We start from the raw sequence: 57,344 nt of genomic DNA, 5'->3' as shown, positions 1-57,344 counted from the left end.
TGATTTCAATGTACAGGGTACAGGGGATTCTGAAGACGACATTTTTGGAGACTCGTCCCAGGCCAACGAACAGACCGATAAAAAAGCTCACTGAAATGGAAATGACCGCCATGGCAATGGAAGCGGAAAGACCGCCAATGCCCCAGAGCACGTCGTTGGGGTCGTTGCTGGGAAATTTCCATATGAGCAGGGCGTGCAGGTTGTCCCGGATAACCGACCATTTGAAATGACTCAGCCCCAGAACAAGTTCGTAGAGCAAAAATGCCAAAAAGGCGATAAAACTCCATTTTCCCGCAAGGATGATGCCTTTGACCAGCAGGGTGCGCGCTTTTTTCCAGACGAGCATGGTCCCGGTATACGTCAGACCGGTTCTGCGTTTGCCCATGACGCCGGCGGAAAAGGCCAGCACACTCCAGAGCTTTTCAAAAGGCCAGAACAGGATGTTGCCGAAAAAAATGGCCAAACCCTTTTTGCGGGTATGCCCATCATTGATGCGAAGACGCAGGTTGACCGTGTTCAAAATGGCGGAAATGCCCAGGGAAAGACCAAGATAAAGGGCACTTGCGGCTGTTGTTGCTTCAAACCCCCTGAATGTCAGGGATTCCACCTGCTGGGACTGCCAGCAGAGTTCGGCCACACCAACGACCATGGCCAGGGAGGAGTTTTTCATGTTGTTCAGGAATTCGCTGCCAAGGGGGGGGATGATCGCCCGAAAGGCCAGGGGAAGGATGATCGTCCGAAGGGCCTGGAAATACGTGAGTCCCGAGGAATAAGCGGCTTCCAGAAGTCCTTTGGGGATGGACTGCATGCCGGCCCGAATAACCTCGGCCATGAACGCGCCCGTATACACGGACAGTCCGATGGTCGCGGACCAGAATTCGAAATTGTGTTCAAAGACCCATTCCCGCCAGGCCTCGGGAAGACCCATGGGCAGGGCAAAATACCAGAAAAAAAGTTGAACCAGCAGCGGGGTGTTGCGGAAGAACTCTACATACGAGGAAGAAAAGATGTAAAAGGGCTTGAAGGCGGAAAGGCGTCCCAGGCCAAACAGGGTCCCGAGAAACAGGGCAATGCCCGAACTGATCAGGGTGATCTTGAGTGTTGTCCACAGCCCCTTGAAGAGCTCGATGCCAAAAATCATGCCGTAGGTTTCATTGGGCGTGTACAAGACGTCCCAATGGAAATCATAGCCGAAATTGAACACAAAGCCCCAATAATAGACCATGGCCCCAAGAAGGGTGAACAAAAGGAGGTATTGGACCCAGGTTTTTTCAAGCCAGTAACGAAACATAATTTTTTAGGATTTTAAAATTTTAGAGATTTGAAAAAGCTAAGAAATTCAAGGAATGTGAAAAGGTCGGCGGATTCTCTTGTTCGACAAAGAAAAAAGATGACAGCGAATTCTTTGCTGCGAGCTGGCCCTTCATGAATCTGCATGTCTTGGCAAAGCCGTTTTCAAGCCCCTGGCGATATGGACTATGACAAAATCGGAAAGCCGGGAAGTTCGGTGGGCCGAGGTTTCATCTTTGCCCCAAATCGGCGTGTTGATCCGATTGCTAGCACGCTGGAATGCTCATTTTTGGTCGGCCAGACAACGCGTCAAACGTGTTGTACCTCATCATGGCTGATTTCCCCTGTTGTCAATCCGGCACTCTTCCCTCAGTCACTCAGAACACAACGATCATATTCGCAATGTTTTGACTCGCTGCATTTTGAGTCATTGCCTCCAACAATAACTCCGGCAGCCCGAACTCATTTCAAGCTGCCGGAGTTTGTCATGGGACTATTTCATGATCTTACGGCCACATTTCGATTTCTTCGGTCATGGGGAAGGCGTACGGTGTGTCGGGACCGTACCACTTGTTGTAAATCTTCATGTAGGTGCCGTCCTTCCACATGTCCTGGATGGTGAAGTTGATGGTGTCGCGCCATTTGGAATCGTTTTCAGGCAGACCAATACCGTAGGGCTCGTTGCTGAAGAAATCGCCAACCAGTTCGTACTTGCCGGGTTCCTTGGCTGCGTAGCCAAGAAGGATGGTGGAATCGGTGGTGAAACCGGCAACGCTGCCCATCTGCAGAGCGGCAAAGGCAGAGGCGTAGTCGGGAAAGGATTTGACATGGGCGTTGGGATTGGGATCGCCCAGTTCCTTGAGCAGGTTTCTGATGTTGATCTCGGATGTGGTGCCCTGGGTGGTGGCGATTTTCTGGCCGACCATGTCTTTCAGGCTCTTGAATTTGCCTTTCTTGGCCAGAACTTTCTGACCGTCAAAGAAATAGGTGATGGAAAAGTCAATGGATTTGTCACGTTCACGTTTGTGGGTCATGTTGGCCACGGACATGTCGATCCGGCCCTGCTGCAAAAAGGAGATTCTGGTCTTGTCGGTCACCTTGACCCGGTCGAGCTTGCAACCCAGGCGGTTGGCGATTTCCTGGGCGATATCCACGTCAAAACCGACCCAGTTGTTGTCGGCGTCGTAGTACGCGCCGGGAATGGAATTGGTCATGATTCCGGCACGGATGACCTTGGCTTTCATGACCTTGTCGTAGGTCGTTCCGGCAAAGGACATCTGGGCGCACAAGAACATGGCCGCAACAAGGGTGAGGATCTTCAGACTACGCATCGTGCATCTCCTTGGTTGAGAGTGAAACAGTTTGCTATGTTTCCCGAAAACCGGGTTTTCCACGAAAGCGGGCCGATATGAACATAATTGTACACAAGCCAAGAGATTTCTTGCAAATGTGTTAACTGGTTCTCCCTTGTCCTTTCCCGGAAACGCTGGCGAGACTTGCATCCGGTGTACAGTCTGGGCCCGGCACGGGCCAGTCTATGCAAGTTTTGACCCATCTGTCAGACATGCGTCAATGGGAGATGATCTTATTGAGGAAATCCTGGGCGCGATCGCTTTGGGGGTTGGAAAAAAACCGTTCCGGCGTATCCTGCTCAATGAGCGTTCCCTCATCCATGAACACGACCTGGTCGGCCACTTCCCGGGCAAATCCCATTTCATGGGTTACGCAGAGCATGGTCATGCCCTCTTTGGCCAGGGTTTTCATGACATCAAGAACCTCGTTAATCATTTCCGGGTCCAAGGCCGATGTGGGCTCGTCAAAAAGCATGATCTTGGGTTGCATGGCCAGGCCGCGGGCAATGGCCACGCGCTGCTGTTGCCCGCCCGAGAGCTGACCGGGATAGGCGTCAGCCTTGTCCGGGATGTTGACTTTGCCCAGCAGGTCCATGGCGATCTCCCTGGCTTCCTTCTTGTCCATTTTGCGAACCATGGTCGGAGCCAGGGTGATGTTCTCGAGTACGGTCATGTGGGGATAGAGGTTGAACTGCTGGAAAACAAACCCGATTTCCGCCCGAAGCAGGGTCAGATTCAGGTCTTCGGCATACAGATCAGCGCCGTCTACCATGATGGTGCCCTTTTGGATGGGTTCAAGACGGTTGATGCACCTGATGAGCGTGCTCTTGCCTGATCCGCTGGGACCGCAGATGACAAAGACCTCGCCCTTGTCCACCCTCAGGGAGACATCCTTGAGGGCATGGTGGTCGCCGTACCATTTGTGGATGTGTCGTATGTCTATCAAGTTGAAATCGCTTTGGGTTGATGCTTCGGTTTCCCCGTGATGGCGGAAGGCCGATTCGGAAGTGGAAGGAGAAGTGACTATGCTTGCAGTTGAAAAAAAGATACGAGTTCATAGCAGAATCCGTCTGTATGGGCAAGAGCAAGGGTGATACCCTGATATTGCCAAGCATGCCCTTTGTGGATAATGGCTCTTGTTATGTCTGCCAAGCATGTTCTGTTTGTCTCGCGTCCGGAGTACGTCACTCCGGTTTTTTCCGTGCTCAAGGAGCAGGGGATTTCCGTGCTCATGGCCGAAGATCAGGACGCGGCCCTCAAGGCTTTGCGCAACGCAAGGCCTTGCGTGATGTTCATCGAGCAGGGCCTTGGCACGTGCGATACCTTCAGGCTCCTTGCATCTATGCCCCGGGACAGGGGTAATCTCAAGATTATAGTGTTTGCCCGCAAAGGCTCGGTGGAAGATGCTCACAAAGCCCTGGAGGCCGGCGCCACCGACTATTGGTCCACGCCGCCAGACAGGGAAAAGGTGCTGGCCATGTTTCCTGCTGGTCCCCAGCCTTCTTCCCCGGCCGGGGGTTCACGCACTCCCGCCCTTCCAGCCCGAAAGATCATCGGCTCTCATCCGGCCATTCGTCGTGTTCTTGCCCTGGCCCGTCAGGTGGCGCCTTCCAGAGCCGCGGTCCTCATTTCCGGCGAATCCGGAACCGGCAAGGAAATGTTTGCCCGGTACCTGCACGAGGCTTCGGACAGGCGCGACCGGCCGTTTGTTGCCGTGAACTGCGCGGCCCTGCCCGAACATCTGCTCGAGTCCGAATTGTTTGGTCATGAAAAGGGGGCCTTTACCGGGGCCATTCAGAAAAAGCCGGGCAAATTTGAGCTGGCTCACGGAGGAACCCTGCTGCTGGACGAGATTTCCGAAATGGATATCGGCCTGCAGGCCAAACTCTTGCGGGTTCTCCAGGAAGGGGAAATCGATCGGGTCGGGGGAACCGAAACCATCAGGGTTGATGTGCGGGTTTTGGCCACGACCAATAGGGATATCGAGGAAAGTGTCCGCAACAAGGAATTTCGTCAGGACCTTTATTACAGATTGAATGTCATCCCCTTGAAGCTTCCCCCCTTGCGGGAACGGGGCCAGGATATCATGGCCCTTGGGGAGTTTTTTCTCAAAAAATATTGCCGGGAATACGGTTTTACCCCGTCCGGGTTCGCCCCGGAGGCCGCATCCTGGCTCATGGAATATCCCTGGCCGGGCAATGTTCGTGAGTTGCAAAATCTTATGGAACGGGCCGTGTTGCTGGCTGCAGGCGGGCCTGTGAGACCGTGCCATTTTCTTCTGGAAGGCGAGGAGTGGCCTTTGGACGAAACCATGGATGTTCCTGCCGCAAACCAGCAGCGTGCTGAAACAGACGGGTCGGACGCGATCATGGCCGGAAGCGATGGCGTGGTCACCTTGCAGGAAATGGAGCGACGACTCATCCTGCGCAGTCTTGATCAGACCGCTGGCAACAGGACCCAGGCCTCCAGGCTTTTGGGCATCTCGGTACGCACCCTTCGGAACAAGCTCAACGAGTACCGCAAGCAGGGGCTGGAGATCGAATAGCGGGGGAAGGTACGGAAGTGCGCAGTACGCAGTGCGCAGGGCGCAGGACTCGGTCCCCTTATTATTTTGCAGTTTTCCATCTGAATCATATATATTCCATATCATTTGCAAAGGAGTTTGCATGCGCACGTTGTCAAAGCAGGTAGCCAATTATATCGAGCATTCTTCCTGGATACGGAAGATGTTCGAGGCAGGGATTGTTCTGAAGCAGCAATACGGCCAGGATAATGTTTATGATTTCAGCCTGGGCAATCCGGACCTGGCGCCTCCCAAGGCCGTTGCCGACGGATTGCGCCATATTGCCGATCAGGCTGCTTCTCCCTTTGCCTTTGGCTATATGCCCAATGCCGGCTACCTGGACGTTCGCCAAACCCTTGCTGCTCATCTTGCCAGGGAACAGGAGTGTCCCGAGCTTGGTCCCGACCACATTGTGCTGACCTGCGGGGCAGCCGGAGGACTGAACGCATTGTTCAAGGCCGTGCTCGAGCCGGGCGATGAGGTGATCTGCCCGGCACCCTATTTTGTTGAGTATGGGTTTTATGTGGCAAATCATGGGGGCACGCTCAAACCGGTTGCCTGTGACAGCTCCACCTTTGGGCTCGACCTTGAAGGCATTGGTGCGGCCTTGTGCGAAAAGACTCGGGCCGTACTGATCAATTCGCCCAACAATCCCACCGGTCAGGTGTATTCCCGGGAAGAACTCGACCGTCTGGCAACTCTTCTCAAGGCCCATACCCGCAAGGTGGGGCGTCCGGTCTATCTTGTCTCGGATGAACCCTACCGGTTCCTTGTCTACGACAATGAAGTGGTTCCTCCGGTGCTTCCCAGGTATACTCACAGTGTTGTTGTCGGTTCCTTTTCCAAAAGTCTCTCCCTTGCCGGAGAGCGTGTGGGATATGTTGCTGTCAACCCGGCCATGGAAGATGTATCAACTCTGGTGGGCGGGCTCATTCTGACCAATCGGATTCTGGGATTTGTCAACGCTCCGGCCATCGGCCAGAAGCTGCTGGGTCGGGCCCTGGGACAGGGCGTGGACCTTGGGGTGTACGACAAACGGCGAAGCGCCATGGCCAAGGTTCTGGATGACGCCCGAATTTCTTATGTCATGCCCAAAGGCGCTTTTTATTTCTTTCCCCGGGTTCCTGGCGGCAGTCTGGACGACACCGGATTTGTCAACGCCCTCATGAAAGAAAACATTCTGGCCGTGCCCGGCTCGGGATTCGGATTTCCTGGCGGGTTCAGGCTCGCCTTTTGCGTACCGGAAGATGTCATTGTCCGTTCGGGCGAGGCTTTCAAGCGGGCTGTGGACGCTTATCTGGGATGATCCCGTGGTTCCGGCAAAAGGGATTCCGCTTGACTTGCGCCAGCATCTCCTTTATTCGGATCAACTTCTTTTTTTGCAGGCAAGGATTAAACGCGAATGTTTGATAGCTTAAGCGATAGACTCAATGCCGCGTTCAAGCGGTTCAAGGGCCACGGCCGTCTGGATGCCAAGAACATCAAGGACGGGCTCCGTGAGGTCAGGTTGGCTCTGCTCGAGGCGGATGTTCATTTTTCCGTTGTCAAGGATTTCATCGAGCGGATCAAGGACCGGGCCCAGGGTCAGGAGGTTCTTGAAAGCCTGACTCCGGGGCAGCAGGTGGTCAAGATTGTCCACGAGGAGATGATCGAGCTTTTGGGCGGAACGACCTCGGGACTCGATCTTGGGACCAAGCCTCCTCTGGTCATCATGATGGCCGGTCTTCAGGGTTCGGGTAAGACCACCACTTCGGCCAAGCTGGCCTTGTACCTGCGCCGCCAAAAGCGCAAGCCTTTTCTGGTGCCGGCCGACGTCTACCGCCCTGCAGCCATTGATCAGCTGCACAAGCTGGCAAATGAGCTTGGGGTTCCCGCATTTGCGTCTACCGCAGACATGAATCCCGTGGACATCTGTTCCCAGGCCATTGAAGAGGCCAAGAAACAGGCCTGTGACGTGGTTCTGCTGGATACGGCCGGTCGGTTGCACATCGACGAGCTGCTCATGCAGGAGCTTCAAGCCATCAAGGAAACCTGCAAGCCCCAGGAAATCCTTTTTGTGGCCGACTCCATGACCGGTCAGGACGCCGTGAATGTGGCCGCGCGGTTCAACGAGCTGCTCGACGTCACCGGTGTTGTGCTGACTAAGATGGAGGGTGATGCCCGGGGTGGTGCGGCCCTGTCCATCAAGTCGGTCACGGGCAAGCCCATCAAGTTCGTGGGTATGGGAGAGAAGCTTTCGGATCTTGAAGTCTTCCATCCCGACCGGGTGGCTTCGCGTATCCTGGGCATGGGCGATGTGCTCACCCTGATTGAAAAGGCCCAGGAAGCCATTGACGCCAAGGAAGCTGCCGAGCTCGAAAAGAAGTTCAAGCGGTCCGAGTTCAATCTGGAGGACTTCCGTTCCCAGATGAAAAAAATCCGGAAGCTCGGATCCCTGGAAGGGATCATGAAGATGATCCCGGGCATGGGGCAGATGCGCAAGCAGCTTCAGAACGTGAAAATGCCCGAAAAGGAGCTGACTCGCATTGACGCCATTATCAGCTCCATGACCCTGGCCGAGCGCGAAGATCACAAGCTGATCACCCTGAGTCGGAAAAAGCGCATTGCCGCGGGAAGCGGGACAAGCGTTGCCGACGTTACGGCTCTGCTCAAGAATTTCGAGCAGATGCAGAAAATGATGAAAAAGATGATGGGCAAGCAGAAACAGGGCAAGGCGATTCCAGGCATGCCCAAAAACACCAGCGCCCAGATCAAGCAAAAACGTCTCAAGCGCAAGAAGCTCAAGCAGATGAAGCGCAAGAGCAAGAAATAATGCACCGCATGCGTTTGAAGGATTGACGCATTTCAGAGAGTGCATCATGGGACATCATGTTGTCCCTGTATGAAGTGACAACACCTTGCAGTCTCAACGTGCGTACATTCCACAACAGCTCCATTTGGGAATATGGACAACAGCGTGTGGCTTTTTAAACCCCATTCATGAAGAGGATACACCATCATGGCAGTTAAAATCCGTTTGACCCGCATGGGCTCCAAGAAGAAACCCTTTTACAGGATCGTCGCCCTTGACAGCAGAACCCGCAGGGACGGTCGCCCCCTGGAATTTCTGGGATACTACAATCCCATGACCGAACCCCCCGAGGTCAAGCTGGACAACGAGCGGATTACCTACTGGCTGGAACAGGGTGCCAAGCCGTCTAACACGGTCAAGTCCCTGCTGCAGAAAAACGGCTAGTAACCTCCAGGCTATCGCTGGTTTTCAAGGGGATTTTCAGGTCTGACCATGGAGATCCCTTGCAGCCTCTTGCTCTTTGTTCTTTTTTCGCGCTATATATACAGGATGACCGTTTCCCGGAATGCGGTCTTTTTTAGCCAGGATGATCATTGCGTGCAATGCAGAGCATGGGCTGGATGTGAACCGGACCGGTACAACGTGAGCTTGCGGCGGAGGTGGTTATGTTGAAGGGACTTATCGAGTACATTGCAAAGTCGCTGGTTGATTATCCCGACCAGGTCGTGGTCTCCGAGGTGGAAGGCGAGCAGACGTCAGTGCTCGAACTCAAGGTGGCCAAGGAAGATCTGGGCAAGGTGATCGGCAAGCAGGGACGTACGGCTAGGGCCATGCGCACCATATTGGGGGCGGCATCCACAAAGTCCAACAAGAGGGCTGTCCTCGAAATTCTGGAATAATGTTTCCGGATGGACGGGAACAGGGATGCACCCGCCTTTATCGGCAGCAGGGCAACCTGTCCCATGGCAACCATGGATAAGATCACCCTGGTCCATATCGGCAAAGTGCTCAGACCTCACGGTCTCAAGGGGGAGCTGTGCATAGACATCTATGCAGACTCCCCTTTTCTCTTGGACCGTGTTGCCCGCATCTATCTGCAGCAACCCGGGCACAAGCCCAAGCCCTTTGCCGTTACGGCATGGCAGCCTCACGGCAGACGGATCATTCTCAGACTGGACCGGTTCAACGGAATGAGGGACGAGGCCGCAAGGTGGACCGGCGCTGATATTCTGATGCGTGCCCGGGATCTGCCGCCATTGGAAGAAGGCGAGTATTTCTGTCATCAGCTGGTGGGATGCGAGGTCTTTCTCGGTTCCGGGGATTTGCTCGGTCGTCTGGATGGGGTGCAAAGCTGTTCGGGTCGTGAAGTCTGGTCCATTGTCACGGATGGCGGACGGGAAGTGCTCTTTCCGGCCGAAAACGAGTTTGTGCGCTCCGTTGACGTGCAGGCCAACCGCATTGTCATCGATCCTCCCCCGGGCCTTTTGGACATCTATTTATGAAGTTCAACATCATTTCCATCTTTCCCCAGTACTTTTCCTCGCCTCTGTCCTGTGGCCTTGTTTCACGAAATATTGCCAAGGGTCTTGTATCGGTGAACGTGATCTCGCCCAGGGACTTTTCCCAGGACAAGCATCACAATACGGATGACCGGGTTTATGGGGGCGGGCCGGGCATGGTCATGATGGTTGATCCCCTCCTTCGGACCCTCAGAAGTATTCCCGGCCAGCCGCGGACCCTCATGCTTTCACCCAAGGGCAGACCCCTGACCCAGGATTTTGCCCGTGAGCTGGCCAGGGAACCCGAGCTGACATTGGTGTGCGGGCGGTATGAAGGGATTGACGCACGGATTGAGCAATTGCATCCCTTGGAACCGGTTTCCCTGGGTGATTTCGTACTCAATGGCGGGGAATCCGCGGCCATGTGTCTGCTGGAGGCCGTTGCCCGACTGCTTCCCGGATTCATGCAGCATGACGAGTCCGTGGACGAGGAAAGTTTTACTTCAGGGCTGCTTGAATATCCCCATTATACCCGGCCAGAGGAGTATGCCGGGCTGAAGGTTCCGGAGATTCTCCGGTCCGGGGATCACGGCAAAATTGCGGCCTGGCGAAGAAGGCGCTCCCTTGAGGCGACCCTTGCCTTCAGGCCGGAAATGCTGAGCACGGCTCCCCTGAGCAGGGACGATGTCGCTTTTTTGCGGAATCAGCCACGGGTGTTGCGAGGGAGAAATCTGTATGTGGCCCTTGTGCATTATCCGGCTTTGAACAAGGAGGGCAAGGAGGTCACAACCTCTTTGACAAACCTGGATGTTCACGATATAGCGCGCGTTTCCGCGACCTATGGTCTGGGAGGATATATCGTGTGTACCCCCCTTCAAGATCAGCGGGTCCTGGCGGGCAGGATCATTAATCACTGGTCCCGGGGCGGGGGCGCAGGCTTCAATCCCGACAGGAAAGAGGCCTTGAACAAGGTCACGGTGCGCGACGATCTGGACGGTGCCATTGATCATGTTCGGGAATTGACCGGAGAGATCCCGTTTGTGGCGGCCACCAGCGCCCGCGAGGGGAGCATGCCCCTTGCGGATTTGCAACCGGTTCTGGACAAGCGGCCGGTTCTTCTGGTCCTGGGAACAGGTTCGGGACTGGCTGATTCGGTTATTGACAAGGCTGACGGGCTGACTCGGCCGGTTCGATTTTTATCGAAGTACAATCATCTCTCGGTACGCTCGGCCGCGTCGATCATGATTGATCGGCTTTTGGGCGATGTGTACTGAATGACTGCTGTTTGTCGGCATTGACGTGCCCTTTTGGGTACGGGTAACACATACTTTCTGCGGATTCCGCTCGTTGCCGGAGACCTCTTTGCACAGGATACACGGGTCCCTTTGGCAATGAAGGCATCAAGGAGAACATCATTATGGATAGAATCAGAGCGATTGAAAGAGAACACATGCGCTATGACGTGCCCGCCTTCAAGGCCGGCGACACGGTTCGGGTTCACGTGCGCATCATTGAGGGGGAAAAGGAACGGACCCAGGTTTTCCAGGGAACAGTTCTGCGGCTCAACCGTGGCAAGACCAATGCCAGCTTTGTGGTTCGCAAAATTTCCGACGGCGTGGGTGTTGAAAGGGTTTTCCCCCTGCACTCGCCGGCCATCGACCGCATTGAGGTGGTGAGCGAGGGCAAGGTTCGTCAGGGACGGATCTACTACCTGCGCAAGCTCAAGGGAAAAGCCGCCCGGATCAAGAGCAAGAACAGCTGGAACTAGCATTACCGGATCGGGTCTGGGGGTTGCCTCCAGGCCCTTTTTTTTGCTCCTGCACAACAGAAGGCTGGAGTGCGCAGTCCGCTTTCCAAAAGCCGACATGCACCATGGACGGGGGCAACAGGCGTACTTTTCGGCCGGGTCCGGGATCGTTGCCCGATATGATATCGCCAATGGGGTCGAGGAACAATCAAGCCCATGCAGATCACGGATCAGTATCTGACCCGTTCCTGTTCATAACTCCAATTCTTTCCCATGAATCTTTTTGTCAGCCCGACAATCCCGCCTCCTGAGCAGGTGGCCGGGGTGGACGAGGCCGGTCGGGGATGCCTTGCCGGTCCGGTTGTGGCTGCGGCCGTGATTCTTCCTGCTGACTACGATCTCCCCGGATTGACGGACTCCAAGCAGCTCACCCTTGCCGGGCGACAGCGTCTTGAACCTCTCATCAGGGATCAGGCTGTTGCCTGGTCCCTGGGATTGTCCTGGCCCAGGGAAATCGAATCCATCAACATCCTGCGTGCCTCCCTTGTTGCCATGCGTCGGGCCGTGTGTACCCTGCGGACCGTGCCTGCCTATGTTCTGGTTGACGGGAACCAGAAAATCCCCTTTTCTCTCCCCCAGGAATCTGTTATCGGCGGCGATGCCAAGGTGCCCTGCATTTCTGCTGCCTCGGTCCTGGCCAAGACCTTCAGGGACCGGCTCATGGTCCATCTGGATCGCCGGTATCCCGGATATGGGTTTGCCGAGCACAAGGGGTACGGCACCAGGGCTCACCAGGCCCTTCTGGCGGGAAAGGGGCCTTGTCCCATGCACAGGACGACCTTTCGGGGGGTCGCACCGCGATCTTGTTCCAAGGAGAAAGCATTATGTCTTCCGGGGCTGGAGAAGTAGGACGGTATGGAGAGGATGTCGCCTGCAGCTATCTGGTTGAACATGGGTATTGCATTCTTGAGCGCAATTGGCGAACCAGGCAGGGAGAAATCGATATTATCTGCTCTCGCGGCGGAGAACTGGTTTTTGTTGAGGTCAAATCCCGCGGATCCGGCTCGTTGGGTGAGCCGGGCGAAGCCGTGGATGTTCGCAAGAAGACCCGGCTGGTCAGGGCTGCCTGTGCCTATTTGAGCGCAAAGGCCATGTGGGAGACGCCGTCCCGGTTCGATCTGGTCGGACTCCGCATGCATCCGGACCATGTGGAGGTGGAACACGAGAAAAATGTCATTGACGCAAGCGAAATTATGGGTGGTGGCCACACCCCTTGGCAACCCTGGTGACATGTCCCCGAGGGCGGTCAAAACATTGGAATCGGCAGGACTCATCCTTGCCGAGGATACAAGGCGTGCCGGGTTGCTGTGCCAGCGCCTGGGCATTGACCATGGACGCATGGTCAGTTCGTTTGATCACAATGAAAACTCGCGTATCCCCCTGGTTCTGGAAACCCTGGCCCAGGGTAGGGATGTGGCCCTGATATCCGATGCGGGCACCCCCCTTATTGCCGACCCGGGATACGTCATCGTCAGGGCCTGCAGACAGGCCGGATTTCCTGTTTCTCCGGTGCCTGGACCCTGTGCACCCATTGCCGCGCTCATGACCTGCGGTTTGCCCTCGACGCCGTTTACCTTTCTGGGGTTCCTACCCCGCAAGCCAAACGATATCCGTGCAACCCTGACTCCGTTTGCCGACGTTCAAACAACCCTTGTTTTTTTTGAGCGCAAGAATCGGCTTGCTGTGTCTCTGGGAGTGGCCCGTGAGGTCCTGGGCGGGCGGTTGTACTGCGTGGCCAGGGAGTTGACCAAAACCCACGAGGAGTGCATCACGGGATCCTTGGACAATGATCAGGATCTTGAGCGTTTGGCGACCATGGATATCAGGGGCGAGTGTACCGTGGTCATCGGCCCTGCCGATGTATCCCGGACGCGATCCGACGAATCCCGTGTTCGTGATATCCTGCGCGAGGAACTTGCCCAGGGCGGGAAACCGCGCGCCGTGGCCAAACGGGTAGCAGCCCGGGTCAGTGGCTGGTCGGCCAAGGATGTGTATGCCATGCAGCAGGTGGTGCATGGCCGGACAACATCGGATGCCGGGTCTCATGGCCCGGACCGGAGTGATCATGGCCTGTAGGGAAGCCAGCGTATTCGTGCGCATGTTTCTGCGCACCTATCTGGTCGGCGGGTGTATCAACACCCGGGGGATGCAGAATATCGGCCTTTCCTATGCCATGGACCCGGGTCTGCGCTTTCTGTATGCCTCGGCCGATGACCTGCAAAAAGCCAGAAAAAGATATCTCAAGGTCTACAACACCCATCCCTGCTGGACCCCCCTGCTGGTTGGCCTGTTTTTCTACATCGAGCAAAAGATCCATAAAGGCCTGCTTCCTCCCAAGGCCCTTTCCCAGATGAAGGGCACCATCGCCTTTACCCTGTCGGCCGTGGGCGATTCCCTGTTTGGAGGAAGCATCTATGTGCTCTGGTCCTTGTCGACCATGATCCTGCTTGCGGCCGGCTTGCCCTGGTTGGCCCTTGGCTGGGCCCTTTTGTGGATGGGGATCCTTGAGGCATTCAAGCTCTATACCTTCTGGAAGGGGGTCAGTGAGGGGATAGCCTTTCTGACCCGGCTCAGGTCATGGAATCTGATTGACTGGTCTGGTCGGATCAAGGCCCTGAATGTCCTGCTCCTTTTTGTTTTCTGGATCGTTGTCTGGCCAGGAAGAATGACCCCGGTTTCCTGGATGACCGGAACAGGCATGGTGTTGCTGGTGGCCTGTCTGGCCACTCTGTTTTATCGGGCCCGTGACGCCATCATGATCGCCCTGGCGGCTCTGCTTTGGGCCGTGCCCGTTCTCGTCCCGTACCTGGAGGACATGCCATTGCCGTGGTAAGCCTGTTTATGGCAACGCCATAGGGGGGAGCTTGCTTTGGACGCGGTCCGGGAACCCGGAAGGCCCATCAACGTCATGCCGGGTACAAACCAGTGGCCGTACTGACAGGTCGTTGAACCCGATTGTAAAAAAACACCGTATGGCATGCAATCATGCGCTGCACTTGGTGCTGGCGGTGGAAGAAGATATTCGGAGTGGTTACGTGTGTGATGCTGTTGTTCAGGAACAAATCATAAGTGTGCGCAATGAACTCGGGATTCATGCCCGACCTGCAGCCCAGATAGCCCAGGCCGCCCAGAAATACGCTGCCGCCGTGAAGATTGCCCTGGACGATCGGGAAATCGATGCCAAATCCATTCTGGATATTTTGAGCCTGGCCGCTCCCAGGGGCACGGATTTGTGCATCAAGGCCCGGGGGCATGATGCCCGCGAGGCCGTGACCCACATTGTTCGTCTTTTCGAGGACCGTTTCGGAGAGGATCGCTGATGGCAAAACGCGTACTGACCGGCATACCCGTATCTTCGGGAATTGCCATAGGCAGGGCTTTTTTCCTGAACAAGAACAGGATGTCCCAGGCCCCCCGCCAGACTATCAGGGAAGAACTTGTTGCCCAGGAACAGGCACGGCTGCAAACCGCCATTGGTCTTGCGTTTGAAGAGCTCGAGAGGATCCGCATCAATGTTCCCCGTGAGCTTCAGGAACATGGCGCCCTCATTGATTCATATTTGATGATTCTAAAGGACCGCAAGCTCAGCCAAAGCGCCATGAACTACATTGCCGACCTGCGGATCAATGCGGAATGGGCCCTTGAAAAGGCCGTGGCCGATGTTGAAAAGATGTTCAGCGCCATTGACGACGAGTACATTCGGGCGCGCATGCAGGATGTCAGGCTGGTTTCCCAGCGGGTCATGAATCAGTTGGCCGGGCAGGACCAGGAGATGACCGGGGTGAGCCACAGGGTCATTCTCATGGCCCATGACCTGACGGCAGCCGATACCATTGAGCTGGAAGTGAACAAGATCATGGCCTTTGCCACGGCCATGGGGGGCAAGACGTCCCATGCCGGGATTCTGGCCAGGTCCCTGCAGATTCCGGCGGTCGTGGGTGTGGAGGAACTGGAAGGCATCATTGAGGACGATCAGATCGTCATCCTTGACGGATTCAACGGGCGCATCCTTATCCAGCCCACCGAAGACGAACTGGGCAAGTACACGGATCTCCAATACCGGTTCGAGGAGTATCAGCGCAGTCTTTCCCGTGTCTGCCATCTTCCCGGGGAAACACGGGACGGATACCGGGTCAACGTTCATGCCAATATCGAGCTTTTTGAAGAAGTCACCTCGGTCCTGGACAATGGGGGGGAAGGAATCGGGCTGTACAGGACCGAGTACAATTACATGAATCGGCCCTCCTTTCCCGATGAAAAAGAGCTGACCGAAATTTACAGCGATCTGGCCGCATTGGTGGCCCCGTCCAAGGTGGTTATTCGCACGCTGGATCTGGGTGCGGACAAGATCTCCTTTTTTGGTTCCCTGGAGGAGGCCAATCCGGCCATGGGGCTTCGGGCGGTGCGCTTTTGCATGTCCCACAAGGAAATTTTCAGAACCCAGCTTCGGGCCATTCTTCGTGCCGGAATTGCGGGCAATGTGTCCATCATGTTTCCCATGATCACCGGGCTTCAGGAGCTCAAGGAAGTCAAGTCCTTTTACTTCCAGGTCAAGGAGGAGCTGCGCAAGGAAGGGGTTGCCTACAACCCCGACATTCCCCTGGGGATCATGGTCGAGGTGCCTGCAGCCGTGACAGTGGCCGATTCCCTGGCCGAGGAAGTGGATTTCTTTTCCATCGGAACCAACGATCTCATCCAGTATTGTCTGGGCATTGACCGCACCAACAAACATGTGGACTATCTGTACCAGCCCCTGCACCCGGCCGTGGTCAAAAGTATCAAGTCGGTCATTGATGCCGCCCATCAGGCCGGGATCGAGGTCAGCGTGTGCGGTGAGATGGCGGCCGACCCCTTTTGCGTGCCCATTCTCATGGGCATGCAGGTGGACAGCATCAGCCTGACGCCACAGGCCATTCCCGGGATCAAGCGGATCATTCGCCAGGTGACCATGGAAGACTGCAAGTATCTCTTAAAGGAAGTGCTGGAAAGCGATTCCGTGGCCGGAAGCAATGTCCTGGTCAGGGAGATGATTTTTCGACGGTTCCCCGACGAGCTCATGTTTTACACCTCGTTGCTGGATGGGAACAGATAGCAAAGCAAGTGCGTAGTATTCGGGAGGCAGTGCCCAGGGCACGCATGCAAATTCATGACAAAACAATCAGGCAAGATAAAAATCATCGGACAGAACAGGAAGGCCCGTCATCTCTACGAGCTGGTGGAATTTGTTGAAGCCGGCATGGTCTTGACCGGTTCCGAGGTCAAATCCCTGCGCGAGGGACGGATCAGCTTCATGGACGGGTACGTGCAATTCGAACACGGGGAGGCCTTTCTTGTGGGCGTGCACATTGCCGAGTATGAAAATGCGGGATACGCCCAGCATCGCCCGGATCGGCCGCGCAAGCTTCTTTTGCACAAGCGGGAAATAGAGGGGTTGATGAAAAAGGTGGAGCAAAAAGGGCTGACCGTAGTGCCGACGAAAATCTATTTCAAGAACGGACGGATCAAACTGGAACTCGCCCTGGGCCGGGGCAAGAAGCTCCACGATCGCAGACAGGATCTCAAGGAACGCGCGGTCAAGCGGGACACGGCCCGTGAACTGGCCAGCAGAGGGTGAGGCATCCTGGCACAAGGGAGAGTACGCGTCTCCAGGGCACAACCACGGCCGGTCATAAGGTTTGAGGGCTCTTTTGCTGTCCACTGCTTTGTGCGCACGGTCTTCTGAACCATTTTATTGTTCCAACCACCACACTTCATGACACCATCCATTATCATTATCGGCGGCGGGGCCGCCGGGCTCATGGCCGGGATTGCCGCGGCCCGTCAGGGACATCCGGTCACCATTCTCGAGAAAAAGGATCGGGTCGGGCGCAAGCTGGCCATTACGGGCAAGGGGCGGTGCAATGTGTGCAATACGGCTCCCATGAAAGAGGCCATTGACCATTTTTTCCCCAGCGGCAAATTTCTCTATCAATGCTTTTCCCGTTTTTACACCCCGGACCTGATCGCCCTGCTGGAGGAGAATCAGGTTCGGCTGAAGACCGAACGGGGAGGGCGCATGTTCCCCCAAAGCGACAAGGCTGCAGACATCATCGCCGCCCTGGCTCGCTCTTTTACCCGCCTTGGCGGGGTCATCAGAACCTCAGTGCCGGTCAAGGCCCTGCTCATTGAGGACTCCTTCTGTCGCGGGGTGATCACCCAGTCCGGGCAGGAGATCAGGGCCGCTGCAACCATCCTGACAACCGGAGGGGCCTCCTATCCGGCAACCGGTTCCACCGGAGACGGATACCGCCTTGCGGCCATGGCCGGGCACACCATTGTGCCCATCCGGCCGGCCCTGGTTCCTGTGGTCACGGCCGGGGATCTGGCCAAGCGATTGCAGGGATTGGCCCTTAAAAACGTCCAGGTGACCGTGTGGATGGACGGCAAAAAAACCGATTCCCTGTTTGGTGAGATGCTCTTCACCCATTTCGGGGTGTCAGGACCGATCATCCTGAGCCTGAGTCACGCCATGGTGCAGGGACTGGGAGCAGGTAAAGACGTGCAACTCACCATTGATCTCAAACCCGCCCTGGATCACAAGCAGCTCGATGCCCGGCTGCTGCGCGACATGGATACCTTTGGGAAGAAAAAGACCAGGACCCTGCTCAAGGGGCTTTTGCCCGCATCGCTCATTCCCGTGTGCCTGGATGAACTCGGTTTTGATCCGGATGTGCCTGCCCATCAGATTACGTCCGGGATGCGCAAAAAACTGCGCAACTGGCTCAAGGAATTTCGTCTGGATGTCACGGGTCATCGCCCTCTGCGAGAGGCCATTGTCACGGCCGGGGGTATCGCAACCAAAGAGATCGATCCCAAGACCATGCGATCCAAGATCTGTTCTGGCCTCTTGTGTGCCGGAGAGGTTCTGGACATTCAGGCCGATACCGGAGGCTTCAATCTCATGGCCGCCTTTTCCACTGGATGGATGGCGGGCGCGAGTGCCGTGAATGGGTGATTGTAAACAACCGGGATTTGGTTTAGACGCCTTGTTCCCGGCAAGACGCCAGGCCACATGAACTCATCAATCCGGGCGTCCTGTTCGCAAGACCGGATAAAACACCCCGTGCCAGCACCGGCTTGAGGGGACGTCTGGCGGTTTGACTGGCAGCATCCCCTGCCACAAGTTCATGTTGATCCTTGGGCCCCCGGTGCCCGAACATGTCACATGCATCCGGTTTTTTGGTGAAGGGTGCACCTGCGGCATGGACCGAGCCGGTCTCATCATTTAACCCACAATACATCTATCATGTTTGGAATTGTCAAAAAAGTCTTTGGATCGAAAAACGAGCGGTTTTTAAGGAAGCTTCGTCCCCTGGTGGAACGGATCAATCAGCTTGAGTCCACGGTTACCGGTCTTGAAGATCAGGAATTTCCGGCCAGGATCGCTGCCTGGAAAGAGGAGGTTGCCCAGGGCAGATCCCTGGATGACCTCCTCCCCGAGGTGTATGCTCTGGTGCGCGAAGCAGGCAAGCGGGTGCTGAACATGCGCCATTTTGACTGCCAGCTGGTGGGGGGAATCATCCTGCACCAGGGAAAGATTGCGGAAATGAAGACCGGTGAGGGGAAAACCCTGGTGGCCACCCTGCCCGTTGTCCTGAATGCTCTTGTGGGCAAGGGCGTGCATCTGGTCACGGTGAACGACTATCTGGCCAAGCGTGATGCCCAGTGGATGGGCCAGCTGTACAATTTCCTCGGCCTGTCCGTTGGGGTCATTGTTCATGGCCTTGACGATGCCCAGCGTAAGGAAGCGTACAATGCAGACATCACCTACGGGACGAACAACGAGTTCGGGTTTGATTATCTTCGCGACAACATGAAGTTCTACAAGGAACAGCTGGTGCAGCGCGATCTGCACTACGCCATTGTGGACGAAGTGGACTCCATTCTCATTGACGAGGCCAGAACACCGCTGATCATTTCCGGGCCCGGCGAGGAATCCACCTCTCTGTACGGACGCATCAACGCGATCATCCCTCTGCTCAAGAAAGAGACCCATTACACCGTGGACGAAAAGGCCAAGACCGCCATGCTCACGGACGAGGGTGTGGCTAGGTGCGAAGAGATCCTCAAGGTGGACAACCTGTTTGATCCGGCCAACATCACCCTGCAGCACCACATTCTCCAGGCGCTCAAGGCCCATGCCATGTTTGCCCGTGACGTGGATTACATTGTCAAGGACGGTCAGGTGGTCATTGTGGACGAATTCACCGGCCGTCTCATGCCGGGCCGGCGGTACAGCGACGGGTTGCACCAGGCATTGGAGGCCAAGGAACACGTCAAGGTGGAGGCCGAGAACCAGACCCTGGCCTCCATCACCTTTCAGAATTATTTTCGCATGTATGACAAACTTGCCGGTATGACAGGTACGGCTGATACCGAAGCGGTTGAATTCCGGCAGATTTATGATCTGGACGTCATGGTCGTCCCCACCAACAAACCCATGCAGCGCAAGGACTTTCCTGATGCGGTCTACCGCAACCAGGACGAGAAGTACGCGGCCATTGTCCAGGAAATCAGCAAGTTGCATCGCAAGGGACAGCCTGTGCTGGTGGGAACAACATCCATTGAAAAATCAGAGCTCATTTCCAGTCAGCTCAAGAAGCTGCATATTCCCCATTCCGTGCTCAACGCCAAACAGCACGAAAAAGAGGCCGAGATCGTGGCCGAGGCCGGTCAGAAGGGCAAGGTAACCATCGCCACCAACATGGCCGGTCGTGGTACGGATATCGTTCTTGGAGAGGGTGTCCGGGAAGTGGGCGGATTGCACATTCTGGGGACGGAACGGCACGAGTCCAGGCGTATTGACAATCAGCTGCGTGGACGAAGCGGCCGTCAGGGCGATCCGGGATCGTCCCGGTTTTTCCTGGCCCTGGATGACGATCTGCTCAGGCTTTTTGGTTCGGACCGCATTGCCGGGCTCATGGACAAGCTGGGCATGGAAGAAGGCCAATCCATTGAAAACGCCATGATCTCCCGGGCCATTGAAAACGCCCAGCGCAAGGTCGAGGGACACAACTTCGACATCCGCAAGCAGCTTCTGGAATATGACGATGTCATGAACCAGCAGCGTACGGTCATCTATTCCCTGCGCCGGGACCTCATGACCACCGATGACATGGAGCAGGTCATCGACGAGTTCATGGAAGATGTTCTGGACGAGGTGTATGCCCCTGTTGATCCAAGTAACAAGGACGCCTCGGATGCCGAGATCCGGGCCATGGTTCGCAGCAAGCTTGACGAGATTTTCAACCTGCGCCGTGCCGATCATTCCAAGGAACTGCCTCCTCGCGAAAAAGCCGTGGAAGGGATCAAATCCCTGCTTGCCGACCTGAAAAAGGATGCCGGGGACCAGTATGCCGAGATTTTGCGGTTCTTTCTGCTGGACAGCCTGGATCGCAACTGGAAGGAACATCTTCTGAACATGGATCACCTCAAGGAGGGGATCGGGCTTCGGGGATACGGTCAGAAGGATCCCAAACAGGAATACAAGCGCGAAGGGTTCAGCCTGTTCCAGGATCTGCTTTTCAGGATCAAGGAGAATACCTTCCAGCCTCTGACCAGGCTGCAGGTGCAGACGGTTCGGGAAGAGGAGTTCAAGCACGAGGAGCAAAAGGATCTGCAGTATGCCGGCGGGGAAGAATCCGCCCAGGAAAAAAAGACGCCCAAACGTCGCTCTGCCCCCAAGGTGGGGCGCAATGATCCCTGTCCCTGCGGGAGCGGCAAGAAGTACAAGCATTGCTGCGGGCGGTAAGCAGGATGGTTTTCCCGCCTTGTGCTCTGAAGGGTTAGCGAGTACAAACGCCCGGTCATATTCGCATGATCGGGCGTTTTTTGCGACCAGGGGATGGTCGCGTGTCCGGGAGACACTGTTTTCATCAAGGAGAGACAACATGTTTGATGTGCCCAAGGGATACCGGTTTGCTGCTGTGGAAGCTGGATTCAAATACCGGAATCGCTGTGACCTGAGCCTGGTTGTGAGCGATTGTCCGGCCCATGCGGCCGGGGTGTTCACTACCAACGCATTTCAGGCCGCCCCTGTGGTAGTTTCCCAAAAAACCCTGGCAGGTTCGCCCGTGGCCCGGGCCATTCTGGTCAATGCGGGTCAGGCCAATGCCTGTACCGGAGAGGAAGGGGAAAAACGGTGTCTGGCCACCCGAACAATGGTGGGAACCCCTCTGGGCATTGATCCCACGGAGATCCTGGTGGCATCCACCGGGGTTATCGGTGATCAGCTGCCCATGGATCGCTTTGAGCGTGGCGCCAAGGCCCTGGTGGACAACGTCGGGCACAGCTCAGCTCTGGACATGGCCAAGGCCATCATGACCACGGACACCTTTCCCAAGCTGGTTACGGCAACCGTCTCCCTGGAAGGCGGTACGGTCCGTCTTTTGGGCATGTGCAAGGGCGCGGGCATGATCTGTCCCAACATGGCCACCATGCTCGGGTTTATCGTCTGTGATGCCCGGGTGGATCCTCTCTGGTGGCAGCAGACCCTGCGCACCGCTGTTGACGAGAGTTTCAACGCCGTCACCGTGGACGGGGATACCAGCACCAATGACTGTGTTTTGGCCCTGGCCAATGGACAGTCCCATGTGGAGGCGGTCTCCCGGTCGGACAAACGGCTTTTGGCCGCAGGACTGATCGATTTGTGCCGGGAACTGGCCTTTCGCATTGTCCAGGATGCCGAAGGCGGAACCAAGGTCTTGCGCATCCGGGTGTCTGGCGCCAAGAGCAAGCCCCAGGCCGAAACCGTGGCCCGTGTGGTTGGCCATTCGCCCCTGGTCAAGACGGCCCTGTACGGCCAGGACCCCAATTGGGGACGGATTGTGGCTGCTGTGGGGCGTTCCGGGGCAACATTTGATCCAAACCAGGTATCAGTGGCCATCGGAGATACAACGATTTTTTCCAAGGGTCGTCCTGTGGAAGGCGACTGGGACAGCATCCTGGCACCGGTCTTGAAGAGAGATGAGATCGTGGTATCCATTTCTTTGGGAACCGGACGGGGTTCATACGAGCTTTTGGCCTCGGACCTGACTGAAGAATATATCAGGATCAATGCCGATTACAGGACCTAACCAGTCAAGGCACGTTGTCCTTTTTTGACGGTCCCGGCTGCGCGTCTGTCCTGTTTTTGTATATCATTCCCATTTACGCACGGAGGAACTCCATGGCACTGAACAAGGAACTGCTCGATATCCTGGCCTGCCCCATCTGCAAGAAAGAACTGGAGCTGACCGAACCCGAGGACGGGCTCATCTGTCATGCCTGCAGCAAGGTCTATCCCATCCGCGAAGAGATTCCGGTCATGCTCGTGGACGAGGCCGTGGACCTTGCGGATTGGCAGGCCGGCAAGAGGAACGCTTAAGGTATGGGGAAGAAAAAAAACCGTCCTTTGCCCCAGTCCCTGGGGCTTCCCCGCACGGGTATGGACGCCCATGCCCATCTTGATGCTGCCGAGTTTGACGAGGATCTTGACGAGGTCCTCGTGCGGGCCCGGGAATCCGGGCTGGCCGGTGTGGCCACGGTGTTTCTGGGACCGGATCCGTATCTTGCGGGGGTCTCCCGGTTTGCCCGACATAAGGACGTGGTCTTTCTCATGGGGCTGCATCCTGAAGATGCGGGCACGGTCAAATTCGAAGATATTCCCCGCATGGAGCAATTGTTCCGCAAGGATGCCAGACTGCGCGCCCTGGGAGAAATCGGCCTTGATTACTATTGGGATGCGACCTTGAAGGACCGGCAGCAACAATTGTTTCGAGAGCAGCTTGAGCTTGCCCGCCATCTGGAACTGCCCGTGGCCATTCATTCCCGGGATGCGGAAGAAGACACCCTGGCCATTTTGCTGGACATGGGGTTTCATGACTATCCCCTGCAATGGCACTGCTTTGGCCAATCCCGCGATCTTGCCCTGGAGCTTCTTTCCCACGGTTGGCATTTGTCCATTCCAGGGACAGTGACCTACAAGAAGAACATTCGACTCATGGAAGCGGTTCGCGCCATTCCTCTTGATCGGATGTTTGTTGAAACGGATTGTCCATATCTGGCGGCCGATCCCTATCGCGGCAAGCGCAACGAACCGGCTCTGGTGGTATTCACGGCCCAAAAGATCGCTGAAATCAAGGATCTCCCCGTGGAAGAGGTCTGGACCGCCTGCGGGAAGAATGCCCTGCGATTTTTCGGGGTGGAATCTGAGGGAAAGGACCGAGGCCATTGTGAGGACATGGTATGAAACGGGTGTACATCGCCTATACCGGCGGGACCATTGGCATGCGCCGGACCAGGGAGGGCTATGCACCGGCACCAGGATATCTGAAATCCCTGTTGGCCGGGTTTCCCGAACTTGGGAACCGGGTCATGCCCGTGTATGACATTCATGAATACGATCCCCTGCTCGACTCCTCGAACATGGGCCCTGAACACTGGCTGCTCATAGCCCGGGATATCCTGGCCCATTATGACGACTATGACGGGTTCATTGTTTTGCACGGCACGGACACCATGGCCTACAGCGCGTCGGCCCTGGCCTTCATGCTCCAGGGAATCGACAAACCGGTCATCCTGACCGGGTCGCAGATTCCTTTGTGTGAAGTGCGTAGCGATGGCCGGGACAACCTGATCACGGCCATGATGATCATTGCTCAGCATCCCGTGCCTGAGGTCTGCCTGTATTTCGGCAACCGGCTGCTTCGGGGGTGCCGCTCGGTCAAGGTCAATGGTTCTGGTTTGCAGGCTTTTGATTCCCCCAATTTTCCTCCCTTGGGCACCGTGGGCATTAAAATCCGGATCAACCACGAGCTGGTCCGGAGACCCGGTTGTGGCAAACCTGAGCTAGCCGCAACCCTGGAGAGCGCACGGGTTGGTGCCTTGCGGTTTTTTCCGGGCATTTCCATCGATATGATCACCGCCATGCTCGAGGCTCCACTCCAGGGGCTGGTCATGGAAACCTACGGTATGGGCAACGGCCCGAGCAAGAACCGGTCGTTCATGAAGGCGTTGGAGGATGCTGTTTCCCGGGGTATGGTCATTGTCAACTGTACCCAATGTCTGCAGGGCATGGTGGATCAGGGGGGATACGCAACCGGCCACGCCCTGGACCGGGCAGGCCTTGTGAGCGGATTCGACCTGACAGCCGAGGCCGCCCTGACCAAGCTTATCTATCTGTTTGGTCAGGGATATGATCCGGACAGGGTCAAAAGGATGATGGGGCAGAATCTGTGTGGGGAGATGACCCTTTCTGAAACGAACTGAGGCGCCATGCGCGGGGTCGTTACCATGATGCATGGCCTGGAATGCAGGAATGTCTCTTGAGGATCATTCTGCCTGCTGCCTGGTGGCAATCAGATACATCAAAGGGCCGGTCATTGACCGGCCCTTTGGGGTTATTGGGCAAGGATTTCGATTTTCTTGGGTTTGGCCTTTTCGGCCTTGGGCAGATACAGTTCCAGCACCCCGTTTTTCATGGTTGCCTTGATTTTTTCAGCATCCACGGCGTCCGAGATGGTGAACCGGCGCACATAGGTTCCGCTGCCAAATTCCATGTGCACGTCCTTGGCTGTTTCATGGTCCTCATAGGTGGCCTTTCCGGAAATCTCCAGCTCGTTTTCCTTGAGGTCGATGACCAGATCCTCCTTGGCCACTCCGGGCAGATCCATGAAGATGTGGAACCCGTCTTCGCGTTCAAGGATGTCTGAATCGGGATTGAAACGAGGGAGTGTGTCTTGTTTGGCAATGTCTTGAGTCATGGGAACCTCCCTTAGGATACCGTGATATCGATTTTCTTGGGCTGGGCCTCTTCCGCCTTGGGCAAAACAATGCTGAGCACCCCGTTTTTCATGGTTGCGGATACCTTGCCCTGATTGACCGGGACGTTCAAGGTGATGATGCGCTGGAAATTTCCTGTAGCGCGTTCCTGGCGGAAGTATTTTCCGGATTCTGATTTTCTTTCACCTTTAATAACCAGGCTTCCGTCTGTAAGAGTAAGGTCGATATCGCCTATCTCAACACCAGGAATTTCGGAAGATACATAAATATTGCGATCATCTTCACATATATTCACTGGCGGATAGGACAATCTGCGTTGGGTAAAATAAAGTGGCTTGCGCATTTCTTCGAATATTCTGTCAATCTGTGCGGGTAAATCATAGTAAGTGCTGAAATCTATAACCATAGTGCACCTCCTTTTTTGTGTTACAAAAAGAAATAAACATCAATCCCCGACCGTCAAGCCAAAACATGCAGGAAATGTTTAGCCCCCTTTTTTTACGGTTGACACGGCTTTTATTGCCCAGCTATACACCTTTTATGGCCATATACTCAACCACCCAGCATGCTGTTTTCATGAACACCCGTTTGTGGTGGTGGCGTGCGTCCTGTGGTCGAGTGTACGGTATGGCATGATCAACAACCATAAACGCCGTCACATGGGCCGCAGGAAGAGCATTCCGGCGGCCCTTTTTTATGCCGCCGGGTATCGGTGCATGGGGCGAAACCTTCGTGGAGGAGTTATGTTCCGGATGATTTTGGCCATTGGCGTGTGTTGTCTGGTGTTCGGATGTCTGGGCGCATCACCTGCTTTGGCAGGGCCCATCACCCTGCGTTACGCCAATTTTCCGCCCGCTTCCACCTTTCCCTGCGTGCAGATGGAGCGGTGGAAAAAGGAAGTGGAAAAGCGAACAGACGGTCAGGTGAGCATCGAGACCTATCCTGGAGGGACCCTTCTTGGGGCCAAGAACATGCTTCGGGGGGTCATGAAGGGCCAGGCCGATATCGGATGCTTGTGCATGTCCTATCAGCCAGGGGTTTTTCCCATGACCACGGTGGCCGAGCTGCCCGTGGGGTTTGCCTCGTCTGCCGTGGCTTCCCGGGTCCTGTACGAGCTCTATCGCATGCACACGCCCAAAGAGTTTGCCAAAGTCAAGGTTCTGGCCCTGTTCACGTCCGCGCCTACCAATATCATGAGCCGGGTACCGGTCAGGTCGATTACGGACTTTACAGGGCTGGAACTGCGCGCCTCGGGCATGGCCTCACGAGTGCTGGATCGCCTCGGGGCCACTCCGGTTTCCATGCCCATGCCCGAAACACCCGAGGCATTGCAAAAGGGGCTGGTCAAGGGGCTCATGTCGTCCCTTGAGGTGATGCAGGACATGAATTTTGCCGAGTACTGCCCCTATGTGACTCGCACGGATTTTCAGGTCTACCCCTTTGCCGTGATCATGAACAAGCGTGCCTTTGACCGGCTGCCTGTTGCGGTTCAAAAGGTACTGGACGATCTGATTCTGGAACAGTCGGTGTGGACCGGCAGGTACATGGATGAGCATGTTCTTGATTCCCTGGCCTGGTCCCAAAAGACCTATGGGGTTGAGACCATTACCCTTGACCGGGAGCAGCATGCCCTCATGCAGGAAAAGCTCGCTCCCCTGATCGAAGAGTGGAAGGCCAAGGCCACGGACAAGGGCGTGGATGCCGAGGCCGTGCTGGCCGATCTGTATCGCCTCAGGGATACGTACCAGCCATAGGGTGGTTGACCGTTATGAACATCGTTACCCAAGCGAGTATGATGCAGCGCATGCAAACAATGGTTCAATGGCTCAATACCACCCTGTTGTGTCTGGCAGGGCTCTGTCTCATGGGCATGGTTTTTCTGGCCTGCTCCAACATGGTTCTTCGTTTCTTTGGTCATCCCGTCAAGGGAACCTTTGAACTCATGGGATTTTTGGGGGCCATGGTGGGCGCATTGGCCCTGTCCGGGACGCAGGCGGGCAAGGGACATATTGTCATCTCCATGTTCCAGGACAGGTTTCCCGCACGGATGCGTCTTGGTCTTGACGTGCTGACTTCCCTGATCTGCCTGGCCTTTTTCGGACTTGTGGCCTGGCAGACCTGGGATCTGGCCTTGTCCATCCGTGAGTTCGAGGAGGTTTCCGAGACTCTGCAGATCATCTATTATCCCTTTGTTCTGGTGGTCTGCCTAGGCGTCATCGCCCTGGTCCTTCAGATCTTTGTGGAATTGGTTCTGCTTGTGGGGGACAGAAGCCGGGGAGGTGCGTCATGAGTCTGACCATGTTCGGGTTGGTGGGTATTGGTGTTCTTGTGGCCATGATCTTTCTTTTGCGCATTCCCGTGGGCTTTGCCATGGGCATTGTGGGGTTTTGCGGGTTCTGGGCTGTCCTGGATGTTCACGCTGCATTGGGCATGCTGGGTGACGAGACATGGAAGGTCTTTTCCTCGTACGGGTTGACGGTCATCCCCCTGTTCATCCTCATGGGCCAGATTTGCTTTTACTCAGGGCTCAACGGCCGCCTGTACCGTGCGGCCTACGCCTGGATGGGCCCGGTACACGGCGGCGTGGCCATGGCCACGGTGCTTGCCTGTGCCGGATTTGCCGCCATTTCCGGTTCCAATACGGCCACGGCCGCCACCATGAGTTCCGTGGCCCTGCCCCAGATGAAGAAGTACGGGTATGACCCCATCTTAAGCACGGGTACAGTTGCTGCAGCTTCGACCCTTGGGGCGGTCATTCCTCCTAGTATCGTCCTTATTGTCATCGGGTTGCAGACCGGGCAGTCCATTGCCGCGCTTTTCTGGGCCGCCCTGGTACCCGGGGTGCTCCTGGTGGTATTTTTCATCATGCGCATTGTCATGGTCTGCAAAAAACATCCGGACCTTGGTCCGGCAGGCCCTTCCACCGGCTGGGGAGAAAAGTTTCGTTCCCTCAAAGGTTCCCTGGAGATGGTCGTCCTGTTCGCCCTGGTCATGGGCGGTCTTGTGGCCGGCCTGTTCACTCCGTCCGAGGCGGGTGCTGCAGGTGCGGCCCTGGCCCTGGCGGTCAGCTGGGCGGGAGGGAACCTGACCTGGAAGCGGTTGGTCAATTCCATCAGGGATACTTTGAGTATTTCGTGCATGATCATGACCATTGTCCTGGGCGCGGTCATTTTCGGCCGGTTTCTGGCCGTAACCCGCATCCCCTTTACCCTGGCCTCCCAGGTGGCTGAACTGGCCTTTCCTCCCCTTGTCATTTTGGGACTCATCTGCCTTTTGTATATTCTGGGTGGAGCCATCATGGATGCCCTGGCCCTGCTCATCATTACCATCCCCATTTTTTTCCCGGTGGCAGCCACCCTGGGATATGATCCCTTGTGGTTTGCCGTGGTGGTCACCGTGGTCACGACCATGGGGGCGATCACCCCGCCGGTGGGGGTGAACACCTTTATTGTTTCGGCCATGGCCGGGGACGTGCCCCTTGCCCATGTGTTTCGGGGAGTGGCCATTTTTCTACCCTGCTATCTGGCCTGTCTGGCCCTTTTGATTCTCTGGCCCGGGATTCTGAACATCTTTTAGGAGGGCATGCCGGCCCTGTTTTCAGGTAATATGCAACCCGTCTGCTCAGGGATGTTGCAGGTATTCCTGGAGAAAACAAACGTATGACACACACCAAAAGGAACAAAAAACACTTTCCTGTCACCCCAGCCATACGGTTTCTTGATCAGAACCAGGGTCGGTTCATTCCCCATGTGTATGATTTTGCCCGTGAGGGGGGCGTTAGCAGACAATGCGCCCAACGTCTGGGCATTGACCTGCACAGCGTGGCCAAGACCCTGATTTTCGAGGATGTGAGCCTTCATCCCTTTATCGTCATCATGCCCGGGGACAAAGAGGTGGTCACCAGAAAAATGGCCCGGTATCTCGGAGTCAAGACGGTTGCTCCCTGCACACCCCACACGGCTCAAAAACATTCGGGCTACCAGATGGGCGGCTGTTCCCCTTTTGGAGCCAGGCGGGCCATGCCCGTATTCATGGAAGAGGAGCTTCTTGATCTTGCAACCGTGTATATCAACGGAGGCAAAAGGGGGTTCATCCTGGAAATGGAACCCGGGGAGATCGTGCGTTTGCTTGATCCTACCCTGGTCCGGGTGGGAATGTGATCCACTGACTCCTGAACGCACAAAGCCGGCCTGCATGCAGACCGGCTTTGTTTTTGGTGATGGAGGGGGAAAGGTTAGGCTTCAGGCAGGGGGCATTGGATTTTCTGGATACGTCCCTGTTTTTCAAGGGCGTCAATGGCCTGGCCGATTTTTTCGATCTGTTTGGGCGAGCATGGCTCCTTGGGCTTGCACCGTTTGCACAGGCCGTGAAGGATGATGATGTCTTCGTCACTCTGTCGGGGCTGAAACACGCCCACGGCCGTGGCCGGGCTGTTGCAGATGACGCAGGATTCAATTTCCAGCTGGGCCTTGGTCACATACACGGAGGTCTTGTACTCGTCGTCCCTGAAAAGAGGGCAGGCCATGGCGCATACCGCGCTGGAACAGATGGCTTCCTGTATCCGGGCAGCCAGGGCTTCGTACTCCTGGCAGGCAGTCTCGTCCGGGATCAGGTGGGGATGTTGCTCAAGGGCCTGATCCTTTGGCAGGGGCACAATGAGATCCAGCAGGTCCTCTTCCAGAATGTCCTTGTTGGCCATCCTCCCGAACAGACCGAGTTGCGTGGCAAATTGTCGTTCCGGTTCAATGATCCTGTCAACAAACATGGGCCAGAAGGGGATGCCTATCCTGCGACCCAACGTCTGTACAAAGTCTTGTTTGGCCTCGGACTCAAGCTCGTAATACCGGGCCAGTTCCCGGGCCGGTATCTCCACCCTGGGCTCTCTGCCTATCATATCCTGAACATAAAAATAGACAATCCCGTTTGCATCCAGGGTCACTTTCCAGCGCTGGTCCTTGAGATCGGTCAGAAACATGGACTCTCCTTGGTTGGTTCGAAGAACAGGGGGCATACGACGTTTGGGAACCAAAGACAAATGCGAAAATGCGTTCATGGCAAACGCGGCTCGGGTCGGTTTGATGCACCGGGTCACTCCCCTTGACCACCACCAGGCCATACAATCGACGCAGCCCGGCGGGCTGCGTCAGATGAGACCGCGTAGCGAGGACCACATAAGGCCCATGTACTCGTAGATGGCCCGTTCCGAACGCTTCAGGTTACTGGCCGAGGGGATGAAGTCCAGATAGGACAGGCTGGATGATGTGGGGCACTGAAAGCTGGTTGGTGCCGGGATGGGGCAGAGCCCCTGTTTGAGAAACAAGCGCAGGGCCCGGTGGATGTGGGATGCTGAAGTGACCAGGATCAGGCGCTGGTTTGCCGGTATGAGTCGGGAGCACAAACGTGCTTCGTCAGGCGTGTCCATGGCCTGGCCCACAATGGTGATCCGGGAGGAGGCCACGCCCAGGCTGACGGCGGTCTGGGCCATGATCCCGGCCGTGGAGTCGGTATCTCCCGGGGTGCCTGCTCCGGTAAAGACCATGCGCGCCTCGGGAAAAATCCGGGCCAGCCTGACGCCTTCAATGACCCGGGACAGGGAGTTGGTTTCCAGCCGGGTATGGGGGGGCCGGTCAAGGGCGGGTACGGTTCCGCCTCCAAGGACCACGATCCAGTCAATGCGGGGGCGTGTTTCACAGGATGCAGGGGACGTGAACGCCGGAGGATACATGGTTTCAAGGGGGTGCAGCAACAGGCAGGAAGGCCCCTCAAGGCTGAGCAGGAGCAAGAGTCCTCCGCTGCTGCCTACAAGAAAAAGAGCGGTTTTCCTGGCCCGCCTGGCCAGCATGAGGATGATTCCCAGAATCAGAAGCTCCAGACACAGGGGCACCGGAAAGAACAACCGGGAGACCAGTTTCTTGAGGATGAATGGGTCCATGATCACGCCCCAGCCCTGTGTCGAAGAAGCATATCCGTCAGGGTCAGGGCCACCATGGCCTTGAGGACCGGCACCACCCGGGGGATGGCGCAGATATCGTGACGACCGCCAATGCAGATGGTCTGCTCCTGGTTGGTGCGGTCAATGGTGCGTTGCTTTCGGGCAATGGAGGGAATGGGCTTGATGGCCGCGCGTACAAGAATATCCTGGCCACTGGATATGCCGGCCAGGATGCCGCCGGCATGATTGGACAGAAAACCTTCAGGCGAGAGGGGATCGTTGTTTTCACTGCCAAGCATCCTGGCCGCCTCAAACCCTGCGCCCACACTCACTCCCTTGACCGCGCCCACGCTCATCACACCCTGGGCCAGGCATGCGTCGAGCTTGTCGAAAACCGGCTCTCCCAGCCCGGCAGGAACGCCCTGGACCCGGATTTCAACAATCCCGCCCAGAGTATCCCCCTGTTTTCTCACCGTATCAATCCGCTCTTCCCAGGCTGCAACCATGTCTGGATCGGCCGCAAAAAACGGGCGTGTTTCAATCTGGTCCAGTATTGTCTCCCGTGCAGGGATCCCTCCCAGTTCCACGGTGTAGGCCATGACCCGGATGGACTGACGGGCAAGCACCTGCTGGGCAATGGCCCCAGCAGCCACCCGGGCAACGGTTTCCCGTCCCGAGGATCTGCCACCGCCCCGGTAGTCCCTGAAACCGTATTTGGCGTCATAGGTATAGTCGCCGTGTCCGGGACGGTAGATGTCCTTGAGCCTGGAATAATCCCCGGAACGCTGGTTGGTATTGGCCACGAAAAAACCAATGGGAGTTCCGGTGGTCTTTCCCTGGAAAACGCCGGAAAGCAGGGAGACCTTGTCGTCTTCCTTTCTGGACGTTGCCCCGTAACCCTGGCCGGGTTTGCGACGGTCAAGGGCCTTTTGGATGATTGCCTCGTCCAGCTTGATCCCGGCAGGGCATCCGTCAACAATGCCGCCAAGACCCGGTCCGTGGGATTCGCCAAAGGTTGTCACGCGGAAGATGGTGCCAAAGGTATTCCCGCTCATGGGTGTTTCCTGCTTGTCATTTGCTGGCCCATTGGGCCCGTAATTGTTCCAGTTCGGCCTTGGAAAAGGAGGGTTGGTCGAACATGCCCGCTGCCTTGCGCTGTCTCCATGCCTCATAGAGGATAATGGCTGCTGCCACGGACACGTTAAGGCTTTGGACCATGCCTACCATGGGGATGTAGATTTCGTCGGGAACGTGCATTTTGATGTCTTGGTCCATGCCCCGATGCTCGTTGCCCAGGACAATGGCCGTGGGCTTGGTGAAATCCCACTCGTGCACGGGCCTGGCCGTGGGGCCAAACCCCGTGCCCAGGCATTGGTATCCCTTGCTGCGGAGCCCGCTGATCATTTTCCCGGCGTCCTGGTGTCTGGTCCGGGCGATCCATTTGCGGGCCGAGGCCGAAGAGCGTTTGCCAACGGCCGGGAACCGTTCTTTGGTATAATAGAGATGAACGCCGTACACCCCAAAGGCGTCGCAGCTGCGCAGGATCGCGGCCACATTGTGGGGATCGTGCACATTGTTGATGATAAGGGTCAGATCCTTCTGGCGCTTGGCCAGGACTTCTTCGATCCGTTGCCTGCGTTGGTCCGTGAGAAAGGGGGTGTTATCCATCGGGTTCGGTGGGATTGTGTTTGAGGTAGACGAGGTATTCCTGATTGCCCTTGGGACCCTTGATCATGGCCGGGATAAAGCCCATGGGCGTGAGACAAAGCCGGGTGGCTGCAAAGTCCATAATGGAAGCCACAACCCTTTCCTGATCCTTGCGGGATCTGACCACCCCGCGATCGGTCTGATGCGCCTGGACCTCGAACTGGGGTTTGACAAGGGCAATGACTTCACCTCCTGGCCGCAAATATTGCAGGCAGGGGGGGAGGATGAGCTTGAGGGAGATGAACGAGCAGTCAATAACAATGAGGTCAACGGGTTCGCCAATAAGATCTGCCGGAGCGGTGCGCAGGTTGACCCGTTCCATGACCACGACGCGCGGGTCCTGCCTGAGTTTCCAGTGGAGCTGGCCGTATCCGACGTCAACGCCGTACACGCGTGCCGCCCCGTGCTGCAGCAAACAGTCGGTAAACCCGCCCGTAGAAGCACCCGCATCCAGGGCCACAACCCCGGCAATATCGGGTGCAAAATGATCCAGGGCCGTGAGCAGCTTGTAGCCTCCCCGGCTGACAAACCTGGATTCTCCCTTTTTTTCCAGGCGGGTGCCCAAAGGGAATTGTTCGCCGGGTTTGACAACAGGTACCTTTTCCCCATTGGGAAGCACCCGCAAGATGAGCCCGGCCATGACAAGGCGCATGGCCGCATCCTGATGGGGAGCCGTTCCCTGGTCGACCAGAATCCGGTCAGCGCGCAATTTTTTCAAGGCCATGCGAGTACGGGAAAAAGGATAGAGGATAAAAACATGTCAGACTCGAAGCCTGCCGGTGCAGCCCGGGGCCGTGTGTCCTTGCCATGGTCACGTTGTCCTATGCCCAGTGGATCAGGCCCAGAGAATGGGGATCGAGCAAAAGGGGATGGGAAGGCAGAATACGCACGGTGTACCCGAATTTGCCCGAATGCATGGGTGACACCGTACCCCGGTACAACTGCCATCCATCACCCAGTTCTCCTGCTGGTTGCATGGGAGCGGTTTTTCGTGCCGTAAAACCTCCCTCATGGTCAAGGGGACCTGCGTAGATTTCCACCTGGATATCCTGGGGCCGCAATCCGTTGATCTGGATTTCGGCCGTGACCTCGATCTGTTCATCCACATAGAGTTCGAGTTCCGTGGTGGACTGGACATTCCTGATGCGCAGATTGGACCATTTGGTCATCAGATCCATGCGCCATGCCGAGAGATCCTTGGCCGCGGCAAAATTGTCCTCGGTGAGGCGCGTGTAATTGGTAAATGCCGGCATATAGGCCTTGCGCGCGTATTCCTCCACCATGCGGTGCCCATTGTACACGGAGCCCAGGGCCGCAAACTGGGCCTTCATTTTTTTGATCCATTCCCTGGGAAGGTTGCCCTTGTCCTTGGCATAGAACAGGGGGACAATATCCTTTTCCAGGATGTTGAACATGATCTGGGATTCCACAAAATCCTGGTATTCATTGTCCGCGTATTCTTCGCCCTGACCGATGGCCCACCCCAGACTGTTGTCGGGTCGGTAGGCCTCGGCCCACCATCCGTCCAAGGTGCTCATGTTCAATGCCCCGTTGATCATGGCCTTCATGCCGCTGGTCCCGCACGCCTCCAGGGGCCGGCGCGGTGTGTTCAGCCAGACGTCGCATCCCTGGACCAGATAACTGGCGATTTCCATGTCATAGTCCTCAATGAACACGATGCGGCCCCGGCATTCGGTCTCCTTGCACAGCTGGACCAGCTGCTGGATGATTTTTTTGCCTTCGTTGTCCCGGGGATGGGCCTTGCCCGCAATGACGAACTGGATGGGTGCCTTGGAGTTGTCCAGCAGGGAGAGGAGCCGGTCCTTGTCCCGCAAGAGCAGATAGGCCCGTTTGTACGAGGCAAACCGCCTGGCAAATCCGATGGTCAATGTCTGGGGATCAAGGACCTCTTCGGCGATCTGCAGTTCCATGCGCCGTCCACCCCTGGCCATGACCTGCTGCTTGAGCCGTTTGCGGGCGAAATCCACAAGGCGTTCTCTGAGGCGCTCATGGGTTCTCCAGAGTTCGGCATCGGGAATGGTCAGTGCCTTGGACCAGATGCGGTCGGTATGGGGATTGTCCTGCCAGGTGCTGCCCATGTACCGACGCATGAGATAGGCAATGTCCGGGGCGATCCAGGTCTGGATGTGAATGCCGTTGGTAATGGACTTGATGGGCACGTCCTCCACGGGATACTGGGGCCAGACCTTTTTCCACATGGAGCGCGAGACCTTGCCATGCAGCTTGCTCACTCCGTTGTTGAACCGGGAGAGCTTGAGGGCAAGCACGGTCATGCAAAAGGTTTCGGTGTCGTCACGCGGGTTTTCACGTCCCAGGGCCAGGAAGACCTTGAAGGCCAGGCCGAGATCATTGGCATACCCTTCGAAATATTGCTGCATCAGATTGGGCGGGAAACGATCGTTTCCCGCAGGGACCGGCGTGTGGGTGGTGAACACGCTGCTTGAGGCCACCAGTTCCAGGGCGGCTTCAAAGGACAGCTGATGCTCGTGCATGAAGATGCGGATGCGTTCAAGCCCGGCAAAGGCCGAATGGCCTTCGTTCATGTGAATGACCTTGGGGTGCAGTCCCATGGCGTGCAGGGCCTTGATGCCGCCAATACCCAGCAGGATTTCCTGGCGGATGCGCATCTGCAGGTCCCCGCCGTAGAGCTGGGCGGTAATATTTTTGAATTCCTGTGGGTTGTTCGGGACATTGGTGTCCAAAAGGTAAAGAAAAATCCGTCCGATGCGGGCCTGCCAGATCTGGAAGGTGAGTTCCAGTCCCTGCATGTTCAAGCTGATGTACAGGGGGGAGTTGTTGTCGCCTCTGACCAGGGAAAGGGGCATCTGGTCGAAATCGTTGTACGGATAGCGTTCCTGCTGCCAGCCGTCATGGGTTAGATACTGGTTGAAGTAGCCCTGCTGGTAGCACAGGCCCACGGCCACCAGGGGGATGTTCAGATCGCTGGCGGACTTGAGATGGTCCCCGGCCAGGATGCCCAGACCGCCCGAATAGATGGGCAGGGCAAGGGAGACACCATATTCCGCGCTGAAATAGGCCACAACCGGTCCCTTGTCCGGCGAGTGCAGGGGAATGGTTGTGGAGGTGTCGGAATTGTAGCGTTCCTGGAGCAGGGTCAGTTCTTCCAACCGGTCCAGAAAGAAGGTGTCCTTGGCCAGTTCTTCCAGCACGGCCTGGGGAAGATGGTTCAAAAACCAGACTGGATTGTGATGGCTTTGGGCCCAGAGATCCGGATCCATCTGGGCGAAGAATTCCTGGATTTCGTTTTTCCAGCTGAACAGAAAATTATAGGCCAGATCCCACAGGGATGAAAGGGATTCGGGCAGGCGCGGGATGACGCTGTATTTTTGCAATGGATGCATGAAAAGCCTCCTTGCAGGAGCGGTTTGCAGTTGATGTGCGTTCAGGCTCAAACACCGGCTTGGCCCAAGCAGTGGGTACTTGTGGCTAACAGGGTACCCCGGGCTGATGCGGGGCAACGTCGTAGGCAAGCACCGTAGTCGGAATTTGGGTGTTGACGGTATGCGGGATTATTCAGATAATACAATTTTTTCATGATCATGGCCATGGGGCAGCCGGCAGGCTCGTGCGCGGCGGGCTATCCCTTGTTCGTGCATGCATACATGGAAGCATCTCTTTTGCCAAGACAAGGAGTCATTGTGGATACAAAAACATCTCCCCATCTGGAAGTTCGTGTTCGGTTTCTTTCCAACGCATGCACCCCTGAAAATTTCGGGTATGCCACGGATGTCTCGGCCGGTTTGGACCTGCGGGCGTGTATGGCTGAGCAGGAGATTGTTCTTGATCCCGGAGAGCGGTATCTGTTCCCGGCGGGCATTGCCATCGAGATTACCCGGCCGGGCATTGCGGGATTTGTGTTTTCCAGAAGCGGGCTTGGTGCCAAGCACGGGTTGACCGTCAGTCAGGGCGTGGGGGTGATTGACCCGGATTATCGGGGAGAGATCAAGGTCTCCCTGCTGAACACCTCCCAAAAGCAGCACCGGGTTCTTCGGGGGCAGCGGATCGCCCAGCTTGTGTTTTTGCCGTTTTTTCACACCTCTATCCTGCCTGTCAGTGAACTGGGCAGGACCGCCCGGGGTGATGGCGGTTTCGGGCATACGGGAGAGATGTGATAGAGAGTGCGCAGTACACATGAGTGCTCAGTGCGCAGTACACTCAAGTACGCAGTGCGCAGTACGCAGGGCACAGATAAAAACATGTGGTGGTTATTGAAAAATTTTTGCCCCCCCCTTGTGTCTTTGGATCTCTTCGCGGTTAAAAAAAAGGGGAACCACGAAGGACGCCAAGGAACGCGAAGGATAATACTAGTGTTTTTGGTATTTGATTTTGTACTTCTCTTTGAAAATATCTCTTTGTTTTTTACTGCGCACTGTGTACTGTTCACTGCTGTGCACTGTGCACTTTAGTACAGTACGCCGCATTTGATACGGTTGTGGTAGCATATTGTTGATCCGTAATGAGGATCTATAGCCATTGAATGGAGATGGAAGAATGGAATATGAGGAACTCAGAAAACGTGAGGCCCGGGTCATGTGTCAGACCTACGGGCGGTATCCCCTGGCCGTGAAGTCCGCCAAGGGCACCACTTTGATTGATTTTGACGGCAACAAGTATCTTGACCTGCTGGCCGGTATTGCCGTGTGCAACCTGGGTCACAGCCATCCGGCCATTGTGGATGTCATGCGTACCCAGGCAGAAAAACTGGTTCATGTGAGCAATCTGTTTTATCAGGAAGAACAGATTGCCCTGGCGGAAAAGCTCCTTCCCTTAACAGGTATGGACCGGGTTTTCTTTTGCAATTCAGGAGCAGAGGCCAATGAGGGTGCCATCAAGATGGCCCGGCGGTATATGCAGGAAGTGCGCGGCCGCGAGGCGTACGAGATCATTACCCTTGAACGTTCCTTTCACGGCCGGACCCTGGCCACCCTTACGGCAACGGGACAGGACAAGATCAAGCGGGGGTTCGGACCGCTTCCTCCGGGATTCACGACCGTTCCCTTTGAGGACCTTGCCGCCCTCAACAAGGCGATCACTCCCAGGACTGCTGCCGTGATGGTGGAAGTCATCCAGGGCGAAGGCGGCATCCGGCCCCTTTCCCATGCGTATCTGCAGCAGGTCAGAGAACTGTGCGACAGCAAGGACATCCTGCTTATTGTGGACGAAATCCAGTCGGGCATGGGGCGAACCGGGCATTTCTGGGCTCACCAAGCCTCCGGGATCACCCCGGATATCTTTACCGCTGCCAAGGCCCTGGCCAACGGCCTGCCCATGGGCGCGGTTTTCTGTTCCCAGGAGGTGGCCCAAGCCTTTGGTCCGGGCAGCCATGGGACCACCTTTGGTGGGGGAGCCTTTGTCTCGGCCGTGGCCACCAGGGTTCTTGAGGTCATGGAACAGGAAGGACTTGTGGAGCGGTCCCGGGAATTGGGCGCGTGGATGCTTGGGGAATGCCTTGCCCTCAAGGAGGCCTTGCCCCACAAAATCGTGGACGTGCGTGGACGAGGTCTGATGATCGGCATCGAACTTGCTTTCCCGGGCCAGGCGGTTTGGAACCAGTTGCTCCAGGCAGGCTTTGTGCTCAATTTGACCCAGGAACGCGTGCTCAGGCTCCTGCCGCCTCTGGTGGTGACCAGGGAAGCGTTGCAGCGGTTTGTGGATGGTCTGCAAGCCGTTCTTGGGGCCTCCCACGGCGGGGCATGATCTTTACGAGGCCGGGCGGTTATATGACAAATTTGTTGATTTTGTGCGTTGGGCCAGGGAAAAAAGGGTAACTCCCCTTGATGTCGCCTGGTGAAAGGGGTAGAGACAAGGCAAACCTGTCCTTCGTTTGACAAAACCGTTAAAATCGCCTAGGGTTCCATGCTCTGTAGCTGGAAGAGTTCGGCGTGGCCAGGTCCTTTTTCTTTTTGAACGACCAAGCAGGTACTTTACATGGCAATGATAGAATTTCGCAACGTTCACAAATGGTATGGGGATTTCCATGTCCTCAAGAACATCAATGAAGAAGTTGAAAAAGGGGATGTGCTCGTCATCTGTGGTCCGAGCGGCTCCGGCAAGAGCACCATGGTTCGGTGCGTGAATCGTCTTGAAGAGATCGACAAGGGCGCCATCTACATGGAAGGCAAGGACATCACCCAGAAGACGGTCAACCTGAACCATTTGCGTTCGGAAATCGGTATCGTTTTCCAGCAGTTCAATCTGTACCCGCACATTTCGGTTCTCAAAAACGTTACCCTGGCGCCCATCAAGGTCAAGGGGGTTTCCAAGGCCGAGGCCGAGGCCACGGCACTGGAACTGCTCGATCGGGTGGGTATCAGCGATCAGGCCCACAAATATCCCGTGGAACTGTCGGGTGGTCAGCAGCAGCGTGTGGCCATTGCCCGGGCCCTGGCCATGAAGCCCAAGGTCATGCTCTTTGACGAGCCCACCTCGGCCCTGGACCCGGAAATGATCAACGAGGTGCTCAATGTCATGAAGGATCTGGCCCGGGAAGGCATGACCATGCTCTGCGTGACCCATGAAATGAGCTTTGCCCGCGAGGTGGCTGATCGGGTCATTTTCATGGATGGCGGTGAGATCCTGGAGCAGGGGACCCCGGAGCATTTTTTCACCAATCCGCAACACGACCGCACCAAAGCCTTTTTAAAGGAGATTCTCTAGCCCGCAATTCATTTTCGTCATACCAACCAGCACATCAACAACTATGGAGGAACGTATGGGTAGCAATTGGAAAAAAACATGTGTTTTGGCTCTTGTGCTCATGCTGGGCGTTTTCATGGCCAGCGCCAATGCCGGCAACATCGAAAAGATCAAACAGCGCGGTGCACTCATTGCCGGGGTCAAGGACGCTGTTGTTCCCTTTGGGTTTGTTGATCCAGATACCAACCAGCTGGTGGGTTTTGACGTGGACATCTGCCGGGCCATTGCCCAGAAGCTGGGCGTGGAACTGAAACTCAAACCCGTGACATCGGCCACCCGCATCCCCATGCTGACCCAGGGATCCATTGATCTGGCCGCTGCCACCATGACCCACAAGTTCGCCCGTGAAGACAGCATCGACTTTTCCATCACCTATTTCATGGACGGTCAGAAGATCCTGGTCAAAAAGGACAGCGGCATCACGAGCGTGGCCGACCTGGCTGGTAAAAAGGTCGGGACTGCCAAGGGTTCCACCTCGGAAAAGAACATCAAGCAGGCCCAGCCCAAGTGCAAGGTTCTCTCTTTCGAAGGCTATCCCCAGGCTTTTCTGGCCCTGCGTCAGGGCAAGGTTGCGGCTGTCACCACCGACTCCACCATCCTTCTTGGTCTCAAAAACAGCGCCCCCAATCCCGAGGATTATGTGATTGCCGGCGATTTCATCTCTCCCGAACCCTATGGGCTTGGTCTTCCTGAAAATGATTCGGATTTTCGCGATCTGGTCAACAGAACCCTGGTGGACCTGTGGAATTCAGGGGAATACCAGAAGATTTACAACAAATGGTTTGGTCCTGATTCCAAATACTATCTCCCCTTGAACTGGAAAATGGAGATCTGGCCCTACTAGCAGATACAATGATCATCTGTGCCGGGCTCTCCGGCACATTCCTTCATGACCCCGGACGCCCTGGCTGATCATTGATCGGCCGATTGTCCGGGGCCATGGTCTTCATCATCCACACACACGAAGCAAAACGAGCAAAACGTTGAACTACCAATTCGACTGGCATCTTGTCATGAGCGGGGAGTACGCCCAGTGGCTCAGGGAAGGGTTTGTCACCACCCTTGAGATCTCGGCCGTCTCCATTGTGCTGGCCATTTTTCTGGGCACGGTCATTGCCGTGTTCCGCCTTTCCAAGGTCAAACCCCTGGAATGGATCAGCATGGCCTATACGGAATTTTTCAGAAACACCCCGCTTCTGGTTCAGATTTTTTTCTGGTATTTCGGGTCCGAAGCCGTGCTTCCCACCTCGGTCAACGAGTGGCTCTATGCCCAGGATTTCGAGTTCTGGGCCGGGGTCATTTCCCTGACCGTGTATTCCTCGGCCTTTGTGGCCGAAGAGATCCGCTCGGGCATTTTTTCCATTCCCAAGACCCAGCTGGAGGCATCCCGAGCCGCAGGTCTCAGTTTTCTTCAGTCCATGGGCTATGTCATCCTGCCCCAGGCCTTCAGGATCATCATTCCCCCCCTTATTTCCCAGTGTCTGAACATCATCAAGAACTCGTCTTTGGTCATGACCATTGGCGTGGCAGAACTCACCTACATGGCCCGACAGATCGAATCCTACACCTTTCACGGGTTCGAGGCGTTCACCATTTCCACCTGTCTGTACATCATGATTTCCCTGGTGGTTTCCGTGTGCATGAATGTATACGACAAAAAGGTTTTGCGTTCCATGCACTATTGATGGGCAGGGGACTTTTTGCGTCGCATCCGTCATTTTTCAAGATTTTTTAGCAAAAGGAAACAGTTTTGAATTGGGATATTGTCTGGAATAATTTCGATTATTTTCTCATCGGGGCCTATCCCGAGGGGCCGCTGGGCGGTTTGGCCATGTCCATCCTCCTGGCCCTTGGAGGCATATTCGGTGCTTTCTGGCTGGGCCTTCTCTTCGGTCTGATGCGTCTTTCCCGGAAAAAATGGATCAAGTGGCCGGCTGTGGTGTATATCGAGATCGTCCGCGGTACACCGCTTCTCATGGTCATTTTCTGGTTCTATTTCCTGGCTCCCATTGTCCTTGGGCATACCCTGCCCGAGGCCACCAGCGCCCTCATCGCATTTATCGTGTTTACCGGGGCCTATATCGCCGAGATCGTTAGGGCCGGGGTTTTGGCCCTGCCCAAGGGACAAACCGAGGCGGCCCGGGGAACCGGACTTTCCCATTTCCAGACCATGGTCCACATCATCCTGCCCCAGTCCCTGCGGAACATGATCCCGTCCTTTGTGAACCAGTTCGTGAGCCTGACCAAGGATACCTCCCTAGCCTACATCATCGGGGTCAACGAACTCACCCGCACGGCCACCCAGGTGAACAACCGCACACTGATCGCTCCTACGGAGATTTTCATCACCATTGCGGTTCTTTATTTCATCATCTGTTACGTGCTCACCGCAACCAGCAGGCGGCTGGAACGTCAGCTCGCCAAATACCAGGCCCGTGGAAACTGATACCCAACAACTGCATATGGTCGGGTTTACCCTGCCCGAGTCCCTGGTGGAAGAGGTTACTCCGCTTCTGGTCACCCATTGCCCCCATGGCTGGCAGGAAGCAGGGGGTGCCTCGGCTACCCAGCGTACGTTTTATCTTTATTTTGAAAATCCCCTGGACGCCACGCATCTTTTGCAGACCCTGACGGCCCGCTGGCCGGAAATCGAGCCCCAAACAGGCGGGGTGAAAAAGGAGCAATGGGCCAGCGCGTGGAAACGTTTTTTCACCCAGATCGACATTGCCCATCGCTTTCGGGTGCAGCCTCCCTGGGCTGAACCCATCAATGACGGCCTTGAGCCCCTTGTCATCAACCCGCAGATGGCCTTTGGCACGGGACATCACGCCACCACAAGCCTGTGTCTGGAAGCCCTTGTTGATCTTCATGCCTCGGGCAGGATACAGGAGGGGGACCGGTTTCTGGATGCCGGAACCGGTTCGGGCATTTTGGGCATTGCCTGCACCAAGCTTGGTTTGACAGGGCTTGGGTTTGATCTTGATCCCCTGACCCTTGAAAACATCCACGAAAACAAGGTGCTCAATCATGTGGGGCCGGCATTTTCCGCCTTTGTGGGCACCATTGACTGTGTGCAAGCCGACTCCGGGTTCGACCTGATTCTGGCCAATATCCTGGCTGCTCCTCTGATAAGCCTTGCCCCGGCCCTGACCGCTCGGCTGCGGTCTGGAGGATGTCTGGTTCTTTCGGGACTGCTCCAATCGCAGTTAGCCCGGGTACTGGCAGCCTATGAGGATCAGGGCCTGGACACTCCCTCTGTCATGACCCGGGGGGACTGGGCCTGTCTTGTCTTTGCCTGACGATTATCTTTGCATCCTCACCCACCCTGGTCCGTTCCGGATAAGGGGAAACCCGCCTTTGACAATGGTTTGGGAAACGGCGTAGGCTCCAGCCACGCAGCCTGTTTGCGCATTCATTGTCCATAACCCCATGAACCCGGATAGGGTGTCCATTCCGGGTTGCACCCACACCCCATTCTCGTGTCTCCATGCAACGCAAATCCCTTTTGATGAACATGTACGGGGCCATGCTGGACAAGCTTGGTCCCAGTCATTGGTGGCCCGGAGAAACGCCCTTTGAAATCGCTGTTGGCGCCATCCTGACCCAGAATACCAACTGGTCCAATGTTGCCAAGGCCATTGCGAACCTCAAGCATGCAGGGGTCATGGATGCTGCCACCATGTATGCCCTGTCCCTGGAAGAATTGGCCGAGATGATCCGCCCGGCCGGGTACTACCGGCTCAAATCCAAACGTCTGCATCATTTTCTCGCTTTTTTGCGTTCGTCGTGCCGCTTCAACATGGATCTTTTACGCTCCCGGGACATGGACCAGCTGCGCTCTGCCCTGCTGGGGGTCCATGGCATCGGTCCTGAAACAGCCGACTCCATTCTCCTCTACGCCCTGGAGCAACCCACCTTTGTGGTTGATGCCTATACGGCTCGTATCTGCCACCGCCATGGCCTGGTGCCCGAGGAGATTTCTCATGAGGAATTGCGGGCGTTTTTCATGGATGTGCTCACTCCTGACATTCGGCTGTTCAATGAATTTCATGCCCTGCTGGTCAGGGTGGGGAAGGACTGGTGCAAAAAGAGCAAACCCTTGTGTGCTTCCTGCCCGCTTGGCCCGTTTCTGGAAGGAACGTCTTGACATGGTGCATACGGTTTTTTGCTGGAAAAAACAGTTGCAGCTCATGGTTTGTCTGTGCATGGGCCTTGGCGCGGTTGTCTGTTTTTGCCGGGTCTGCCTGGGGGCTTCGGCCACAGCCATTAAGGAGAATATTGCCCGGGAAACCACCAGGGCGTCGGAAAAAAAAGAGGCCCTGACCCGGTTGTCGGCCAAGGAGCGCAAGCTGTTCAAGAATCTGGCCCGGGTGGAAGACCAGATACGGACATTGGAAACACAGCTTGAGGCCAATCGCAGGGAACTCAAGGATCTTGAGGATCGCAAGGCGGTCATGCAAAAACGCTATGAAGCGTCCAGGGCAACGCGGGAAAGGCTCCATGAGGAAGCCGCCAGCCTGCTTCGAACCTTGTGGCCGGTTTTTCTCACCGGGCAGGCCAGCAAGCGGTTTGATCAGGGTGATTCCTGGGCTAGGGCTCAGCGGGAATCCACCTGGCTTTCAGCACTTTACGGGCAGACCGGAACCAAGTTGTTTGCCCTTCAAAAGGCTGAAACCCAGGCCCTTGAAGATCTCAAACACTTTGAAGAGGCCAGCCGGGCGGCCCAGGCCAAGGATGAGGAGCTTCGGGCCGTGCAGGAGGATCTGCTGGCAAAGCGGCTGGGGTTTTTGTCCCAGGTGAAAAAGATCCGCTCCCAAGAGCTTGATCTCAAGGAGGAACTGGCATCCATTGCCCAGACCATCAAGGACCTGCATTACAAATTGCAGATCCTTGACACCAGATCCTTTCCCAAGCTCAAGGGACACCTGCCCTGGCCGGCCAAAGGTCGTCTGGTCAAGGGCTTTCACCCCAAGGCCCAGCCGCCCCACAGGGGGCTGAGTCTGGCAGTCAACAAGGATGACAGCGTGCGTGCCGTGTCCTGGGGCAAGGTGGTTTATGATGATCAGTTGCGCGGATTCGGTCGGGTGATCATTGTTTTTCACGGCAAGGATTATTATTCCCTGTACGCCTTTTTGTCCCAATCCCGTGTCCGGGTGGGTCAGAAAATCGAAAAGGGTGAAATCATCGGTCAATGCGGGTATTACCCGCGCATCAAAGGGACTGGTTTGTATTTTGAATTGCGTTTTGGTCAAAAAGCCATTAATCCTTTGCATTGGTTGGAACCTGCGTGACACGAGGCTGCAAGCTCATGGACCAGGTTTTGTAGTCACGTCTTGTTGTATCTGATGGTTGAGCGTTGCAAATGACCTTCAAAGTCAGGTCGTGCATGAATATAAACAGTTCGGAGGATCTCATGCGGTTGAGTCATATGGTGGGCACGGCCCTGCTTTTGGGAACGTTGTTGGTGACGTCGGGCTCGAGCCTGGCCGAGAGCGATCCCTATGAATCTCTCAGGCGATTCAGCCAGGTACTCGACATGGTGGAGGAAAACTATGTCAACAAGATCGATCGCAATGCCCTGATCAATGGGGCCATCGAGGGCATGCTCCAGGAGCTCGATCCCCATTCCACCTACATGAGCAAGGAGGATTTCGAGGTTACCCAGCAGGATCTTTCGGGCAAGTTCGGTGGCATCGGCATCCAGATCGGGATCAAGGAAAAGCGGCTGACCGTGATCGCCCCCATTGAGGACACGCCGGCCTACAAGGCGGGCCTCAAGGCCGGGGACATCATCTTTGAAATCGATGGCGAGTCGGCTCTTGATATCACCCTCATGGAGGCGGTGAACCGCATTCGTGGGCCCAAGGGCACCCCGGTCACCCTGACCATTTTGCACAAGGACAGTTCCCGGCCTGAAAAGGTCAAAATTATTCGGGGGATCATCCCGGCCATCAGTGTCAAGACCCAGGAGCTTGCGCCTGGATATCTGTACCTGCGCCTGACGGATTTCAAGGCCAATACCGTGCAGGACATGCGCAAGGCTTTAAACAACTATACCCGCAACCATGAGCTGCGCGGATTGATCATGGATCTTCGGTCCAATCCCGGAGGCATTTTGAGCCAGGCGGTTGATGTGGCTGATGTGTTTCTGTCCAAGGGGCTCATCGTGTACACCCAGGGCCGCGATGCCGACTCGCGCCGGGAGTTCATGGCCCATGATCAGCGTTCTGACATCACCTGCCCCATGGTGGTGCTCATCAATTCGGGATCAGCTTCGGCATCCGAAATTGTTGCCGGCGCCCTGCAGGATCAAAAACGCGCCCTGATCATGGGTGAGAAATCCTTTGGCAAGGGGTCGGTGCAGACCATTATCCCCATGGCCGATGGCTCGGGCATCAAGCTGACCATTGCCCTGTATTATACCCCCAATGGCCGGTCCATCCAGGCCGAGGGCATTGTTCCCGACATTGAGTACGCCTTTGTGCCCTCCCAGGCAGCGGATGAGGACCAGGAACTTTTGGAGTTTAGGGAAGAGGATTTTGCCAGACACCTGGAAAATCCCAATGGCAGGAAGAACGGGTCCTCGACCACCGACCATGCTGTCTTGCAGGAGCAGGACAAGCAAAAGGCCAAAGCCATGCTGGCACGGGACAATCAGCTGCGACTGGCTCTGGAATTTGTCAAACAGCTTCCCCGGATCAGCCAGATTCACGGGGAATAACGCCTGATTCGCATCTGCTTGCAAGTACCAACCTGCCGGAGGCCGTGTTCTTGACGGCCTCCGGCTTTTTTACAAGGTTTCTGCCCCATGGCGTCCACAAAAAAATCCCCCCGAACATCCAGGACCAGAAAAAAGACAGATCCGCCTGTGCACTGGTTTTTGCGCTATCACGTGACCCTGTGGGTCATTGTGCTGGCCCTGACCGGACTGGCCGCAGTGGTGGCCCTTCGCCTTCCCGAACAGAAAGTTGTCTCCCAGCCTGCCGTGCCCCAAGCCACGGCAAAAAAGGTGACACCGCGCCCTGCACGAATCCCGGTGATCAAACCCCGGCCTTCTTTGCAGTACGAAGAGGAAACCCGAACCCTTGAGACGCGGGTCAAGGAGCTTGATCTGGCTTTGATCCAGACCCTGGTGGTGTACGGGTATGATCCTGTGGGCATTGTGCACGGCAATGTGGAGACCAGGTATCGCCATGGGCACGAGTACCATTTCCAGCATCTGGAACTGGCCCTGCCAAGGGATATGGATGCGTTGCTCGCCTCATTGCGGGAGAACATCCACGATCTGGTGCGCGACGGCCACATGCGCTATGATGCCCGCGCAAAACAGGTGACGCTTCTGGTGGGTGATCTGCCAACCCATGTCATTGAGTTTGGTGAACCAGCACGTGCACCCCGATCCCCCGGGCAAAAAGACGCGTGCATGGTCATTGTTGTGGACGATCTGGGTCGGTCCCTGGATGCGGGAAAACGTCTGGTGGACCTCTCTTTTCCTGTTACCTTTTCGGTCATGCCCCATGAGCCCCATTCGCCGGAAGTGGCCAAACTTGCCCGGAAGCATGGAAAAGAGATCATTTTGCATCTGCCCATGCAGCCGGAAAGTTATCCCAAGGCCAATCCCGGGCCCGGAGCCCTGTTCGTGGACATGTCCCCTCAGGTTGTCACCCAGACCGTGCTGCAGGATCTGGCCCGGATTCCCGGAGTCAGTGGCGCGAACAATCACATGGGATCGCGATTCACCCGGGACAGAAAAGGCATGGAAACGGTCATGAAGGTGTTCAGGGATCGTCACCTGTTTTTTCTGGACAGCCTGACAACGGCAGGCAGCTGTGGGGAAGAGGTAACCTCCAGATACCATGTCCCGTATTTGCGAAGGCATGTGTTCCTGGACAATGTCAGGGATGAAAAGGCCATCTTGTTCCAGCTGCGCAAGGCCCAGAGCCTGGCCCGAAAACGGGGAGCCTGCATAGCCATAGGACATCCCTATCCCGAAACCCTTGATGCCTTTAAGGCGTGGGAGCATCTGCGTGATCCGGACGTGCACCTGGTCCGGTTGGCGGATCTGCTGCCATAACGCCTGGTCAGCTGACTTGCACTTTGAGAAGTCCAAGGGTAACAAGCGCCATCGCGTACCCATTTCAACCATTTGTCTACAAGGAGGAACATGATGATAGAACGCACTTTTTCCATTGTGAAACCCGATGCCGTCCAACGGAATCTGCAAGGGGCCATCCTGAAGATGATTCAGGATGCCGGTCTTAAGATCGTTGCCATGAAAATGATCCACATGACCAAGGAACAGGCCGAAGGCTTTTATGCCGTGCACAAGGATCGCCCTTTTTTCGACAGCCTGGTTGCCTACATGTGTTCCGGACCCTGTGTTGTCTCCGTGCTGGAGGGTGAAAACGCCATTGCCAAGTATCGCGAGGTCATGGGTGCCACCAATCCTGCCGAAGCGGCCGAAGGAACCATCCGCAAGACCTTTGCTCTGGATATTGAAAAGAATTCCTGTCACGGATCTGATGCTCCTGAAACAGCTGCTCAGGAGATTCCCTACTTTTTCAGCCAGCTGGAGATCGTGGGTTAACTCATGGAACATCTTGGGATCATCGGAACGGGCAACATGGGCGGGGCTTTGGCCATGGGTGCCGGGGATCTGGCTGAAGTGACCCTGTATGGATTTGATCCCTCCAGCAAGCGACTGGAATCCCTGCGTGCCGCCTGCGGGCTGATCCCGTGTGCCCATCCCCAGGAGGTGTGCCAGCGGTCAACCTATGTGCTGCTGGCGGTCAAACCTCATCTGGTTCCTGTTGTCCTGGCGGATATGCGGGAACATCTCGGGCCAGATATCTGTCTGATTTCCATTGCTGCCGGGGTGACCATGGATCGGCTCAAAGAGCTGACCGATCATGTCTGTCCGGTTATCCGGGTCATGCCCAACACCCCGGCCCTGGTGGGTCAGGGGGTCTTTGCCGTGTGCCTGGAGGATGAAGGTCTTACCGAGGCCAACAAGACCTTTGTCATGAACCTGCTCGGGCATATGGGTTCTGCCTATGAGCTTGAAGAGCGTCTTTTTGACGTTTTTACCGGCCTTGTGGGTTCGGGACCTGCCTATGTGTTCCATTTCATGGAGGGACTCATTGATGCGGGCGTGAGTCTTGGCCTTGGTCGGCAGCAGGCAACAGACATGGTCAAGGGGCTTGTGACGGGTTCGGCAACCATGGCCGCCACAAGCGAGATGCACATCACCCAGCTCAAGGAAATGGTCACCTCCCCGGGGGGCACCACCATTGCCGGGCTCAATGAGTTGGAAAAGCGGGCCTGCAAGCATGCCCTGTACAAGGCTGTCAAGGCGGCCCATGACAGAAGCAGGGAGCTCGGTTAGAGTGATCTGCTGGATGTCCATTGTCACAAGTACACAAAAAAAGCGGCCCTTTGGCCGCTTTTTTTTGTTTGCCTCGGGGAAAGAGGGCATTTGGGCCCGACAAGGGCGCAAGCCACGTCCAATCCAAGGGGGTTCGCGGGTGAGCCCCCCCGGGCAAACCCCTTGCTCAAACAACCAGGAACCATTAGCACTCAAACCATGTACAACAAAGACCAGAATGCAGCACACCATGACAGGGTAGAGGAAACGCATCAGGAAGAGGAGGCACCCTCCCGCACGTCAGCCATGGGAGATCTTTCCCGGGTTGCGGATTTTCTGTTGGAAGCCGGCATGCTCAGGAAGACCCCCAGAACAGGATATCAATTTCTGGGTACCGGGCAGGAAAACGTGGCAGAACATTCCTTCAGGACTGCGGTGATCGGGTATGTCCTGGCCAAGCGCATGAAGGCGGATGTGGGGCGCACGGTGTGCTTGTGCCTGTTCCACGATCTGCACGAGGCCCGGATTGGTGATTTCAACTACGTCAACCGCATCTACAATACCTGTGATGTGGAAAAGGCCCTGCATCATGCCACTGAAGGGACCGGGCTTGAGGAGGAGATGCTTGACCAGTGGAAGGAGCTGGAAGGTGTGGAAACCGTGGAGGCCTGTATTGCCCAGGACGCGGATCAGCTGGATTTCATCCTCAATCTGAAGGAAGAGGCGGATCTGGGGAACCGGTTTGCAGCCAAATGGCTCAAGGGAGCCCTGCCTCGTTTGCGTACCCAGGAAGCCAGGGAACTGGCAGATGCCATCATGCGTGCTGAAATCGACCGATGGTGGTTTGACCGTCCCGACAAGACCTGGTGGTCAAGGGGAAATGGGCATCACTCGTCTTAAGACATGGAGAATGGCCTGGGCCCTGGGCCTTGCCTGCCTGGTGCACATGATCCTTGCCGCCTTGATCATGGGCGAGGTGTTGCAAACGCCTGCACAACATCCTGATCTGATTGTGGACTTAAGCCCCCTTCACGTGAACAGGGTCACCCGGAAGGGCGGGGATCTGGTTGTGACCGCGTTGCCTGGTCCTACGATCAAGGTTTCAGGTGGCAGGATGCCTGCCACCGATCGGATCGGCCGGGAGGCCCACCAGGCAGATGATCTGCTTCGCATTATTCGGCAACGGGTCATGGAACTATGGGAACCAGCCCGCCCTCCTGGTCCGGGACAGGCCCTCATTGTGCTTGACCTGGGTTCGCACCTGCAGGTGCACGACGCGCACGTGGTCAGGGTGACCGGAACCAGGGAGTTTGTCCGGTTCATGCACGCCTTTGCCCGCCGCCTGAAGGGGCTTGAGGTGCCGGGTGCGGATCATCCCGGAGGGCTTCGGGTTGAATGTGAATTCCGCGTGGAGGAATGAGGTTGTCTTGCCGTGACCGTTGGTCATGGCAGGGGTTTGAGCCAGCAAGGCGGGTTATTGCTTTTTGGAGGTTGCAGCAGGAGCGGTGGCCACCATCTGTCTTTTTCCCATGGGAGCGTCAGGGAGAGCATCAGGGCGAGCATTAGGGGGAAGATCATCCAGCACGCAGGGAGCCGGTTGGGGGGTATATTCCGGGACCATGGCGTGGAGCTGGCGTTTGAGTTTGCTACTGTCATACTCCAGGGCGATTTCAAGCAGCTCGGCCAATTGGCGTTCCAAGCGTGGCCGGTAGTCCGGGGAGAGCACTTCGCCATCGTCTTCAGGGCGAAGGACCATGATATCGCTGTGATCGGTCTTTACCACGCCTTCGCCATGGGTGATGAGCTCTTCGTACAATTTTTCGCCAGGACGAACCCCTGTATACCGGATCTCGATGTCAACATCAGGCTCCTTGCCCGAGAGGCGGATCAGGTCCCGGGCCATGTCCGCGATTTTCACGGGTGTGCCCATCTTGAGGATGAAGATTTCCCCGCCCCAGCCCATGGTGGCAGCCTGGAGAATGAGCTGACACGCCTCGGGAATGGTCATGAAATACCGGGTCATCTCTGGGTGGGTCACGGTGACAGGGCCGCCGTTTCGGATCTGCTTTTTGAACAGGGGGATGACCGAACCTGATGATCCCACCACATTGCCAAAACGCACCGCCATGAACCGGGTGGAGGTTATGGGCCGGGACTGCATGAGCAGCTCGGTGATCCGTTTGGTGGTTCCCATGACATTGGTGGGACGCACTGCCTTGTCTGTGGACACAATGACAAAGCGTTCCACCCCGTGTTTTTCTGCCGCGTCCATGGTCACCTGGGAGCCCAGAACGTTGTTGAAAACAGCCTCCCAGGGGTTGCATTCAACCAAGGGCACGTGTTTGTAGGCGGCCGCGTGAAAGACCACTTGGGGTTGGTAGCGAGCCATGACCCGATCCATGAGCACCTTATCCTGAACCCGGCCAAGAACCGTCACATAGTTGGAAAATGCGTGCCTGTGCACCAGTTCCATTTCCATGGCATAGAGTCCGGCCTCGCTTCGTTCGACAAGGATGACCAGGCCGGGATCAAACCGGATGATCTGCCGCACCAGTTCCGAACCAATGGACCCGCCTGCGCCCGTGATCAGGACCACCTTGTTTGTCAGGCAGGAGGAAATGGATTCATTGTGGATGCGGATGGGATCGCGTCCCAGGAGATCCTCGTACCTGACCTCACGGAACTGCTGGATGGTAACCTGTCCGTTGATGAGATCCCCCAACCGGGGCAGGGTTCGGTAGGTCAGACCGGATGCCTTGCAGGCATCGATAATCTGGCGCATTTGCGTCCCTCTGGCCGAGGGAATGGCAATGAGCACCTCTTCCACCTGCCTGGTGCGGACCACCTGACGGAGCAAATGAACCGGACCCAGCACAGGCACCCCATGCAGGCTGCGGTTATGCTTGTCCTTGCGGTCGTCCAGAAAGCCCACCACTTCATAGGCTATTTCAGGGGTGTCAATGATCTCCCGAAGGGTTTTCTCTCCGGCATCTCCAGCCCCCACAATGAGCACCCTGCGCAGCCTGGACCGCCGTTTACGATAGATGCGCGGTGACAGCAGAGTGGCGGTGCTGAAATGTCCCATATGCAGGAACATGGTCCTGATGGCCACGCGCATGCCCCCTGTCAGCACAAAGGTGAGCAGGGCATCAAGTATGAACACCGACCTGGAAAAGCCTGCAAGTCGCACCCACATGGACAACAGGGTGATGGCAATCATCTGGGAGAGGATAACGGCTTTGAACAGCTGCCAGGAATCCCGCAGATCCGTGTACCGCCACATGCCCCGGTACAGACCAAAGACAAAGAAAATAACGGTTTTGACAGGGAGCAGGACGGAAAGCAGGGTGAGTATCTGCCTCAGATACTGCGGTTCCAGTTGGAAATTGAAACGCAGCAGCATGGCCAGGAACAGGGATGCCGCGAAGAGTAGGATGTCCGTGGCCAGGACCATGTAGAAATGCAGATTTTTGAATTGCTGAAACATGTGCTTCCCGTGAGATAGGCGTGATGAGCGGCAAAGACAAAGGGATCACAAGTATGGGAACTGTTTTCCCCAGCGAGGATCTCGCATACACCGATTCGAAAAAAAGAAAAACCCTGGCTGCCCTAGGGAACAGGGTAGGGTCGGGAGGTAGGGTATTATCCCTGGGAGGTGTTGTATGGTTATGAACGATAAATCGCAACTTATTGAAAAAAAGACGAAAATACAAATTCCTCCTGGACGGTAATCTGTTGTCTATCTACATGATCACGTCATTACCAGGTAGGGAATGACGCCAGAAAAGGCAAAAAGACTGATCACCAGAGGGCATAAAATTTTTTCTTGGCGTCCTTTGCGGTTCCCTTTCTTTTTTACCGTGAAGGAAGGCAACGAGTACCTATTTCAGATGGACCTGTTTTTTCTGCGTTCTGTGTACTGTGCCCTGCGTACTCTAGTGTACTTTTAACCCCATGCCTTGTGTTTGATTCTGGCATCCACAAGGACCCAGATTCCAAAACACAGGATCAGGGCCGTGCATACGGCAAAAAGTCCATATCGTGAAAGAAAGAGGATCATCCCGAAGATCAGTGCCTGTACCACACCATAGCTCAGGCTTACCTTCCAATGTGCTGTCCCCATTTCGTTGACCAGAACCTGGTACAGATGTTTTCTGTGGGGTTGGAAAAAAGAATCTCCCTGCTTGAATCGCTGGAGCATGGTGCAGAGTTCATCGGCGTAGAATGTGAACAAAAGCGAGCACAGCACCACAAAGTCAAGAAAACTCTCGGCCAGCCCCACCACGAACAGCCCGAAGCAGAAGCCAAGGAGCACGCTGCCGATATCGCCCATGAACACCCTGGCTTGGGGCACATTCATGGGTAAAAATCCCGCGCATCCTCCGGCCAGGGCCAGGCTTGCCGTGCCGATATCTGTCCTGCCCATGGAAAAGGCCCACCAGGTGAGCCCGGCAAATCCGACTATCCCGGTCATTCCGGCGATCCCGTTGATACCGTCCATGAAATTGTAGAAATTGGCCGTGCCCACGATAAAAATCACAAATGCGGGAACAAGAAGCACCCGGGCACCCCAGGAAAGGTGCAAGCCAGATTCGCACTCTATCCCCCACAGGGCCAGGAAGGCACAGGTAAACTGGACCAGAAGACGAAATGTGGGGGTGAGTTCCTGTTTGTCTCCTTGGAAACTGATCAGGGCCAGGATTGTGGCCCCACACACGGCGATGCGTGACAAAGAGCCCACAAGGGAAAAAAGGACAAATGCCGCCAGGATGCCCACACCACCGCCTTTGGGCGTTGGGCAGGAATGGGAACTACGGGAACTTGGGACGTCCATGAGGCATAACTTTTCTGCATACCGTGCAACAGTCCATGCTCCCAGCAATCCACAGATAAACGCTCCACACCCAATGAGTCCACCCGTCATGGTTTCATTCCTTCAAGAATTTCCGGTAGGGCCGATGGCAGGTCCCATTGGGGAGTAAATCCTAGTTCCTTCATGCTTTTACTCGTATCGTACCAGGCCGAGCCCGTCATTTTATGCAATACATCGGAATCAAATAAGAATCTGCGCCCGCGCAATCGTCCGATCCCGTCACCAATGCGTGCGGCAACGCAAAGTACACTTTGGGGAAGGCTCCAGCCGGGCAGTTTTTTGCCCAAAGCCTGATTGATGGCCGCATAGATGTCATACGTGCTGTACTGTTTGCCATCGGAAACAATGAACACCTGACCTGATGCTGCCTGGTCCTCAGCCGCCAGTATCGCGGCCTGCACCAGATCGTTTACATGTACCATGGATCGTTTATTGGTAAGGGAGGGCGAAAGAGGGGGGAAGATTCCTTTTTGAATAAATCGGATCAGTTGCGGCAGATAGCCTTTGGCTCCCGGTCCGTAGACCATGGTCGGGCGGATTACCACGGGATGGGACACGTATCCGGCAAAGAGGACAAGCTGCTCTGCTTCATATTTGGATATGCCGTATGGGGTCTTGGGATTGCACGGGCTTGTCTCGTTGTCATTATGCCCGATCTCTCCCATGGCCTTGATAGAGCTGAAATAGATAAAACGGGTGGCGCCCATTTTTTTTGCCAGCTCAAGAACATGGCGGGTGCCTTGGGTGTTCACGGTATGGTATTCGTCTTCTTCGCCTGCATGCTCGCTCAGGGCATGGGCCTTGCCTGCAAGATGAAAGACGGTGTCGCATGAGGGTAATTCCGGAAAGGAAAGGGGGGTACGAATATCTCCGTACAAGGCATCGTCCCACGCACCTTTATACTCTTTGCGCAAGAGAGCAGTGACTCGGCACCCTTTGTCCTTGAGCATGCGTACCAGCACCTGCCCGATGAACCCGTTTGCGCCGGTTAGCAGCACCTGTTTCATTTCGCGCCTTCCTGCAACAGTTCTTCCCAAACACGCATGGTTTCTTCTGCCACCTGTTCCTGTGAAAAGTGGTCAAGCACCATTTTACGACCCGCAATTCCCATGCGTTTGCACAACTCAGGGTCTTCAATCAGCTTCATTAATGAAGCAAACAGCATCTCCTCGTTTTTCAGGGGAACCAGGAAGCCATTGTTGCCATCCTGGACCACTTCCCGACAGCCAGGAACGTCATACGTCACAATAGGTATTTCACAGCTGGCTGCTTCAAGCAATGCTTTGGGCAGTCCTTCCCCGTAAGACGTAGGTAAACAGACGATTGTTGCCTGGCGGTACACCTCGGGCATGTTTTCACAGCGGCCCCACCACTCAACAATTCCATCACGTACCCATTCTTGCAATTGTTCAATTGAAACACTTTCCAAATTCTGATCATCAGGCGCGCCAACAAGAACAAAACGCACATCTGGCCTTTGAATTCGCACTCGACGTGCAGCGTTTACGAATTCGCCAATGCCTTTAGCCCAAAGCATTCGAGCCGGTAAGATGACAAGGGGCTTGTCCGGGAAATGGTTCGCTGGAGAAAATAACTGTGTATCAACACCAGCGCCTCTAATCATGCGGATGCGATTTTCTGCAATGACTCCTGCAGTTGTTAATATTTCTGCATCATCAGGATTTTGCAATATGAGGATAGACTTTTTTCCGCGCAAAGCGATCTTGAACAAAAAAATGATAAATGGTCTTAAAAATGCAGCATATTTGTTAGAAGAACTAAAAACAAATCCGAGTCCTCCCAACGCGGATACTCTTGATTGGATTCCAGATAAAAAACATGCAATGGAAGCATAAATAACAGGTTTTAATGCTACTGCATGAACAATATCGGGCCGAAATAAACGAATACCTCTCCAAAGATCAAATAAGGTCGAAAGTTCATGAAATGGATTGCTTGATCTGCGTGATATCTGCCAGTCAATAACTTTGATGCCTGCAGATTCAATAATGTCTCGATAACTGGAAACCCTGGAAATAAGTCCTACTTCATACCCGGCGTTTATTGCTGCCTTGGCCAAATGCAGCCGGTGGGATAAAAAATACCAATCTTCAGAAACAATAAAAAGTAACCGCTTCAATGAATGCTCTCTTTTTTGGGTTATTCGACGTTTTGTGTGGAATTCATAGAGCAACCAAAATCTGAATCGGAACCGCAATCAGGTGGACTGATCCTGCGATAGGCAAGGGATGTATTACGTGCCTTATGCTCATGATTTTGAAAAAACGTGAATTATTCTTACGTTTTTTTTGACGGGATTTTAATTGTTTTTTCTGGCCTCTACCCGTCGTTGTAACCATAAACCCCAACCCAAGACGCCCAAACCATTCAAGATTTGTAAATCGCCATAACGCATGCGGTAGAGGGTGCCAATATTGCAGACGACCAATGACAACACTAGAATTAATGTGAGTGGCATGAGAATAACAACTACGAGAGTAAGGCGATGATCTTTGTTCAGGCACAAGAGCAGACCAACCCCTATGAAAAGTATATAAGTTAGGATCATTTCCATACCGCTCACTTGTCGTATGAGATTCGCCTCCAATGAATGACCATGATGCGCTGACCACATGGAATAAAACGGCGAAAATAGGCCTATTTGCAGAGCGCGTGGTGAATAAGAGATAATGTCTGTCAGGGAGTGAAAGCGTACGTCAGTATCAATTTTGCTTTTGGCATTAGGATAGCCTGTCGCAAAGCCAACTCGTCTGGCATCTAAAGTAGCTACGAGTTTTGTAATATAGTCAGATGTAGCCAGGAGGTTCTTCACCCGTGGGGTAGTAACCCGCATGTGCATGTAGCTGGTCTGAATGAGCAGGCAGAGTATGATTCCTGTCCACCAGAGAAGATTCCGTTTTTTGCGTGTTAGAAATCCAACCACCATAGTGGCCAAGAGTGAGCTGGCTAACACAGGTTGCAATAGATAGGGGCGAACAGTCCATACCAGTAAACATCCAACAGCGGTGATTACCATTTGGTTCAAGATGAAACGCCAGTTTGTTTTTGGGTAGTGGGTAAAGCGTGTCCAGATCCAGATAAGTATTAATATGCCAGCAATTGAAAAAACATCTTTGTGAATTTGGGCGTAAATGATGATTGCACTTGGAAACAGAACGAGTGGGAATATGCCTAGTAATGCAAGCTGGCGGGGAACAAGCAAAGAAAAAATCTCAAATAAGCAAACTGCGCCAAGGGCAAACAAGGTTGCGTTGAGTGGTAGAAAAATCCATGGCTTGTAAATGTCTGTTACACAATAAAGAGCAGCTGCAATACCTGCGGGAGCCTGGCCCTGCGGGCGTAATTCCCAGGCATGCCAACCATTACGTTCTATTTTTTTTGCTGTTTCCGTCGCAAGACGGTGAAAGCGTGTCCAATCGCCCCCTTTGATAAGTCCATGTCCGGCATGCAGATTCGGTAGGGATGGAAGTATTATCAGTTGAAAAAGAAATCCTACCAGCAAGACCCATATAAGATTTGCCTGCAAAAAGTAAAAATGTCGCTCACAGTAAACGGAAAGACTTAAACGGATAATTTCATGATGTGAGCACAAAATTATTCCCGGCTA

56 protein-coding genes (1 of these 56 running past the window's edge) are annotated in these 57,344 nt (G+C 55.4%); 40 read left to right on the top strand and 16 right to left on the bottom strand.

Features of this window, described 5'->3' with window-relative positions:
* The 3 genes from DPF_RS13560 to DPF_RS13550 form a co-directional block, all read right to left on the bottom strand.
* A protein-coding gene (locus DPF_RS13560) for an amino acid ABC transporter permease (protein WP_069860230.1) crosses the window boundary here: on the bottom strand, nt 1-1,291 show its 5' portion. The gene continues 497 nt to the left of window position 1, outside the view; the window shows 1,291 of its 1,788 coding nt (coding positions 1-1,291); the start codon lies at nt 1,289-1,291; its stop codon lies off the left edge, out of view.
* A gap of 505 nt (nt 1,292-1,796) precedes the next feature.
* Complete coding sequence (locus DPF_RS13555; protein WP_069860229.1) at nt 1,797-2,621, bottom strand: ABC transporter substrate-binding protein; 825 nt, start codon at nt 2,619-2,621, stop codon at nt 1,797-1,799.
* A 238-nt stretch (nt 2,622-2,859) separates the two neighbouring features.
* Nucleotides 2,860-3,588 (bottom strand): amino acid ABC transporter ATP-binding protein, encoded by a 729-nt coding sequence (locus DPF_RS13550; RefSeq protein ID WP_069860228.1) that lies wholly within the window; start codon nt 3,586-3,588, stop codon nt 2,860-2,862.
* Between the two features lie 195 nt (nt 3,589-3,783).
* Between DPF_RS13550 and DPF_RS13545 the strand changes: the two genes are divergently transcribed.
* From DPF_RS13545 to ansA, 21 genes are all read left to right on the top strand, one after another.
* A complete protein-coding gene (locus DPF_RS13545; protein WP_069860241.1) occupies nt 3,784-5,187 on the top strand; it encodes a sigma-54 dependent transcriptional regulator in 1,404 nt (467 codons plus the stop codon).
* 121 nt (nt 5,188-5,308) lie between these two features.
* Nucleotides 5,309-6,511 (top strand): pyridoxal phosphate-dependent aminotransferase, encoded by a 1,203-nt coding sequence (locus tag DPF_RS13540; protein ID WP_069860227.1) that lies wholly within the window; start codon nt 5,309-5,311, stop codon nt 6,509-6,511.
* A gap of 96 nt (nt 6,512-6,607) precedes the next feature.
* On the top strand, nt 6,608-8,017 hold the full coding sequence (ffh, locus tag DPF_RS13535; protein WP_069860226.1) for a signal recognition particle protein: 1,410 nt from the start codon (nt 6,608-6,610) through the stop codon (nt 8,015-8,017).
* Nucleotides 8,018-8,203: 186 nt separating this feature from the next.
* Nucleotides 8,204-8,440, top strand: a complete 237-nt coding sequence (rpsP, locus tag DPF_RS13530; RefSeq protein ID WP_069860225.1) for a 30S ribosomal protein S16 — start codon at nt 8,204-8,206, stop codon at nt 8,438-8,440.
* 221 nt (nt 8,441-8,661) lie between these two features.
* Nucleotides 8,662-8,895: a KH domain-containing protein gene (locus tag DPF_RS13525; RefSeq protein WP_069860224.1), complete on the top strand. Its 234-nt coding sequence runs from the start codon at nt 8,662-8,664 to the stop codon at nt 8,893-8,895.
* Nucleotides 8,896-8,958: 63 nt separating this feature from the next.
* Nucleotides 8,959-9,498, top strand: a complete 540-nt coding sequence (gene rimM, locus DPF_RS13520) for a ribosome maturation factor RimM (RefSeq protein ID WP_069860240.1) — start codon at nt 8,959-8,961, stop codon at nt 9,496-9,498.
* The gene (trmD, locus tag DPF_RS13515; RefSeq protein ID WP_069860223.1) at nt 9,495-10,769 is read left to right on the top strand and encodes a tRNA (guanosine(37)-N1)-methyltransferase TrmD; all 1,275 of its coding nucleotides are present in this window, start codon (nt 9,495-9,497) and stop codon (nt 10,767-10,769) included. The genes rimM and trmD overlap by 4 nt, the downstream gene beginning before the upstream one ends.
* A 143-nt stretch (nt 10,770-10,912) precedes the next feature.
* The gene (gene rplS / locus DPF_RS13510; protein ID WP_069860222.1) at nt 10,913-11,263 is read left to right on the top strand and encodes a 50S ribosomal protein L19; all 351 of its coding nucleotides are present in this window, start codon (nt 10,913-10,915) and stop codon (nt 11,261-11,263) included.
* Between the two features lie 252 nt (nt 11,264-11,515).
* On the top strand, nt 11,516-12,151 hold the full coding sequence (gene rnhB / locus DPF_RS13505; protein WP_069860221.1) for a ribonuclease HII: 636 nt from the start codon (nt 11,516-11,518) through the stop codon (nt 12,149-12,151).
* On the top strand, nt 12,127-12,531 hold the full coding sequence (locus DPF_RS13500) for a YraN family protein (RefSeq protein ID WP_069860220.1): 405 nt from the start codon (nt 12,127-12,129) through the stop codon (nt 12,529-12,531). The genes rnhB and DPF_RS13500 overlap by 25 nt, the downstream gene beginning before the upstream one ends.
* Entirely contained in the window at nt 12,473-13,378 is a 906-nt protein-coding gene (gene rsmI, locus DPF_RS13495; protein WP_069860219.1) for a 16S rRNA (cytidine(1402)-2'-O)-methyltransferase, read from the top strand. Before DPF_RS13500 ends, rsmI begins: the two co-directional genes overlap by 59 nt.
* Nucleotides 13,317-14,135, top strand: coding sequence for a PTS system mannose/fructose/sorbose family transporter subunit IID (locus DPF_RS13490; RefSeq protein ID WP_176724282.1), 819 nt, complete (start codon nt 13,317-13,319; stop codon nt 14,133-14,135). Before rsmI ends, DPF_RS13490 begins: the two co-directional genes overlap by 62 nt.
* A 139-nt stretch (nt 14,136-14,274) precedes the next feature.
* On the top strand, nt 14,275-14,622 hold the full coding sequence (locus DPF_RS13485; RefSeq protein WP_083254740.1) for an HPr family phosphocarrier protein: 348 nt from the start codon (nt 14,275-14,277) through the stop codon (nt 14,620-14,622).
* Nucleotides 14,622-16,394, top strand: a complete 1,773-nt coding sequence (ptsP, locus tag DPF_RS13480) for a phosphoenolpyruvate--protein phosphotransferase (RefSeq protein ID WP_069860218.1) — start codon at nt 14,622-14,624, stop codon at nt 16,392-16,394. The genes DPF_RS13485 and ptsP overlap by 1 nt, the downstream gene beginning before the upstream one ends.
* A gap of 54 nt (nt 16,395-16,448) precedes the next feature.
* Nucleotides 16,449-16,916 (top strand): SsrA-binding protein SmpB, encoded by a 468-nt coding sequence (gene smpB, locus DPF_RS13475; RefSeq protein ID WP_069860217.1) that lies wholly within the window; start codon nt 16,449-16,451, stop codon nt 16,914-16,916.
* A 138-nt stretch (nt 16,917-17,054) separates the two neighbouring features.
* Nucleotides 17,055-18,296, top strand: a complete 1,242-nt coding sequence (locus DPF_RS13470; RefSeq protein ID WP_069860216.1) for a BaiN/RdsA family NAD(P)/FAD-dependent oxidoreductase — start codon at nt 17,055-17,057, stop codon at nt 18,294-18,296.
* 291 nt (nt 18,297-18,587) lie between these two features.
* Nucleotides 18,588-21,092 carry a preprotein translocase subunit SecA gene (gene secA / locus DPF_RS13465; RefSeq protein ID WP_069860215.1) on the top strand — a complete coding sequence of 835 codons (2,505 nt, stop codon included), beginning with the start codon at nt 18,588-18,590 and terminating at the stop codon, nt 21,090-21,092.
* A 139-nt stretch (nt 21,093-21,231) separates the two neighbouring features.
* Nucleotides 21,232-22,416 carry a bifunctional glutamate N-acetyltransferase/amino-acid acetyltransferase ArgJ gene (argJ, locus tag DPF_RS13460; protein WP_069860214.1) on the top strand — a complete coding sequence of 395 codons (1,185 nt, stop codon included), beginning with the start codon at nt 21,232-21,234 and terminating at the stop codon, nt 22,414-22,416.
* Nucleotides 22,417-22,508: 92 nt separating this feature from the next.
* Nucleotides 22,509-22,706 (top strand): Trm112 family protein, encoded by a 198-nt coding sequence (locus DPF_RS13455; RefSeq protein ID WP_069860237.1) that lies wholly within the window; start codon nt 22,509-22,511, stop codon nt 22,704-22,706.
* Between the two features lie 3 nt (nt 22,707-22,709).
* Nucleotides 22,710-23,570: a TatD family hydrolase gene (locus DPF_RS13450; protein WP_069860213.1), complete on the top strand. Its 861-nt coding sequence runs from the start codon at nt 22,710-22,712 to the stop codon at nt 23,568-23,570.
* Nucleotides 23,567-24,589: an asparaginase gene (gene ansA, locus DPF_RS13445; RefSeq protein ID WP_069860212.1), complete on the top strand. Its 1,023-nt coding sequence runs from the start codon at nt 23,567-23,569 to the stop codon at nt 24,587-24,589. The genes DPF_RS13450 and ansA overlap by 4 nt, the downstream gene beginning before the upstream one ends.
* A gap of 131 nt (nt 24,590-24,720) precedes the next feature.
* Here ansA and DPF_RS13440 read toward each other — a convergent pair whose 3' ends face one another.
* Both DPF_RS13440 and DPF_RS13435 read right to left on the bottom strand, forming a co-directional pair.
* Nucleotides 24,721-25,083, bottom strand: a complete 363-nt coding sequence (locus tag DPF_RS13440) for an Hsp20/alpha crystallin family protein (protein ID WP_069860211.1) — start codon at nt 25,081-25,083, stop codon at nt 24,721-24,723.
* An 11-nt stretch (nt 25,084-25,094) separates the two neighbouring features.
* Complete coding sequence (locus DPF_RS13435; protein WP_069860210.1) at nt 25,095-25,508, bottom strand: Hsp20/alpha crystallin family protein; 414 nt, start codon at nt 25,506-25,508, stop codon at nt 25,095-25,097.
* A 337-nt stretch (nt 25,509-25,845) separates the two neighbouring features.
* Between DPF_RS13435 and DPF_RS13430 the strand changes: the two genes are divergently transcribed.
* The 4 genes from DPF_RS13430 (at nt 25,846) to DPF_RS13415 (ending at nt 29,262) form a co-directional block, all read left to right on the top strand.
* On the top strand, nt 25,846-26,856 hold the full coding sequence (locus tag DPF_RS13430; RefSeq protein WP_069860236.1) for a TRAP transporter substrate-binding protein: 1,011 nt from the start codon (nt 25,846-25,848) through the stop codon (nt 26,854-26,856).
* 50 nt (nt 26,857-26,906) lie between these two features.
* Nucleotides 26,907-27,392: a TRAP transporter small permease gene (locus DPF_RS13425; RefSeq protein WP_176724281.1), complete on the top strand. Its 486-nt coding sequence runs from the start codon at nt 26,907-26,909 to the stop codon at nt 27,390-27,392.
* The gene (locus DPF_RS13420; protein ID WP_069860208.1) at nt 27,389-28,678 is read left to right on the top strand and encodes a TRAP transporter large permease; all 1,290 of its coding nucleotides are present in this window, start codon (nt 27,389-27,391) and stop codon (nt 28,676-28,678) included. The genes DPF_RS13425 and DPF_RS13420 overlap by 4 nt, the downstream gene beginning before the upstream one ends.
* Before the next feature lie 83 nt (nt 28,679-28,761).
* Nucleotides 28,762-29,262 (top strand): YbaK/EbsC family protein, encoded by a 501-nt coding sequence (locus DPF_RS13415; RefSeq protein ID WP_069860207.1) that lies wholly within the window; start codon nt 28,762-28,764, stop codon nt 29,260-29,262.
* A 74-nt stretch (nt 29,263-29,336) separates the two neighbouring features.
* On the opposite strand, the gene DPF_RS13410 is transcribed toward DPF_RS13415, so the two are convergent.
* The 6 genes from DPF_RS13410 to glgP all read right to left on the bottom strand — a co-directional run bounded on the left by DPF_RS13410 (nt 29,337) and on the right by glgP (nt 36,124).
* Entirely contained in the window at nt 29,337-30,077 is a 741-nt protein-coding gene (locus DPF_RS13410; protein ID WP_069860206.1) for a hypothetical protein, read from the bottom strand.
* Nucleotides 30,078-30,245: 168 nt separating this feature from the next.
* Complete coding sequence (locus tag DPF_RS13405; RefSeq protein ID WP_069860205.1) at nt 30,246-31,034, bottom strand: ElyC/SanA/YdcF family protein; 789 nt, start codon at nt 31,032-31,034, stop codon at nt 30,246-30,248.
* Nucleotides 31,035-31,036: 2 nt separating this feature from the next.
* Nucleotides 31,037-32,089: a chorismate synthase gene (gene aroC / locus DPF_RS13400; protein WP_069860204.1), complete on the bottom strand. Its 1,053-nt coding sequence runs from the start codon at nt 32,087-32,089 to the stop codon at nt 31,037-31,039.
* A gap of 16 nt (nt 32,090-32,105) precedes the next feature.
* Nucleotides 32,106-32,702, bottom strand: coding sequence for a TrmH family RNA methyltransferase (locus tag DPF_RS13395; protein ID WP_069860203.1), 597 nt, complete (start codon nt 32,700-32,702; stop codon nt 32,106-32,108).
* Complete coding sequence (locus DPF_RS13390; protein WP_069860202.1) at nt 32,695-33,465, bottom strand: TlyA family RNA methyltransferase; 771 nt, start codon at nt 33,463-33,465, stop codon at nt 32,695-32,697. Before DPF_RS13390 ends, DPF_RS13395 begins: the two co-directional genes overlap by 8 nt.
* 97 nt (nt 33,466-33,562) lie before the next feature.
* A complete protein-coding gene (glgP, locus tag DPF_RS13385) occupies nt 33,563-36,124 on the bottom strand; it encodes an alpha-glucan family phosphorylase (RefSeq protein ID WP_069860201.1) in 2,562 nt (853 codons plus the stop codon).
* 261 nt (nt 36,125-36,385) lie between these two features.
* Here glgP and dut point away from each other — a divergent pair, with 261 nt between their 5' ends.
* The 15 genes from dut to DPF_RS13310 all read left to right on the top strand — a co-directional run bounded on the left by dut (nt 36,386) and on the right by DPF_RS13310 (nt 50,263).
* Nucleotides 36,386-36,895 (top strand): dUTP diphosphatase, encoded by a 510-nt coding sequence (gene dut / locus DPF_RS13380; protein WP_069860235.1) that lies wholly within the window; start codon nt 36,386-36,388, stop codon nt 36,893-36,895.
* 379 nt (nt 36,896-37,274) lie between these two features.
* The gene (locus DPF_RS13375; protein ID WP_069860200.1) at nt 37,275-38,480 is read left to right on the top strand and encodes an aspartate aminotransferase family protein; all 1,206 of its coding nucleotides are present in this window, start codon (nt 37,275-37,277) and stop codon (nt 38,478-38,480) included.
* 231 nt (nt 38,481-38,711) lie between these two features.
* Complete coding sequence (locus tag DPF_RS13370; RefSeq protein ID WP_069860199.1) at nt 38,712-39,440, top strand: amino acid ABC transporter ATP-binding protein; 729 nt, start codon at nt 38,712-38,714, stop codon at nt 39,438-39,440.
* Nucleotides 39,441-39,540: 100 nt separating this feature from the next.
* Nucleotides 39,541-40,323 carry an ABC transporter substrate-binding protein gene (locus DPF_RS13365; RefSeq protein ID WP_439951213.1) on the top strand — a complete coding sequence of 261 codons (783 nt, stop codon included), beginning with the start codon at nt 39,541-39,543 and terminating at the stop codon, nt 40,321-40,323.
* A gap of 139 nt (nt 40,324-40,462) precedes the next feature.
* The gene (locus DPF_RS13360) at nt 40,463-41,164 is read left to right on the top strand and encodes an amino acid ABC transporter permease (RefSeq protein WP_069860197.1); all 702 of its coding nucleotides are present in this window, start codon (nt 40,463-40,465) and stop codon (nt 41,162-41,164) included.
* A gap of 65 nt (nt 41,165-41,229) precedes the next feature.
* Complete coding sequence (locus DPF_RS13355; protein ID WP_069860196.1) at nt 41,230-41,925, top strand: amino acid ABC transporter permease; 696 nt, start codon at nt 41,230-41,232, stop codon at nt 41,923-41,925.
* On the top strand, nt 41,915-42,778 hold the full coding sequence (locus DPF_RS13350; protein WP_083254738.1) for a 50S ribosomal protein L11 methyltransferase: 864 nt from the start codon (nt 41,915-41,917) through the stop codon (nt 42,776-42,778). Before DPF_RS13355 ends, DPF_RS13350 begins: the two co-directional genes overlap by 11 nt.
* Nucleotides 42,779-42,966: 188 nt before the next feature.
* The gene (locus DPF_RS13345; RefSeq protein ID WP_069860195.1) at nt 42,967-43,626 is read left to right on the top strand and encodes an endonuclease III domain-containing protein; all 660 of its coding nucleotides are present in this window, start codon (nt 42,967-42,969) and stop codon (nt 43,624-43,626) included.
* A 1-nt stretch (nt 43,627) separates the two neighbouring features.
* Entirely contained in the window at nt 43,628-44,770 is a 1,143-nt protein-coding gene (locus DPF_RS13340) for a murein hydrolase activator EnvC family protein (protein ID WP_069860194.1), read from the top strand.
* Nucleotides 44,771-44,892: 122 nt separating this feature from the next.
* Nucleotides 44,893-46,200: a S41 family peptidase gene (locus tag DPF_RS13335; protein ID WP_069860193.1), complete on the top strand. Its 1,308-nt coding sequence runs from the start codon at nt 44,893-44,895 to the stop codon at nt 46,198-46,200.
* A gap of 87 nt (nt 46,201-46,287) precedes the next feature.
* Nucleotides 46,288-47,553 carry a divergent polysaccharide deacetylase family protein gene (locus DPF_RS13330; protein WP_069860192.1) on the top strand — a complete coding sequence of 422 codons (1,266 nt, stop codon included), beginning with the start codon at nt 46,288-46,290 and terminating at the stop codon, nt 47,551-47,553.
* 93 nt (nt 47,554-47,646) lie between these two features.
* Complete coding sequence (ndk, locus tag DPF_RS13325) at nt 47,647-48,066, top strand: nucleoside-diphosphate kinase (RefSeq protein WP_069860191.1); 420 nt, start codon at nt 47,647-47,649, stop codon at nt 48,064-48,066.
* Between the two features lie 3 nt (nt 48,067-48,069).
* A complete protein-coding gene (proC, locus tag DPF_RS13320; RefSeq protein WP_069860190.1) occupies nt 48,070-48,864 on the top strand; it encodes a pyrroline-5-carboxylate reductase in 795 nt (264 codons plus the stop codon).
* Between the two features lie 285 nt (nt 48,865-49,149).
* Nucleotides 49,150-49,743 carry an HD domain-containing protein gene (locus DPF_RS13315; RefSeq protein WP_069860233.1) on the top strand — a complete coding sequence of 198 codons (594 nt, stop codon included), beginning with the start codon at nt 49,150-49,152 and terminating at the stop codon, nt 49,741-49,743.
* On the top strand, nt 49,724-50,263 hold the full coding sequence (locus DPF_RS13310; RefSeq protein ID WP_141721143.1) for a hypothetical protein: 540 nt from the start codon (nt 49,724-49,726) through the stop codon (nt 50,261-50,263). The genes DPF_RS13315 and DPF_RS13310 overlap by 20 nt, the downstream gene beginning before the upstream one ends.
* 54 nt (nt 50,264-50,317) lie before the next feature.
* Here the strand turns inward: DPF_RS13310 and DPF_RS13305 are convergent, their stop codons facing one another.
* From DPF_RS13305 to DPF_RS13285, 5 genes are all read right to left on the bottom strand, one after another.
* A complete protein-coding gene (locus DPF_RS13305) occupies nt 50,318-52,330 on the bottom strand; it encodes a nucleoside-diphosphate sugar epimerase/dehydratase (RefSeq protein ID WP_069860188.1) in 2,013 nt (670 codons plus the stop codon).
* A 459-nt stretch (nt 52,331-52,789) separates the two neighbouring features.
* Complete coding sequence (locus DPF_RS13300; protein ID WP_176724280.1) at nt 52,790-53,677, bottom strand: MraY family glycosyltransferase; 888 nt, start codon at nt 53,675-53,677, stop codon at nt 52,790-52,792.
* 86 nt (nt 53,678-53,763) lie between these two features.
* Nucleotides 53,764-54,723 (bottom strand): NAD-dependent epimerase/dehydratase family protein, encoded by a 960-nt coding sequence (locus tag DPF_RS13295; RefSeq protein ID WP_069860186.1) that lies wholly within the window; start codon nt 54,721-54,723, stop codon nt 53,764-53,766.
* Nucleotides 54,720-55,856 (bottom strand): glycosyltransferase family 4 protein, encoded by a 1,137-nt coding sequence (locus tag DPF_RS13290; RefSeq protein WP_069860185.1) that lies wholly within the window; start codon nt 55,854-55,856, stop codon nt 54,720-54,722. Before DPF_RS13290 ends, DPF_RS13295 begins: the two co-directional genes overlap by 4 nt.
* A 180-nt stretch (nt 55,857-56,036) precedes the next feature.
* A complete protein-coding gene (locus DPF_RS13285; protein ID WP_069860184.1) occupies nt 56,037-57,329 on the bottom strand; it encodes a hypothetical protein in 1,293 nt (430 codons plus the stop codon).
* Nucleotides 57,330-57,344 lie beyond the last annotated feature (15 nt).

The sequence above is a fragment of the Desulfoplanes formicivorans genome (assembly GCF_001748225.1).
Lineage (GTDB): Bacteria > Desulfobacterota > Desulfovibrionia > Desulfovibrionales > Desulfomicrobiaceae > Desulfoplanes > Desulfoplanes formicivorans.
The sequence above is the reverse complement of the archived record's forward strand: the minus strand, read 5'-3'. Positions and strand labels throughout refer to the sequence as shown.

Excerpts from the sequence above, each read along its gene's own strand:
- proC (WP_069860190.1), top strand. The coding sequence starts at position 48,070 with ATGGAACATCTTGGGATCATCGGAACGGGCAACATGGGCGGGGCTTTG.
- DPF_RS13335 (WP_069860193.1), top strand. The coding sequence starts at position 44,893 with ATGCGGTTGAGTCATATGGTGGGCACGGCCCTGCTTTTGGGAACGTTG.
- aroC (WP_069860204.1), bottom strand. The coding sequence starts at position 32,089 with ATGAGCGGGAATACCTTTGGCACCATCTTCCGCGTGACAACCTTTGGC.
- DPF_RS13430 (WP_069860236.1), top strand. The coding sequence starts at position 25,846 with ATGTTCCGGATGATTTTGGCCATTGGCGTGTGTTGTCTGGTGTTCGGA.
- DPF_RS13305 (WP_069860188.1), bottom strand. The coding sequence starts at position 52,330 with ATGTTTCAGCAATTCAAAAATCTGCATTTCTACATGGTCCTGGCCACG.
- DPF_RS13405 (WP_069860205.1), bottom strand. The coding sequence starts at position 31,034 with ATGGACCCATTCATCCTCAAGAAACTGGTCTCCCGGTTGTTCTTTCCG.
- DPF_RS13440 (WP_069860211.1), bottom strand. The coding sequence starts at position 25,083 with ATGACTCAAGACATTGCCAAACAAGACACACTCCCTCGTTTCAATCCC.
- DPF_RS13420 (WP_069860208.1), top strand. The coding sequence starts at position 27,389 with ATGAGTCTGACCATGTTCGGGTTGGTGGGTATTGGTGTTCTTGTGGCC.
- glgP (WP_069860201.1), bottom strand. The coding sequence starts at position 36,124 with ATGCATCCATTGCAAAAATACAGCGTCATCCCGCGCCTGCCCGAATCC.
- DPF_RS13395 (WP_069860203.1), bottom strand. The coding sequence starts at position 32,702 with ATGGATAACACCCCCTTTCTCACGGACCAACGCAGGCAACGGATCGAA.
- ffh (WP_069860226.1), top strand. The coding sequence starts at position 6,608 with ATGTTTGATAGCTTAAGCGATAGACTCAATGCCGCGTTCAAGCGGTTC.
- rplS (WP_069860222.1), top strand. The coding sequence starts at position 10,913 with ATGGATAGAATCAGAGCGATTGAAAGAGAACACATGCGCTATGACGTG.
- DPF_RS13435 (WP_069860210.1), bottom strand. The coding sequence starts at position 25,508 with ATGGTTATAGATTTCAGCACTTACTATGATTTACCCGCACAGATTGAC.
- DPF_RS13485 (WP_083254740.1), top strand. The coding sequence starts at position 14,275 with ATGGCATGCAATCATGCGCTGCACTTGGTGCTGGCGGTGGAAGAAGAT.
- trmD (WP_069860223.1), top strand. The coding sequence starts at position 9,495 with ATGAAGTTCAACATCATTTCCATCTTTCCCCAGTACTTTTCCTCGCCT.
- DPF_RS13310 (WP_141721143.1), top strand. The coding sequence starts at position 49,724 with ATGGGCATCACTCGTCTTAAGACATGGAGAATGGCCTGGGCCCTGGGC.
- argJ (WP_069860214.1), top strand. The coding sequence starts at position 21,232 with ATGTTTGATGTGCCCAAGGGATACCGGTTTGCTGCTGTGGAAGCTGGA.
- DPF_RS13410 (WP_069860206.1), bottom strand. The coding sequence starts at position 30,077 with ATGTTTCTGACCGATCTCAAGGACCAGCGCTGGAAAGTGACCCTGGAT.
- DPF_RS13540 (WP_069860227.1), top strand. The coding sequence starts at position 5,309 with ATGCGCACGTTGTCAAAGCAGGTAGCCAATTATATCGAGCATTCTTCC.
- DPF_RS13375 (WP_069860200.1), top strand. The coding sequence starts at position 37,275 with ATGGAATATGAGGAACTCAGAAAACGTGAGGCCCGGGTCATGTGTCAG.
- ansA (WP_069860212.1), top strand. The coding sequence starts at position 23,567 with ATGAAACGGGTGTACATCGCCTATACCGGCGGGACCATTGGCATGCGC.
- DPF_RS13450 (WP_069860213.1), top strand. The coding sequence starts at position 22,710 with ATGGGGAAGAAAAAAAACCGTCCTTTGCCCCAGTCCCTGGGGCTTCCC.
- DPF_RS13330 (WP_069860192.1), top strand. The coding sequence starts at position 46,288 with ATGGCGTCCACAAAAAAATCCCCCCGAACATCCAGGACCAGAAAAAAG.
- secA (WP_069860215.1), top strand. The coding sequence starts at position 18,588 with ATGTTTGGAATTGTCAAAAAAGTCTTTGGATCGAAAAACGAGCGGTTT.
- DPF_RS13455 (WP_069860237.1), top strand. The coding sequence starts at position 22,509 with ATGGCACTGAACAAGGAACTGCTCGATATCCTGGCCTGCCCCATCTGC.
- rnhB (WP_069860221.1), top strand. The coding sequence starts at position 11,516 with ATGAATCTTTTTGTCAGCCCGACAATCCCGCCTCCTGAGCAGGTGGCC.
- DPF_RS13415 (WP_069860207.1), top strand. The coding sequence starts at position 28,762 with ATGACACACACCAAAAGGAACAAAAAACACTTTCCTGTCACCCCAGCC.
- DPF_RS13545 (WP_069860241.1), top strand. The coding sequence starts at position 3,784 with ATGTCTGCCAAGCATGTTCTGTTTGTCTCGCGTCCGGAGTACGTCACT.
- DPF_RS13370 (WP_069860199.1), top strand. The coding sequence starts at position 38,712 with ATGGCAATGATAGAATTTCGCAACGTTCACAAATGGTATGGGGATTTC.
- rpsP (WP_069860225.1), top strand. The coding sequence starts at position 8,204 with ATGGCAGTTAAAATCCGTTTGACCCGCATGGGCTCCAAGAAGAAACCC.
- DPF_RS13365 (WP_439951213.1), top strand. The coding sequence starts at position 39,541 with ATGCTGGGCGTTTTCATGGCCAGCGCCAATGCCGGCAACATCGAAAAG.
- DPF_RS13295 (WP_069860186.1), bottom strand. The coding sequence starts at position 54,723 with ATGAAACAGGTGCTGCTAACCGGCGCAAACGGGTTCATCGGGCAGGTG.
- DPF_RS13315 (WP_069860233.1), top strand. The coding sequence starts at position 49,150 with ATGGGAGATCTTTCCCGGGTTGCGGATTTTCTGTTGGAAGCCGGCATG.
- smpB (WP_069860217.1), top strand. The coding sequence starts at position 16,449 with ATGACAAAACAATCAGGCAAGATAAAAATCATCGGACAGAACAGGAAG.
- dut (WP_069860235.1), top strand. The coding sequence starts at position 36,386 with ATGGAAGCATCTCTTTTGCCAAGACAAGGAGTCATTGTGGATACAAAA.
- DPF_RS13555 (WP_069860229.1), bottom strand. The coding sequence starts at position 2,621 with ATGCGTAGTCTGAAGATCCTCACCCTTGTTGCGGCCATGTTCTTGTGC.
- DPF_RS13340 (WP_069860194.1), top strand. The coding sequence starts at position 43,628 with ATGGTGCATACGGTTTTTTGCTGGAAAAAACAGTTGCAGCTCATGGTT.
- DPF_RS13490 (WP_176724282.1), top strand. The coding sequence starts at position 13,317 with ATGGCCGGACAACATCGGATGCCGGGTCTCATGGCCCGGACCGGAGTG.
- ndk (WP_069860191.1), top strand. The coding sequence starts at position 47,647 with ATGATAGAACGCACTTTTTCCATTGTGAAACCCGATGCCGTCCAACGG.
- rsmI (WP_069860219.1), top strand. The coding sequence starts at position 12,473 with ATGTCATTGACGCAAGCGAAATTATGGGTGGTGGCCACACCCCTTGGC.
- rimM (WP_069860240.1), top strand. The coding sequence starts at position 8,959 with ATGGCAACCATGGATAAGATCACCCTGGTCCATATCGGCAAAGTGCTC.
- DPF_RS13470 (WP_069860216.1), top strand. The coding sequence starts at position 17,055 with ATGACACCATCCATTATCATTATCGGCGGCGGGGCCGCCGGGCTCATG.
- DPF_RS13425 (WP_176724281.1), top strand. The coding sequence starts at position 26,907 with ATGCAAACAATGGTTCAATGGCTCAATACCACCCTGTTGTGTCTGGCA.
- DPF_RS13500 (WP_069860220.1), top strand. The coding sequence starts at position 12,127 with ATGTCTTCCGGGGCTGGAGAAGTAGGACGGTATGGAGAGGATGTCGCC.
- DPF_RS13345 (WP_069860195.1), top strand. The coding sequence starts at position 42,967 with ATGCAACGCAAATCCCTTTTGATGAACATGTACGGGGCCATGCTGGAC.
- DPF_RS13300 (WP_176724280.1), bottom strand. The coding sequence starts at position 53,677 with ATGGACGTCCCAAGTTCCCGTAGTTCCCATTCCTGCCCAACGCCCAAA.
- ptsP (WP_069860218.1), top strand. The coding sequence starts at position 14,622 with ATGGCAAAACGCGTACTGACCGGCATACCCGTATCTTCGGGAATTGCC.
- DPF_RS13390 (WP_069860202.1), bottom strand. The coding sequence starts at position 33,465 with ATGGCCTTGAAAAAATTGCGCGCTGACCGGATTCTGGTCGACCAGGGA.
- DPF_RS13525 (WP_069860224.1), top strand. The coding sequence starts at position 8,662 with ATGTTGAAGGGACTTATCGAGTACATTGCAAAGTCGCTGGTTGATTAT.